At 37.2% G+C, this 54,921-nt stretch carries 52 protein-coding genes, 1 tRNA gene and 1 pseudogene (1 of these 54 cut by a window edge); 33 read left to right on the plus strand and 21 right to left on the minus strand.

What is annotated here, in order from left to right; all coding sequences use genetic code 11:
- The 3 genes from AACV00_RS17305 to budA all read right to left on the minus strand — a co-directional run.
- Positions 1-176 carry the 5' end (the start) of a DedA family protein gene (locus tag AACV00_RS17305; RefSeq protein WP_004242635.1) on the minus strand. It extends 337 nt beyond the left edge of the window, so the window shows 176 of its 513 coding nt (coding positions 1-176); its start codon is at positions 174-176; its stop codon lies beyond the left edge, outside the window.
- A 168-nt stretch (positions 177-344) separates the two neighbouring features.
- Entirely contained in the window at positions 345-2,024 is a 1,680-nt protein-coding gene (alsS, locus tag AACV00_RS17310; RefSeq protein WP_012367840.1) for an acetolactate synthase AlsS, read from the minus strand.
- A gap of 64 nt (positions 2,025-2,088) precedes the next feature.
- Positions 2,089-2,925 (minus strand): acetolactate decarboxylase, encoded by an 837-nt coding sequence (gene budA / locus AACV00_RS17315; RefSeq protein WP_036908053.1) that lies wholly within the window; start codon positions 2,923-2,925, stop codon positions 2,089-2,091.
- A 769-nt stretch (positions 2,926-3,694) separates the two neighbouring features.
- On the opposite strand from budA, the gene AACV00_RS17320 reads away from it, so the two are divergent.
- The 8 genes from AACV00_RS17320 (at position 3,695) to AACV00_RS17355 (ending at position 10,448) form a co-directional block, all read left to right on the plus strand.
- On the plus strand, positions 3,695-3,958 hold the full coding sequence (locus tag AACV00_RS17320) for a helix-turn-helix domain-containing protein (RefSeq protein ID WP_004247955.1): 264 nt from the start codon (positions 3,695-3,697) through the stop codon (positions 3,956-3,958).
- Positions 3,959-4,007: 49 nt separating this feature from the next.
- A complete protein-coding gene (locus AACV00_RS17325; RefSeq protein WP_004247956.1) occupies positions 4,008-4,526 on the plus strand; it encodes a fimbrial protein in 519 nt (172 codons plus the stop codon).
- Positions 4,527-4,735: 209 nt separating this feature from the next.
- Entirely contained in the window at positions 4,736-7,111 is a 2,376-nt protein-coding gene (pefC, locus tag AACV00_RS17330; RefSeq protein ID WP_012367842.1) for a PefC/AfrB family outer membrane usher protein, read from the plus strand.
- The gene (locus AACV00_RS17335; RefSeq protein WP_036918232.1) at positions 7,104-7,772 is read left to right on the plus strand and encodes a fimbrial chaperone; all 669 of its coding nucleotides are present in this window, start codon (positions 7,104-7,106) and stop codon (positions 7,770-7,772) included. Before pefC ends, AACV00_RS17335 begins: the two co-directional genes overlap by 8 nt.
- Before the next feature lie 10 nt (positions 7,773-7,782).
- Complete coding sequence (locus AACV00_RS17340; RefSeq protein WP_004251413.1) at positions 7,783-8,793, plus strand: fimbrial protein; 1,011 nt, start codon at positions 7,783-7,785, stop codon at positions 8,791-8,793.
- A gap of 12 nt (positions 8,794-8,805) precedes the next feature.
- Positions 8,806-9,339 carry a spore coat protein U domain-containing protein gene (locus tag AACV00_RS17345; protein ID WP_004251411.1) on the plus strand — a complete coding sequence of 178 codons (534 nt, stop codon included), beginning with the start codon at positions 8,806-8,808 and terminating at the stop codon, positions 9,337-9,339.
- Positions 9,340-9,349: 10 nt separating this feature from the next.
- Positions 9,350-9,898 (plus strand): hypothetical protein, encoded by a 549-nt coding sequence (locus AACV00_RS17350; protein WP_004242653.1) that lies wholly within the window; start codon positions 9,350-9,352, stop codon positions 9,896-9,898.
- Positions 9,899-9,911: 13 nt separating this feature from the next.
- Positions 9,912-10,448 carry a fimbrial protein gene (locus tag AACV00_RS17355; protein ID WP_004242654.1) on the plus strand — a complete coding sequence of 179 codons (537 nt, stop codon included), beginning with the start codon at positions 9,912-9,914 and terminating at the stop codon, positions 10,446-10,448.
- Positions 10,449-10,542: 94 nt separating this feature from the next.
- Here AACV00_RS17355 and AACV00_RS17360 read toward each other — a convergent pair whose 3' ends face one another.
- The 5 genes from AACV00_RS17360 to pth form a co-directional block, all read right to left on the minus strand.
- Positions 10,543-10,746, minus strand: a complete 204-nt coding sequence (locus tag AACV00_RS17360) for a hypothetical protein (protein WP_036908051.1) — start codon at positions 10,744-10,746, stop codon at positions 10,543-10,545.
- Positions 10,719-11,159, minus strand: a complete 441-nt coding sequence (locus AACV00_RS17365; protein ID WP_004242656.1) for a hypothetical protein — start codon at positions 11,157-11,159, stop codon at positions 10,719-10,721. Before AACV00_RS17365 ends, AACV00_RS17360 begins: the two co-directional genes overlap by 28 nt.
- Positions 11,092-11,796, minus strand: a complete 705-nt coding sequence (locus tag AACV00_RS17370) for an RHS repeat protein (protein WP_113976697.1) — start codon at positions 11,794-11,796, stop codon at positions 11,092-11,094. Before AACV00_RS17370 ends, AACV00_RS17365 begins: the two co-directional genes overlap by 68 nt.
- Positions 11,797-12,192: 396 nt before the next feature.
- Positions 12,193-13,284, minus strand: a complete 1,092-nt coding sequence (gene ychF, locus AACV00_RS17375; protein ID WP_004242658.1) for a redox-regulated ATPase YchF — start codon at positions 13,282-13,284, stop codon at positions 12,193-12,195.
- A 191-nt stretch (positions 13,285-13,475) separates the two neighbouring features.
- Entirely contained in the window at positions 13,476-14,060 is a 585-nt protein-coding gene (gene pth, locus AACV00_RS17380) for an aminoacyl-tRNA hydrolase (RefSeq protein ID WP_004242660.1), read from the minus strand.
- A gap of 344 nt (positions 14,061-14,404) precedes the next feature.
- Between pth and ychH the strand changes: the two genes are divergently transcribed.
- On the plus strand, positions 14,405-14,683 hold the full coding sequence (gene ychH, locus AACV00_RS17385) for a stress-induced protein YchH (RefSeq protein WP_004242663.1): 279 nt from the start codon (positions 14,405-14,407) through the stop codon (positions 14,681-14,683).
- Positions 14,684-14,921: 238 nt separating this feature from the next.
- Here the strand turns inward: ychH and prs are convergent, their stop codons facing one another.
- From prs to lolB, 3 genes are all read right to left on the minus strand, one after another.
- A complete protein-coding gene (gene prs, locus AACV00_RS17390) occupies positions 14,922-15,869 on the minus strand; it encodes a ribose-phosphate diphosphokinase (protein WP_004242665.1) in 948 nt (315 codons plus the stop codon).
- A gap of 88 nt (positions 15,870-15,957) precedes the next feature.
- Entirely contained in the window at positions 15,958-16,833 is an 876-nt protein-coding gene (gene ispE / locus AACV00_RS17395) for a 4-(cytidine 5'-diphospho)-2-C-methyl-D-erythritol kinase (RefSeq protein WP_004247961.1), read from the minus strand.
- Positions 16,830-17,468 (minus strand): lipoprotein insertase outer membrane protein LolB, encoded by a 639-nt coding sequence (lolB, locus tag AACV00_RS17400; RefSeq protein ID WP_004242669.1) that lies wholly within the window; start codon positions 17,466-17,468, stop codon positions 16,830-16,832. The genes ispE and lolB overlap by 4 nt, the downstream gene beginning before the upstream one ends.
- A gap of 239 nt (positions 17,469-17,707) precedes the next feature.
- Between lolB and hemA the strand changes: the two genes are divergently transcribed.
- From hemA to AACV00_RS17440, 8 genes are all read left to right on the plus strand, one after another.
- A complete protein-coding gene (hemA, locus tag AACV00_RS17405; protein WP_004242677.1) occupies positions 17,708-18,970 on the plus strand; it encodes a glutamyl-tRNA reductase in 1,263 nt (420 codons plus the stop codon).
- 28 nt (positions 18,971-18,998) lie between these two features.
- The gene (prfA, locus tag AACV00_RS17410; RefSeq protein ID WP_004242680.1) at positions 18,999-20,081 is read left to right on the plus strand and encodes a peptide chain release factor 1; all 1,083 of its coding nucleotides are present in this window, start codon (positions 18,999-19,001) and stop codon (positions 20,079-20,081) included.
- The gene (gene prmC / locus AACV00_RS17415; protein ID WP_004247962.1) at positions 20,081-20,929 is read left to right on the plus strand and encodes a peptide chain release factor N(5)-glutamine methyltransferase; all 849 of its coding nucleotides are present in this window, start codon (positions 20,081-20,083) and stop codon (positions 20,927-20,929) included. Before prfA ends, prmC begins: the two co-directional genes overlap by 1 nt.
- On the plus strand, positions 20,907-21,722 hold the full coding sequence (gene sirB1, locus AACV00_RS17420) for an invasion regulator SirB1 (RefSeq protein WP_004242688.1): 816 nt from the start codon (positions 20,907-20,909) through the stop codon (positions 21,720-21,722). The genes prmC and sirB1 overlap by 23 nt, the downstream gene beginning before the upstream one ends.
- 57 nt (positions 21,723-21,779) lie before the next feature.
- On the plus strand, positions 21,780-22,634 hold the full coding sequence (kdsA, locus tag AACV00_RS17425; RefSeq protein WP_004242689.1) for a 3-deoxy-8-phosphooctulonate synthase: 855 nt from the start codon (positions 21,780-21,782) through the stop codon (positions 22,632-22,634).
- 7 nt (positions 22,635-22,641) lie between these two features.
- Positions 22,642-23,571, plus strand: a complete 930-nt coding sequence (locus tag AACV00_RS17430) for a TIGR01212 family radical SAM protein (RefSeq protein ID WP_004242691.1) — start codon at positions 22,642-22,644, stop codon at positions 23,569-23,571.
- Positions 23,572-23,648: 77 nt separating this feature from the next.
- Positions 23,649-23,927 (plus strand): type II toxin-antitoxin system TacA family antitoxin, encoded by a 279-nt coding sequence (locus tag AACV00_RS17435; protein ID WP_004247964.1) that lies wholly within the window; start codon positions 23,649-23,651, stop codon positions 23,925-23,927.
- Positions 23,924-24,448 (plus strand): hypothetical protein, encoded by a 525-nt coding sequence (locus tag AACV00_RS17440; RefSeq protein WP_004247966.1) that lies wholly within the window; start codon positions 23,924-23,926, stop codon positions 24,446-24,448. Before AACV00_RS17435 ends, AACV00_RS17440 begins: the two co-directional genes overlap by 4 nt.
- Before the next feature lie 80 nt (positions 24,449-24,528).
- Here AACV00_RS17440 and dauA read toward each other — a convergent pair whose 3' ends face one another.
- Both dauA and AACV00_RS17450 read right to left on the minus strand, forming a co-directional pair.
- Positions 24,529-26,229, minus strand: a complete 1,701-nt coding sequence (dauA, locus tag AACV00_RS17445; RefSeq protein WP_161680065.1) for a C4-dicarboxylic acid transporter DauA — start codon at positions 26,227-26,229, stop codon at positions 24,529-24,531.
- Between the two features lie 571 nt (positions 26,230-26,800).
- Positions 26,801-26,888 (minus strand) — tRNA-Ser (locus AACV00_RS17450).
- A 303-nt stretch (positions 26,889-27,191) separates the two neighbouring features.
- Here AACV00_RS17450 and ghrA point away from each other — a divergent pair.
- The 4 genes from ghrA to AACV00_RS17470 all read left to right on the plus strand — a co-directional run bounded on the left by ghrA (position 27,192) and on the right by AACV00_RS17470 (position 32,825).
- Positions 27,192-28,133 carry a glyoxylate/hydroxypyruvate reductase GhrA gene (gene ghrA / locus AACV00_RS17455; protein WP_161680067.1) on the plus strand — a complete coding sequence of 314 codons (942 nt, stop codon included), beginning with the start codon at positions 27,192-27,194 and terminating at the stop codon, positions 28,131-28,133.
- Positions 28,134-28,323: 190 nt separating this feature from the next.
- Positions 28,324-31,191, plus strand: coding sequence for a hypothetical protein (locus AACV00_RS17460; RefSeq protein WP_161680069.1), 2,868 nt, complete (start codon positions 28,324-28,326; stop codon positions 31,189-31,191).
- Between the two features lie 244 nt (positions 31,192-31,435).
- The gene (locus tag AACV00_RS17465; RefSeq protein ID WP_036905742.1) at positions 31,436-32,044 is read left to right on the plus strand and encodes a 2OG-Fe(II) oxygenase; all 609 of its coding nucleotides are present in this window, start codon (positions 31,436-31,438) and stop codon (positions 32,042-32,044) included.
- 223 nt (positions 32,045-32,267) lie between these two features.
- A complete protein-coding gene (locus AACV00_RS17470) occupies positions 32,268-32,825 on the plus strand; it encodes a TorD/DmsD family molecular chaperone (RefSeq protein ID WP_004242698.1) in 558 nt (185 codons plus the stop codon).
- A gap of 237 nt (positions 32,826-33,062) precedes the next feature.
- Here the strand turns inward: AACV00_RS17470 and AACV00_RS17475 are convergent, their stop codons facing one another.
- Positions 33,063-33,617, minus strand: coding sequence for a lipoprotein (locus AACV00_RS17475; RefSeq protein ID WP_004247972.1), 555 nt, complete (start codon positions 33,615-33,617; stop codon positions 33,063-33,065).
- Positions 33,618-33,658: 41 nt separating this feature from the next.
- On the minus strand, positions 33,659-34,861 hold the full coding sequence (gene mdtH, locus AACV00_RS17480; RefSeq protein ID WP_020945578.1) for a multidrug efflux MFS transporter MdtH: 1,203 nt from the start codon (positions 34,859-34,861) through the stop codon (positions 33,659-33,661).
- 194 nt (positions 34,862-35,055) lie between these two features.
- On the opposite strand from mdtH, the gene rimJ reads away from it, so the two are divergent.
- From rimJ to AACV00_RS17495, 3 genes are all read left to right on the plus strand, one after another.
- Complete coding sequence (rimJ, locus tag AACV00_RS17485; protein ID WP_004247975.1) at positions 35,056-35,637, plus strand: ribosomal protein S5-alanine N-acetyltransferase; 582 nt, start codon at positions 35,056-35,058, stop codon at positions 35,635-35,637.
- Between the two features lie 170 nt (positions 35,638-35,807).
- A complete protein-coding gene (murJ, locus tag AACV00_RS17490) occupies positions 35,808-37,343 on the plus strand; it encodes a murein biosynthesis integral membrane protein MurJ (RefSeq protein ID WP_161680071.1) in 1,536 nt (511 codons plus the stop codon).
- 1,039 nt (positions 37,344-38,382) lie between these two features.
- Entirely contained in the window at positions 38,383-38,655 is a 273-nt protein-coding gene (locus AACV00_RS17495) for a hypothetical protein (protein WP_004247976.1), read from the plus strand.
- 137 nt (positions 38,656-38,792) lie between these two features.
- Here the strand turns inward: AACV00_RS17495 and argS are convergent, their stop codons facing one another.
- Positions 38,793-40,523, minus strand: a complete 1,731-nt coding sequence (argS, locus tag AACV00_RS17500) for an arginine--tRNA ligase (RefSeq protein ID WP_004242704.1) — start codon at positions 40,521-40,523, stop codon at positions 38,793-38,795.
- Between the two features lie 172 nt (positions 40,524-40,695).
- Here argS and AACV00_RS17505 point away from each other — a divergent pair, with 172 nt between their 5' ends.
- Both AACV00_RS17505 and cutC read left to right on the plus strand, forming a co-directional pair.
- The gene (locus tag AACV00_RS17505; protein ID WP_004242708.1) at positions 40,696-41,250 is read left to right on the plus strand and encodes a VOC family protein; all 555 of its coding nucleotides are present in this window, start codon (positions 40,696-40,698) and stop codon (positions 41,248-41,250) included.
- A 166-nt stretch (positions 41,251-41,416) separates the two neighbouring features.
- On the plus strand, positions 41,417-42,169 hold the full coding sequence (gene cutC, locus AACV00_RS17510) for a copper homeostasis protein CutC (RefSeq protein ID WP_004242710.1): 753 nt from the start codon (positions 41,417-41,419) through the stop codon (positions 42,167-42,169).
- Between the two features lie 55 nt (positions 42,170-42,224).
- On the opposite strand, the gene AACV00_RS17515 is transcribed toward cutC, so the two are convergent.
- The 5 genes from AACV00_RS17515 to AACV00_RS17535 all read right to left on the minus strand — a co-directional run bounded on the left by AACV00_RS17515 (position 42,225) and on the right by AACV00_RS17535 (position 48,377).
- Positions 42,225-43,814: a phosphodiester glycosidase family protein gene (locus AACV00_RS17515; protein ID WP_110229270.1), complete on the minus strand. Its 1,590-nt coding sequence runs from the start codon at positions 43,812-43,814 to the stop codon at positions 42,225-42,227.
- A 354-nt stretch (positions 43,815-44,168) separates the two neighbouring features.
- Positions 44,169-45,731 (minus strand): ATP-binding cassette domain-containing protein, encoded by a 1,563-nt coding sequence (locus AACV00_RS17520; RefSeq protein ID WP_161680073.1) that lies wholly within the window; start codon positions 45,729-45,731, stop codon positions 44,169-44,171.
- A gap of 336 nt (positions 45,732-46,067) precedes the next feature.
- Positions 46,068-47,042 carry a tRNA 5-methoxyuridine(34)/uridine 5-oxyacetic acid(34) synthase CmoB gene (gene cmoB, locus AACV00_RS17525; RefSeq protein WP_004242717.1) on the minus strand — a complete coding sequence of 325 codons (975 nt, stop codon included), beginning with the start codon at positions 47,040-47,042 and terminating at the stop codon, positions 46,068-46,070.
- Between the two features lie 2 nt (positions 47,043-47,044).
- On the minus strand, positions 47,045-47,794 hold the full coding sequence (cmoA, locus tag AACV00_RS17530; RefSeq protein WP_004242718.1) for a carboxy-S-adenosyl-L-methionine synthase CmoA: 750 nt from the start codon (positions 47,792-47,794) through the stop codon (positions 47,045-47,047).
- Between the two features lie 184 nt (positions 47,795-47,978).
- Entirely contained in the window at positions 47,979-48,377 is a 399-nt protein-coding gene (locus tag AACV00_RS17535; protein ID WP_004242719.1) for an MAPEG family protein, read from the minus strand.
- Between the two features lie 267 nt (positions 48,378-48,644).
- Between AACV00_RS17535 and aspS the strand changes: the two genes are divergently transcribed.
- From aspS to AACV00_RS17570, 7 genes and pseudogenes are all read left to right on the plus strand, one after another.
- Positions 48,645-50,429 carry an aspartate--tRNA ligase gene (gene aspS, locus AACV00_RS17540; protein ID WP_004247980.1) on the plus strand — a complete coding sequence of 595 codons (1,785 nt, stop codon included), beginning with the start codon at positions 48,645-48,647 and terminating at the stop codon, positions 50,427-50,429.
- A 3-nt stretch (positions 50,430-50,432) separates the two neighbouring features.
- Positions 50,433-50,867, plus strand: coding sequence for a dihydroneopterin triphosphate diphosphatase (gene nudB / locus AACV00_RS17545; protein ID WP_004247981.1), 435 nt, complete (start codon positions 50,433-50,435; stop codon positions 50,865-50,867).
- A gap of 28 nt (positions 50,868-50,895) precedes the next feature.
- On the plus strand, positions 50,896-51,651 hold the full coding sequence (locus AACV00_RS17550; protein WP_004242729.1) for a YebC/PmpR family DNA-binding transcriptional regulator: 756 nt from the start codon (positions 50,896-50,898) through the stop codon (positions 51,649-51,651).
- 124 nt (positions 51,652-51,775) lie between these two features.
- Positions 51,776-52,297 (plus strand): crossover junction endodeoxyribonuclease RuvC, encoded by a 522-nt coding sequence (ruvC, locus tag AACV00_RS17555; RefSeq protein WP_004242730.1) that lies wholly within the window; start codon positions 51,776-51,778, stop codon positions 52,295-52,297.
- Between the two features lie 102 nt (positions 52,298-52,399).
- Positions 52,400-53,023 (plus strand): Holliday junction branch migration protein RuvA, encoded by a 624-nt coding sequence (gene ruvA / locus AACV00_RS17560; RefSeq protein WP_004242731.1) that lies wholly within the window; start codon positions 52,400-52,402, stop codon positions 53,021-53,023.
- 12 nt (positions 53,024-53,035) lie between these two features.
- Positions 53,036-54,046, plus strand: coding sequence for a Holliday junction branch migration DNA helicase RuvB (gene ruvB / locus AACV00_RS17565; RefSeq protein WP_004242732.1), 1,011 nt, complete (start codon positions 53,036-53,038; stop codon positions 54,044-54,046).
- A gap of 814 nt (positions 54,047-54,860) precedes the next feature.
- Positions 54,861-54,921 (plus strand): annotated as a pseudogene (locus tag AACV00_RS17570) (type VI secretion system tube protein Hcp); the annotation flags it as partial.

Raw genomic sequence — 54,921 nt, forward strand, 5'->3', positions numbered from 1 at the left:
GGCGAATGGAAGGGCAAGCAAACCCCAAATATTAAGATCAGCATTAACGATGCGGGAGGTAAAAAGGATGAAATACCAATAGTAGATTTTCCCGCAGTGAGTAGGGTAATAGTAAAAAATAAAGCGATAGGAGAAACATGACTTAATGTGTCAAGCATTGAATGGAGTATCTCCATTTTATTCTCCTTTGATAATATTTTGCCCCTTTAGTATAGAGTGCATCTTTATACCAGACTGTCCGTTAGCCTAGCAAAATTTAATGGTCAGAAAAAGTAAGTCAAGAGCTTGTAAATAAAATGCCCCTCCATTTTAATGACTAATCCGTTAACTGGAGGGGCTTATTACTAAATAATTAAATTATAATTAATGTGCTTCATTAATTTATCGTTATCACGATAATCAACAGGAATGGCTAACACAGCAGGACCATCAACAGCTATCGCTTTACGTAAGGTTTCACGAAGTTGAGATGCGCACTCAACAGAAAATCCTTTAGCACCAAAAGATTCTGCATAGCGTTTAAAATCAATGGGACCAAATTTTACGCCAGAAGGACGGCCATATTTTACTTCTTCTTGCATCTCCACCATATTATAAGCATTATCAACCCAGATAATATGCAATATATTGGTATTAAGACGAACTGCGGTTTCTAGCTCCATTGAAGATTGCATAAATCCCCCATCACCAGAAACAGAGATAATTTTATCGCAAGGACGTACAAAAGAAGCGCCTATTCCCCAAGGTAATGCAACTCCCATGGTTTGTTGGCCATTAGAAATTAGCATTTGTCTCGCTCTAAAACTATAAAGGTAACGTGCAAGCCAAATATGAAAACTCCCCATATCAATACAAAGAGTGACATCGTTATCAATGATATCTTGCATTTCATGTATGATAGTTAAAGGATGAATAGGTGTGCCTTGTCTAAAATAACTATTTTGTTGCAAAATTTCCCTTTGCTGACGTATTTTCTCTAGTATTCCTTGGCTCTGATTAGACAATTGTAATTTTGAATTAGGCTGGTGAGTTAATTGTTGCGTTAACTTATCCAGTGTTAATTTAATATTGCCTGTTAATTCTAAGGCAGGGCAGTAAGCTAAATCGATTTCAGCTTGGATCTCATCAATATGGATAATATTGGCATTATGACTGTTCCATAAGGAAGGTTCATACTCAATCGGGCTATAACCTAAAGTGATAACTAAATCAGCGTGTGCCAGTAATTCATCCCCTGGCTGATTATTAAATAAGCCAATTCGTCCGGCAAAGAGTGGAAAATGGCGATGAGCAATAGCCCCGGCAGATTGATAAGTACCTACAATAGGAACAGGAAAAATATCAAGAAAATTCTGTAAGGCAAGAGCATTTTCCGGATCGCTGGCTTGAAGCCCTATTAATATCACAGGGTTTTTCGCTTGTAATAATAAGCTGATCGCTTCTTGAATTGCACTATCACTCGCGGCACCTAAATTAGGTTTGGATTTAGGTGTTAATAACGGGCTATCTACCTCATTATTGAGTATATCCATTGGAAAGGTTAAAAAAGCCGAGCCGGGACGACCTGACTCCGCATGACGAAAAGCATTGGCTAACGTCTCTGAAATTGATTGTGAAGAATCAACTTCAGCGCAAAACTTAGTGATTGGGTTAAACATTGTTACTGTGTCCATACTTTGATGAACCAGTTTAAGTCTATCCGTAGATTTAACTGAGCCTCCTAAGGCAACTAGAGGATCACCTTCTGATGTAGCTGTCGCAATGCCCGTTGCTAGATTAGAACAACCGGGACCAGAAGTGGCTATCGCCACACCCGCTTTACCGGTTAAACGTCCTACCGCACCCGCCATAAAAGCTGCATTGGCTTCGTGACGCACAACAATAGTTTTAATTGTTGAATCAACCAAAGAATCAAAAACACGGTCAATTTTGGCTCCGGGGATCCCAAAAACTTGTTTAACACCATGTTGTTCTAATTGCTTAACCACCAAGTCAGCACCGCAATTCCAATGATGAGAGTTCATAAAACCTTCTTTAAGTTTGCAAGTGAATGAATAAAAACAGAATGAGCTTTAGGAATGATTACTTTCAGTTTTCGGCTTGTTCTATTGCCTGATGAAGGTCATCGGGCATTAAATTAGCTTCTAAGAATGTTGATTGATGAGGTAAGTCAATAGTAAAACGAGAGATAACACCGATTTGTAGGGTGCCTTTTTTTAATTGATAATCAAGTACATGGCCACCACCTTCACGTTGGTGATTAATATAATGCTCATGAAATCCAGCAACATTAAGGCCTTGAATAAATTGCGGGGAACGAAAGCCGGCAATAATACCCATTTCATCGTGAAAGGTAAAAATAGGCTGATTTTCAATGGCTTCTAGCATGGGCACATAAGGAGGCTCTTGACGTGGCACTGTACGTGTTTTAACTAATTCAAATTCGCCTTCAATTTTGATGGCACAAAATAGATTATCGGAAGGAACATATTGGTTAATAATATTGTGAACCTGTTGTTGGGAGACAGGAGCCGAAAACTGATGTGTAATATCAGGTTTAAAGAATGTCATTACAGCAAAAGGCGAGCCTTGATCTGGACGGGCTTCTCGCGCACTGCCATCTGAACGTAATTGAAAAACGTTACTATCAAAGGCGACCAATTCGCCATCAAGATGATTAAAAGTACCTAAACCAAAATCACCATGCTTTAATAAATCAGCAATAGTAACATCACTATCATAAACACCAGCAATAAGACTACTCATTAAAGAATTTTGGTAGATAGTACATTCTGGATGTTTATTAATATAATGATTTAAAGAAGTTATTATTTCTTGGGTGCAGTTGCAGGAACTATGAGTATTTTTATGGTTATGGGTGATATCACTATTATCTCGCTCGATATGGTTAAAGCTAGTTTTCATAATGAAGCAGATCCTTATTTATTTAGATAGACATTCATCAACTATCAATTTCATTATTAGCCCTATAGGTAAGATTTTCAAATGTTTTAATTGATATCAAAAAAGATGTGATAATCATAGAGAGTGAGATTAAAGCTATTTTATTGTTTTTTATAAATTTAATTTTACGTGTAACTTTATTAAAAAAAAATTAAAAAAATATCAATGTTATTGATGAGGTTGCTTTGTTTGTTTCTATTGGAAACTATAAATTAATGTAATTATTTTGAGCGATTATGAGTAATCACAAGGAAATTAAAGAAGAATTTAAAGAAAATGGATATTAATAGTTTTTTATTTTCATTGTGATTTATTAGAAATATATTTTTAGTTATAAATAATAAAATTAATTTTCTTAAAATTTAAAAAAAGATTAATTTTAATAATTATTATTTAGGAGGAAGTTAGAGTTATCAAGAAGGATAAAAGTGTTACAAAATGTAACTTTTAATTCCAGGTAAACAGAAATGTATCTATATATGTAAGATTGCTGTTGTTATTATGTAAGTTGTTAATTTTCATTTGTCATTATATATCAACAGATTATGTTGATTTTTTTACATTTATGATCGGTATCTCCGATCGATGGTCTGATTATGATAGGTTTTATCTATCACATTTCACTTAATTGATCGATTAAAACGTTTTTACTAAGTCTAATTATGACAATATAGTAATAAAAATTTTAGTTAAGTAGAGGGTAAAGTAAGAAAAAGGAATGCTTTCACAAATGAAAAAAGATGATAATAATAGCGTTAGTATGTCGGATTTTTTTAATAAAAAAACAGGGTTGTTTATAAAGTATAAAAGGAAAGAGTTAGGTTTAACAGGACAGGATTTAGCGATCATATTGAATGTTAGTCAGCAACAAATTTCTCGATATGAAAATGGAACTACAAATATTACTGTTACCTTACTTAATAAAATACTGATGATATTGGACTCATCATGGAGTGAGTTTTTAACATTTAATGAATTAACTGATAGGTATTAATTCTGATTTAATTGTTGTTAATTAATATTTAATATATGGGGAAGTTTAAATGAAAAAATTATTATTACCTTTAGTCATGAGCAGTGCATTATTTAGTGGATATACATTAGCTAATACCGGTGAAGTTCAATTTATTGGTGCGGTTACGTCGGAAACGTGTGATATTGATACAGAAATTGGTGGTTTAGTTAAATCAACAATCGATTTGGGTAAAATGACCACTGCAGATACCAATGGTAAATATGTTGAATTTGAATTAGTCCCTCGTACGGATGAATGCCTGAAAAAAACCAGTGGCCAAGTTGGTTGGCAAAGTGCAGGTTTTACTAATTCAGGTCTTGCTAATATGAAAGGTACTGCCGGTGGTGTATCTATTCAATTAACAGCGATTAATTCAACCACACCTAATCAGGATGTAACTTATAATAACCAAAGTGTTGATTTTGGTAATGGTAATGATCCAATTGGTAATATGAAATTTAAAGCAAGAATGACAGCAACGGCAGGTCAAACTGTTACAGAGGGTACTGTAATTTCAAGCGCAACTTATGCAGTAGCTTATAAATAATGTTTCATTATTTAATTTTATAATGTCTATTATCAATGTAGTTACTTTTATTTAATTATTCTAATAATAGTTATTATTATGCTCTATTTAGGGTGCTTTTAATCTATTCTATTTTTGTGAATATAAATAAAGTTTAATATAAGCATTATGACTGGAATAAAGGGTCATTGATCCTTTATTTCATTTGAAAATATTAATGGATAATATCAATGCGTTTAAAATCAATTAATGCTTTTGTGTTATCCTTGTTAGTAAGTCCATTTTATGTTTGCGCAGATTTAAATATGGACTTCTTACATGGAGGAGTTCAACTGCAAGCTGCTGGTGTATTTGATGAAAATACCAATTATCCTGCTGGGCATTATATTGTTGAGGTTATTTTTAATCGAAAATTAATTAGTAAAAAAGAATTAATTATCTCACCAGAAGATAATGAAAATTTATGTTTAAAAAAAGATTGGATTAATGAGTTATCGCTTCCAATAAAATTAAATTTATTTGAATTATATTATCATCCTGAGCGCGATTGTTATGATATTAGCCGTTATCCTGGGGCTCAGGTTATTTTTGATAATTCGAAGCAAACTTTAACATTTAGTATTCCTCAAATTGCATTAGATGAATCTCTGCGCCGGCAGGAATGGGATTATGGGATAACAGGTATTAAATTAAACTATTCCGGCTATATTTCTAAAACCAGTTCTTCACAAGCACAAATTTATGGTGATTTTGATTTATATGCTAATTTAGGTCGTTGGGTCGCTTATGTTCGTAGTAGTTACCAAAGGAACTCGGGTACAGAAACATCGGAGGCAACAGTTTCCACAGCAATTAAATCAATACAAGGAAGTTTTACCGTAGGTAAAACAATAACCTCTTTATCAATATTACCTAACTTTGCTTTTTATGGAATGTCACTGCGCTCGGAAAGGGATATGCGCCCATGGGAAAAACGAGGTTATGCACCGGTTATTTCTGGTGTTGCAAACTCTAATGCTAAAATTACTATATCTCAAAATGGATATGTATTAAGTTCACAAGTTGTTCCCGCAGGGGCTTATCAATTAAAAAATATAGCACCAGTAAGTAATGGAAATATAACAGTGACAGTAGAAGAAAGTGATGGGACAAAAACAGTTCGCTATTATCCTGTTGCCACACTTTCTTCCTTATTACGCACAGATGAAATAAATTACAACATTGCTATCGGAGAAAAAGAAACAGTAGGTAAAAGAGAAAATAGTTTATTTTTTCTAGGTGCATTTGATTACGGATTAACTAATGTTACGGTTCATGCTGCGGGAATTTTGCATAATAATTATAAAAGTGCAGCATTAGGAATGAGTAAAGATTTTGGACGATTTGGTGCAATGTCATTTACTGCTAATACTGCTGTAAGTGTATTTCAAAAACAGACACCAACAGCACCCGAAGTTAGGCAGTCTGGTATCAGCTATTCGTTACAATATGCAAATTCATTGACTGATAATACTAATTTACAGCTACTCGCATATCGCTATACTGGTAAAGATTATGTTGATTTTAATGAATTTAATTCAAATGCTTTATATCATCGCAGTAATCGTAAAGAGCGTTATGAAACGATATTGTCCCAAAGTTTTGATGGTAGCTTTGTTAGCTTATCTGCTTGGATGCAAACATATAGAAATAGTATTAGTAATGAAGTTGGCGCAAATATTACTTACAATACAACAATTAAATCTGTCGATTTCTCATTATCAGCGGATTATCAAAAATTAAACGATTATGAGCATGATAATTATATTATTTCTGTTGGAATAAATATTCCCTTTAGCTTATATGATAAAAATCATTTTTGGGCAAATTCTGTTAGCTACGATAGGAAAAATAAAGCTAGTTTTAATTCTGGTGTTTCTGGAAGTATTAATGAAAAAATAAACTATAGTATCAATACAAGTAAAGATCGTGATAACTGGTCTAATTCTGCTTATTTTGGTATTGATCATAGTATTATTAATACGGGATATGCGATTTCTCAGAATGGCCATCAAACTACCAGTTCTATTAATGCTTCAGGAAGTTTATTAGCCACCCCAGATACAGGATTATTATTCAGTAATGTCAGAAGAGATACTGTCGCAATTGCAAAAATTAAAAATATAGAGGGTATAACATTCAATGATTCACCGCCAACTGACAAAGAAGGAAACACTATTGTTGGGGTATCACCATACATTGAAAATAATTTAAAAATAAATACAGAAGAAATTCCGAATAATGTTGAATTACTTGATTCTGTTCAAAATTTTACTCCAGCAGATAAAGCTATTATTTATCGCGAGTTTAAATATTCAACAATTCAAAGGTATATATTAAGAATAAAAAATAAAAATGGTGATTTTATTTCTGCTGGAAGTGCTGTTAGAAATAAAAACGATGAATATATAGGGTTTGTTTCAAATTCTGGGGTTCTTTTATTAAATTTATTAGATAAGCCTAATAAGCTATTCGTTATATCACCTAATGGTGAAAAATGTACTTTAAATTTGGAGAAAGTAGAATCTAATGATCATAAAATTATGGAAATTGAATGTAATGAATAGAATAGTATTTGTTTTTGCTTTAATCATATCGTCATTAACCTGTTTTAAAGCATATTCAGCGTTTACGCTTAATGGTACTCGCTTTATTTATGATGAAGGTCGCAAGAATATCGCGATAGAAGTTAAGAATAATAGTGATAAAACCTATGGTGGCCAAGTTTGGATTGATAATCTTAATGGGAATGAAGTGTTCTTTATTCCTGCACCTAATTTATTCAAAATAACTGGAGGAGAAAAACAATTAATCCGCTTGCTATATGTAAATGATATTTTACCTAAAGATAGGGAATCATTGTTTTGGCTCAATATTCAGGAAATCCCGCCAATTTCTTCTGCCGATGACAGTAATGTGCTTGCTGTTGCATTAAACACACAAGTTAAACTGATTTATCGCCCTAAGATTTTAGCTGAAAAACGCGAGGATGCAGAAAAACGTCTGACATATAGTGGTTCAGTTTTAAAGAATCCTACACCTTACTATTTTGCATTAACTCAAGTGTCAGTCAATAATAATCCTTTGGTCTTGTCAAAAGACATTGAGCAATCTATTAGTTTATTTCCACCTTTCAGTGAGGTAAATGTGCAGCGCCCATTGTTAGGTAAAGTAACCGTTGAAGCTATTGATGATTATGGTGCTAGACGTGTTATTGAGCTTAATTAAGGAAGTAAAAATGAAAAATAAATCATTTTATTTCACGCTATTATTATTTTTTATTGCTATGGATACTTCTGCTGCTCGATGTCGGAATGTGTCAATCAAATATAATTTTCCAGCCCAAATAGATATTACAAATAAAAAAGTGGGAGATAAGCTTTATTCTTTTGGTGCGCCAGACGCCCCTATAAACGTTGCTGGTCAATGTCTACGTGCTAATAGTGGGGCGGGAAATACAAATGGAAATTATATTTATATTGTTGATCAATATGGATCATCACCAACATTATGCCCGACTACTGGTACAGTTGATAAAAATTCACCAGATGGATACTTGCGTTTTCGTTCAACGGGAAGTTGTGCTAATTCTTCTTGGCTGCTAGTTCTTGATTATAAAATATCTGGGGTTGGCTGGACCAATTTAACAGGTCCCGGTGGTGGTACTGATTCAGGCGTTGTTTATTTACAAAAAAAGCCACCTGTAGGAAAAACGGTTATTAATCCTGTCTATATGTTGAAACGTAATTATTATTCTCGAATTGGTCAAATGGGCAATACGTTACAAAAGGAAAGCGTTGCTCTTAGTGCACCAACATCGATGACGTTGATAAATAATGCTTCTTGTGCAGTGTCTGTTAATGACGTCGCATTTGGTGAACAAACCGCTAGTGACGTAAAAATGAATACTATTGCAGGAAAAAATATAAATATTTCTTTTACGTGTAATGCTGTATTACCTGCATACACACTCAGTTTTTCTGGTAAAGATGGTGTGAATAATGCCACAACAGGGATCATTAAGGTTAAAGATAATAGTTCTGTGGGGTATCAACTTTCTTGGGCAGATAGCACGGTTAAACCCATTAATAGTGCTGTAGTTATTAATAATGTGGCAATAGCTCCGAATACAAAGCCAAAAACCAATAATTTTACTATTCCGATAAGGGTAAAACCTGTTGCGTTATCCACTCAGCCAATCCCTGGGCCGGCTAATACTGCATTAACGATTAATATAAAGTTAAATTAAATGGAGTTAACGATGGTAAAAAAATCTTGTTTTATGTTTAGCGTTATTTTATTTCCTATTTATGTTGGAGCAACAAGTTTCACCTCTAATGTTACTGGTGGAACAGTCACTTCAAATTTAAGTATGACAGTGAAAGCCTCTTGCAGTACAACGGTTGGTGATGTGACATTTGGTGACCAAAGCGCGGGTGATATTAAAAAAGGAGCTGTCGCAGAGAAGGTAATATCATTGGCTATTGTATGCGATACAAAAATGACTAATTACACATTAGCATTTACGGCGGCTGATGGTGTTAAAGATGTAGCAAATGGCATTATTAATACTAAATTAAATTCAACGGTGGGTTATCAACTTAAGTGGGGAGATTCGACCGTTAAACCTGTGGATACAGCAATTACTATTAATGGCAGTACAATTACCCCAACAAACAAGCCAACGCAAGAAAGTTTTACTATTCCAATCAAAGTTAAACCTGTTGCTCTTGGGGAGACTGTTTCTCCTGGTGCAGCAAATACGGCGTTAAACATTAAACTAACTTTCAATTAGTTGAGGGACTATGTGCAAATCTATATTGCTTACCAGCCTGTTAATCTTTATCACAAGAAGTTGTTATGGCTCTGAATTAAATGCAACCTCAATCATTGGCGGTGCTGTTCAATCGCAATTTAGTATGAATGTAAAAATAGCTACATGCTTACCCGCTACTGTTGACAATGTTACTTTTGGAGCAGTTGATACAGCGACTATTTTATCGGGTGAAGTTGAAGGGCACTCAACACTCTTTTTGGATTGTACGGGCACAATTAAGCCACAAAGAGTTACAATACTTTTTGAACCTGCTAATCCTCATTTAACCATGGGTAGTGTGGGTTATATTGGTTCAAAAAATACCACACTTGGCTATTTTGTGTCGTGGGAAGATGAACAAATAGGTGCTATTGGTGAAGGGGTACCAATGGGGAAGGCACTTTTTTTTAAAAAAACGGATGCTTCATTGATGAAAGTTAAACTTAAAATAAAACCAGTTGTACTTCCATTAGGAGGAAAGTCCGTTCATTTGGGTAATGGAAATACCCATATAACTATCAAAATAAAATATATCTGATATGAGTTTTTGTATGAATAAAAAAATATATATGTATTTTATTATTACTTGTTTAAGTAATTTTCCTCAACCAAGTTTATCAGATGAAATCTTACCTGATGCTCAATTAACAATTTCTTTGGATGTAGTTAGAATCACTTGTGATATTAATAATGGAAAAGGATTTAATAAAATAGTAGATTTTGATGTTATCAACGAAAGTAATTTATTAGCTGGTAATCAACCAGCCGTAAAAACACAGTTTATTGTTGATTGCCAAAAAAGTGGTTTTAAACCTGAGCATATTGATATCAAAGTTAAGCCTGGTAGCCAAGGTGCATTAAATAATGGTATTGGTGGTGAACTTAAAACCAATTTATCTGGTGTAGGAATTTATTTATCATGGGCAGACTCAAGCCCAATAAATCTATCTGGAGTGAATAAAAGTTTTAGTGCAGATCTTAATAATCAATTTGATATTAGTTTTTTTGCAAAACCATATGCTCAATCTCAAATTGTTGAAAAAGGTTCACTAAAAAGTAGCATAATTATTAATGCATTATATAAGTAATTTATTTTAATCTTATTCAAAAAGGGAACGCCATATTATGTTTCCTTTATATATTACAGAGCAATTGCTGTAATATTATCATTGGGGCTAAGATCTATAATTTTGTCCCCATGAATAGAAAACTGTCTTTAGTGCTAGGGGAGTGTTCATCATCAATTTCTGATTGCGGACGCTCAAGTAGATTATCTGCGCGATCGTAAAACAGCATGGTATCAAGGTTTTCACTACTGGCGACTTTTTTTAAACGTTGCTCTGAGTCATACAGGTATTCTACCCAACCTCGATAGGTGTCTTCCATGGCGCAAGATTATCTTGGGGATCATAAAACCACTTACACCATAAGGTAATGCCATTTAACGGGTGTTGTTTATCACGAGAGCTGAAAGTGCTAATGGTTCGCCCCAGTTTATCGTATTGCCGATATTGGGTGAGAGCTCCTTGAGTTCGACTGATTTCACGATGTAGGTCGTCACGTTCAAATTCAGTAATTAACTGTGAGCGACCGTCAATAAGGTGGTTGATGGCAGTGGCATGTCCGGAGCCGTAATAGAGCCAATTTAGGCTGTCACCTTGAGGTAACGTCAGACGGCTTAGGTTATTGAGTTCATCATAATTAAATTCGACGATATCGTCGCCCGTTTGTTCACGAGTAATGCGGCCAAGTGCATCGTAGGTAAAATGGACTTTGATTCGCTTGCAAACCCATTTCAAGACCACGTTGATTGGGCTGTTTGCTGGCGACCAATAGGCGGTTCATACTATCCCATTGATATTGGTAGCGATCAGTTAAGGTCTCACGTTTGACAAGGTTACCCGCCGCATCATAGTCGAGTAATATTGTGCGTGGTGCGGATGTGAAGACTCGGTCGCCTAAGTGAGCTTCTTCAACCAGTCGCCCCAAACTGTCATACGCTAAACGCGACTCTGTGTTATCCGGCCAAAAGACAGTGATAAGGCGTTCGCGTTCATTCTGATATTGCCAGTGCGTTTGGTTACCATTACCATCCGTTATGCTGAGTAGTCGGCCCAATGCGTCCCATTCACTAATATGTGTATGACCCAACGCATTGCGACAACCGCAAGGTAATCCAAACTCATCCCAAATTAGCGCCGTTTTAATGCCTGTACGGTCGGTATAATGAATAATTTGGTGATCATGATTAAGTTGCCAAAATGAGGTTGAACCATCGTGCCAATAAGCGGTTCGTGTGAGGTTGATATCATCATATTCAAGACGATAGCTTTCGCCTTCGCTCGTTTTGTTTTCAATCACTCGCCAAATATTATCTTCTGAAAGTGCCCAGCGGTATTCACTGCGTAAGCCATATTTATCGCTATGCCACGCCATAACACCGGCATCAGTCCACCCAAATTGGCGATAAGGGTGATTTGTCTGTTGCTCAACACGTATTAATTGGGCACTTTCGTTGTAAAAAATTGCAATGAAACTATTTAATGGGAAATTATAATGATTAAAATGTAATAAATTGTTTTTATTGAAATATACGCATTTTATTATTTTTTGATTATCAATATATAATCTATTTTATTTTTAAGTAAAAACCCATTAAATGAGTGGAATGCAAATTTAATGTATAAATTAGATATTAAATTATATTAAAGTTATTTATTATAAAATAAAACAGCATAAACCTTCGATAAGTCTCGTAGAGTTTATGCTGCTTTTGTTAGTATTTAAACGTGAAGAAAACCGAATAATACTAAATAATGATAAAGCTATTTATTACACATTAAACAAGAAGTTCATCACATCGCCATCTTGCACGATATAATCTTTACCTTCCGCACGCATTTTACCGGCTTCTTTCGCACCTTGTTCACCACCATAAGTGATAAAGTCATTATATGAGATGGTTTGGGCGCGGATAAAACCTTTTTCAAAGTCAGTATGGATCTTACCTGCAGCTTGTGGGGCAGTTGCACCTACAGGGATTGTCCAAGCACGGACTTCTTTTACACCAGCGGTAAAGTAAGTTTGTAAATCGAGTAACGCATAACCTGCACGGATAACACGGTTTAAGCCCGGCTCTTCGATGCCTAAATCTTGCATAAACTCTTCGCGCTCTTCATCGTCTAGCTCTGCAATATCTGCTTCGATAGCAGCACAAACAGGAACAACAACAGAGCCTTCGGCTTCAGCGATTTTACGTACCGTATCAAGATAAGGATTATTTTCGAAACCATCTTCATTGACGTTGGCAATATACATGGTTGGTTTCAGGGTTAAAAAGCTTAAATAACGGATAATCGCTTTTTCTTCATCACTTAAATCTAATGCACGCAACATACCGGCTTTTTCTAAGTGCGGTAAACATTTCTCTAAAACTTCCATCTCTGCTTTAGCAACTTTATCACCACCTTTGGCTTTTTTCTGATTACGATGCATTGCTCGTTCACAGGTATCTAAGTCAGAAAGCGCTAATTCGGTATTAATTGTTTCAATATCTTCAGCAGGATCGACTTTACCCGCCACATGCACAATATTGTCATTTTCAAAACAACGCACGACATGGCCGATAGCTTCAGTTTCGCGGATATTGGTAAGGAATTGGTTACCTAAGCCTTCACCTTTAGATGCGCCTTTAACCAAACCTGCAATATCAACAAACTCCATTGTTGTGGGTAACACTCGTTGTGGTTTTACAATTTCTGCTAACTTATCTAAGCGAGGATCAGGCATGGGTACAACACCTGTATTTGGCTCAATAGTACAGAATGGGAAGTTGGCTGCCTCAATACCTGCCTTAGTTAAGGCATTAAACAGTGTAGATTTCCCTACGTTAGGCAGACCGACGATACCACATTTAAATCCCATAAACGTTCACCTTGTCACATAAAAAACAACAGGAAAGGGGGAGCTCCTGTTGTGTGCTGTTAAAAAAATTGGCGCTATTATAGAACAAATCCCTGTTTGATTAAATCATCAGGGATTAATTGCGCAAAAGAAAAGGGCATGGCATTGCCCAGTTAACTTATTTGATACACTAATAGCTTTATTGATAGGGGTTAAGCTTTAAAGCTATGTAAACGATTAATGGCTTTTTCGTAACCATCACGCATCAGAATATCTGTACAAGCAAGGGCTTCATCAATTGCATCATCAATAAGTTTTTGCTCACTTGTTGGTGGTTTACCTAACACAAAACCGACCACTTTGTTTTTATCACCGGGATGACCAATCCCAATACGTAATCGATAAAAATTGGGGTTATTGCTAAATTTACTCTGAATATCTTTTAGTCCGTTATGGCCACCATTACCGCCACCCAATTTCATTTTTACCACACCCGGTGGTAAATCCAGTTCATCATGTGCAACCAATATTTCATCGGGTTGAATACGATAAAAATTTGCCATCGCTAATACCGCTTTACCACTTAAATTCATAAAAGTGGTAGGGACTAATAAACGAACATCATTACCATTTAAATTAATACGAGCAGTATAGCCGAAGAATTTGCTCTCTTCTTTTAGAGATTGTTGATGACGTTGAGCCAATAAATCAACATACCAAGCACCCGCATTATGGCGAGTCTGGGCATAATCAGCACCGGGGTTGGCTAACCCGACGATAAGTTTAATTTTACTCACAATTGCCTTTCACTGTTATCGTCTTAAAAGAAAGCATCTAGTTTACCTTTCTCTGTCAAGAAGCACAAAATAGATTGTCATGATTATTTTGTTGAAATCTTTCTAGGAGAGAATACTTATTATTTATAGGGCAAAAAGAGCGAAACAGGCGTATTAGCACCGATAAATGATTTATAAAAGCAATAAAACACATTTTTTGCAAAGAATTGTCAATAATTTTCAGAGCATGTGATCACTGCGACAATACCTTTTTAGTCTTTATGGCTATAATAACTGCAATGAATAAAAGGTTATTCGATGTATTTTGGTGTTGAATCGTCTGACGACGCGCTTGGAGGTGCAACATGAAATATAAACATGCTTTTGCCGTTGGCAATTTATTGATGGCTATCGGTATGGTGCTTATGCTCGGTAGTCTCGGTTATAATCTTCTTAGCCATATTTTTCCATTAGGACTACCTGATATTTTATCTGATGCTTCGCTAATGGGGATCTTTATTGGTGCACTTGTTTGGTTAGCAGGGGCTCGTATTGGTGGTAGAGAAACCGTTGCAGAAAGATATTGGTGGTTGCGTAATCATGACGAACGTTATCGTCGCCATGATAATCATCGTTATCCATAACAGTGTGGGCATCAATAAAATATAGATAAAATCATAATTCATAATAAAGTAAGAATAGATAATAAGTAACTCATTGTCGTTAATATGCAGATAATACATATCTAAAGACCCGCTGATAAAGTGATCGCGGGTTTTTTTATTGTCTAAATATTTTATCTTAAAAAGATAACAAAAAACCCGCTATAACATAGGCTATAGCGGGTTTAATTATCTCAAAGTACGATATTAAATCGACAAATTAATGTTCGAACATCGCAGAAATTGACTCTTCATTACTGATACGACGAATGGCTTCAGCCAACATACCAGACAAGGTCAATGAGCGGACTTTATTTAATGCTTTGATTTCTGCTGACAATGGAATTGTATCGCAGACAACCACTTCATCAATAACAGAGCTTCTGATGTTCTCAACAGCATTACCAGAGAAAATAGGGTGAGTCGCGTAAGCAAATACACGTTTAGCACCACGTTCTTTCAGCGCTTCTGCTGCTTTACATAATGTACCACCTGTATCGATCATATCGTCAACAAGGATACAGTCGCGATTAGCAACGTCACCGATAATATGCATAACTTGAGAAACGTTAGCACGAGGGCGACGTTTATCAATAATTGCCATATCAGTATCATTCAGAAGTTTAGCGATAGCACGAGCGCGAACAACACCGCCAATATCTGGAGAAACAACAATAGGGTTGTCCAATTCTTTTTGAAGCATATCTTCTAAAAGGATCGGGCTGCCGAAGACATTGTCAACCGGTACATCAAAGAACCCTTGGATTTGTTCTGCATGTAAGTCGCAGGTTAAAACACGGTCTACGCCTACACTAGATAAGAAATCCGCAACAACTTTAGCCGTGATAGGAACACGGGCTGAACGAACACGGCGATCCTGACGGGCATAGCCGAAGTAAGGAATAACAGCAGTGATACGACCAGCGGAAGCTCGACGTAATGCATCAACCATGACCACTAATTCCATTAAGTTATCATTAGTTGGTGCGCAGGTTGATTGAATGATAAAAACATCACCACCACGTACGTTTTCGTTGATTTGCACACTGACTTCACCGTCGCTAAAACGACCTACAGCAGCGTCTCCTAAGCTAGTATAGAGTCGATTGGCAACACGTTGAGCCAGTTCCGGGGTTGCGTTACCAGCAAAAAGCTTCATATCGGGCACGAGAAAAACCTCAGGCTTGCGTCCAGAGAGAGATATTGTTGACCTGTAAAGAACGTGTTTATCAACATAGGGTTTGTAAACATCATAGTTACGGGTGCAATAACACAGGTATCCTTGAGCGGAATAAATGCACAGGGGAAATGTTAACGCCTTGCGCCACAAATCCGTGCACCCACTCAGGGGCGTTAATTAACACTTCACTAGCGGCCTCTTGCGATTCAAACTCACCGAATACACAAGCACCTGTCCCAGTTAAGCGTGACGGTGCATATTCTAACAGCCACGAAAGCAGATATTCAACCTCACGAAAACGTTTTCTTGCGATCATTTCACAGTCATTTGCAAACGGAGCCTGTAATAATGCGCCCAGAGAGCGAATAGGCGAATTACGTTTTAATTCTGGATCTGTGAAGATTGTCGGGGTTGGGATAGAAATTCCGGGGTGAGCAACTAAATACCAACACTCTTTGGGTGATGCTGGGGTTAATATTTCACCAACACCTTCAGCAAAAGCGGCATGCCCTTTAACAAATACCGGCACATCTGCGCCTAACGTCACGCCGAGTGTGGCTAATGTTTCATCGCTTAGGCCTGCTTGCCAATGGTAATTAAGGGCTATCAGTGTTGTCGCAGCATTGGAAGAGCCTCCCCCTAAACCTCCTCCCATGGGCAGTTTTTTATCAATACTAATATCTGCCCCTTGATAGCGTAGGGGAATATGGTGCTGATGGCAGTATTGACGTAATAATTTGGCTGCTTTAATAATCAGATTATCTTCATCTGCAACCCCTTCAACGGGGGTTAAGATGGTTAACTGCGTATCATTACGGGGCGTAAAAGTCAGCGTATCGCCATAATCTAAAAATTGAAATAAGGTTTGTAGATTATGGTAACCATCGGGGCGTTTCCCGGTAATGTAGAGAAAAAGATTTAATTTGGCAGGAGAGGGCCAACTTAGTGTCATTGCTGTATATCCCAGTTATCCATTTTTAATTTTATCGTGCGTTCACCTTGTTTTAATTCAAGGCGCTGTGGCAAGTTCGGTGTTATTGCGGTGTCATAGGATTGGTAGGTTACCACCCAATCACCTTCTGGGGTTGGCCATGTAACCGATTTTAAAAGATGATTTGCATCGAGTTCAAAATCCGTGGCATCACCCGGTAAACCAATTAACCAAGCGCGTAAATTTTTTAAAGGGATCACCATACCGGTGAGCTGATAAATCATTTCAGTTGGATTGTCACTATAATACTTTTTACCACCATTATCAGTCACTTCAATCACACCAGGCATCACATTTAAGTCTAGCTCTGTCGTCCCCAATGGATTGGTTAAAAGTAAGCGATAGCGATCGGTATCTTTATCTTGCCAATAGAAACGTGCGTAAGTTTTATAGGTGCCTTCAATGTAAGCGAAGGCGCCACGTGTCTCATATTGTGAAATCTTATTTAATGCTTGTTGACGCGATTGCCATTGAACATCGTTATCTGACGCTGAACCTTGTGTTTGTATATTATTTAAATTACATGCACTTAGTAGCAGCGCAGCTAGCGGAAGGAGACGCAAAAGTGATTTGGTTGGAAAAATGCGTGAGCGCATAGCTGAGATATTCCTTACATTCGTTCTTTGTTGCAAAAAAGCGTATCATAAACGCGAAGATATAACGATATTTCGTTAAATAGTCGATTGAATTTGCCTATCATACAAGTAAGCACTTTTATTGAAAGAGTTCATCAAGTAGAATGGCGGCAATGAAGAGTCCATACTAAATGCGCTGTTTTAGGTTTATACTAAGTCAAGTCGCGAGTCGGTATTTATTCATAACTCAATTATAAGATATGACGTTATTAGCATTAGGTATTAATCACAAAACAGCCCCCGTAGCGTTACGTGAGAAAGTCTCTTTTTCTCCTGATACCATGGGTGACGCCTTAAATAACTTGTTACAGCAACCTGCTGTAAGAGGTGGTGTAGTGCTGTCTACTTGTAACCGTACTGAGCTTTATCTGAGTCTAGAAGATAAAGAAAATAGCCATGAACAACTGATCAGTTGGTTATGTCAGTATCACCAAATTGAGCCTCATGAGCTTAAAAATAGTGTTTATTGGCATCAAGATAATCAAGCAGTGAGCCACCTGATGCGCGTTGCTAGTGGTTTAGATTCTTTGGTGCTAGGTGAACCGCAAATTTTAGGGCAAGTCAAAAAAGCGTTTGCCGATTCTCAAAACTACCACTCGCTCTCTTCAGAGCTGGAACGTCTGTTTCAGAAATCCTTTTCAGTTGCGAAAAGAGTGAGAACAGAGACCCAAATTGGTGCTAATGCTGTTTCTGTCGCTTTTGCTGCCTGTACTTTAGCGCGCCAAATCTTTGAGTCATTATCATCATTGACTATCTTATTGGTCGGTGCGGGTGAAACGATTGAATTAGTGGCGCGTCACTTACGTGAACATCAAGTCAAAAAAATCATTATTGCTAATCGCACCAAAGAGCGAGCGCAACGTTTAGCGAATGAAGTTGACGCTGAGGTTATCACTTTATCTGATATTGATGAGTCACTTTCTCAAGCGGATATTGTGATCAGTTCAACAGCAAGTCCGTTGCCTATTATTGGCAAAGGCATGGTAGAAAGGGCGTTAAAGAAACGTCGTAATCAACCAATGCTACTCGTTGATATTGCTGTGCCTCGTGATATTGAACAAGATATTGAAAAACTGAGTAACGTTTATCTTTATAGTGTTGATGATTTAGAAGCTATCATTCAGCATAACCGTGAACAGCGCCAAGCCGCAGCCATTGAAGCTGAACATATCGTGCAACAAGAGAGTGGCCAATTTATGGATTGGTTACGTGCTCAAGGTGCTGTCGGGGCGATTAGAGAATATCGCGATAGTGCAGAAATGTTACGTGCAGAAATGGCAGAAAAAGCGATTGCATTGATACAAAATGGCGCTGATGCAGAAAAAGTGATCCAACAGCTTTCTCATCAGTTGATGAATCGCCTTATTCATACACCAACCAAATCTCTTCAACAGGCTGCCAGTGATGGTGATATTGAACGCCTGAATCTCTTACGTGAAAGTTTGGGTATTACCCATAATTAACTTTATCTAACAGGATCTTAATCTACGAATGAAGCCTTCTATTGTCGCTAAGTTGGAAGCTCTACAAGAGCGTTATGAAGAAATTCAAGCACTTCTAGCAGAAGCTGATGTTATTGCCTCTCAGGAGCGTTTTCGTGCGCTTTCAAAAGAGTATGCTCAATTAACGGATGTCACATCTTGTTATCGTCAATGGCGAAAAGTGCAAGATGATATGGAAGCGGCAGAAATGATGCTTGATGATCCTGAAATGAAAGAGATGGCTCAAGAAGAGCTAAAAGAAGCACAAAGCGTCAATGAGGAGCTAGAACAGCAACTTCAAGTACTGTTATTACCTAAAGATCCTGATGATGAGTTCAACTGTTTCCTTGAAATTCGTGCCGGAACGGGTGGTGATGAAGCCGCACTTTTCGCCGGTGACCTGTTCCGTATGTATAGCCGTTATGCCGAAGCACGTCGTTGGCGTATTGAAGTGATGAATGCAAACGAAGGCGAACATGGCGGTTATAAAGAGATCATTGCCAAAGTGATTGGTGATGGCGCTTATGGGGTACTGAAATTTGAATCAGGCGGGCATCGTGTACAACGCGTGCCTGAAACAGAATCTCAAGGACGCATTCACACTTCTGCTTGTACTGTTGCGGTATTGCCTGAAGTGCCAGAAGCTGAATTACCCGAAATTAGCCCAAGTGATTTACGTATTGATACTTTTCGCTCATCAGGGGCGGGTGGTCAGCACGTAAATACCACGGATTCGGCCATCCGTATTACGCATATCCCGACGGGCATTGTGGTAGAGTGTCAAGATGAGCGTTCTCAACATAAAAACAAAGCGAAAGCGATGTCAGTATTAGGTGCGCGTATTCGTGCTGCCGAAGTACAAAAACGTCAAGAAGCCGAAGCATCTGAACGCCGTAACTTATTAGGTTCAGGTGATCGTTCTGATCGTATTAGAACTTATAATTTCCCACAAGGTCGCGTGACGGATCATCGCATAAACCTTACGCTTTACCGGTTAGATGAGGTGATGGAAGGTAAACTAGATGCACTTATTCAACCTATTGTCACTGAATATCAAGCCGATCAGCTATCCGCTTTATCTGAGCAAGATTAATGAATTATAAACAATGGCTGCATCAAGCAGCCTTGCAATTAATTGATAGTGACAGCCCAAAGCGGGACGCAGAAATTCTATTAGGGCACGTAACAAAACGTGCTCGTACTTATTTGATTGCTTTTAGTGAAACTGTACTTTTAGAAGATGAACTAGTGCAATTGTCATCCCTCCTTGCTCGACGTATAAAGGGCGAGCCTATCGCTTATTTAGTAGGAGAGAGAGAATTTTGGTCACTACCTTTAAAAGTCTCTCCTGCAACACTTATCCCTCGGCCTGATACCGAATGTCTAGTTGAAAAAGCATTAGAGAAACTCTCTGCACAAGCAAGCCGAATTTTAGATTTAGGTACGGGGACGGGGGCTATTGCCTTAGCGATAGCTTCGGAACGTTCTGACTGTCGTGTCCTTGGTGTTGATTTTCAACCAGAAGCGGTAGCATTAGCGACAGAAAATGCACAACATTTGGCACTTAGCAACGTAGAATTTATGGAAAGTTGCTGGTTTAGTTCACTCTCTGGCTATCAATTTGATATGATAATCAGCAATCCTCCTTATATTGATGAAGAAGATGAACATCTTTCTCAAGGAGACGTTCGCTTTGAGCCATTAACCGCATTGGTCGCGGCAGATCATGGTTTTGCTGATATTGAGCTTATTATTACAAATGCCCGTCAGTTTTTAGCTAATAACGGTTGGGTATTAATAGAGCATGGTTGGCAACAAGGTGAAAGAGTACGTAATATTTTTATTGATAAGGGTTACTGCTGCGTGGAAACTTTCCGTGATTACGGCGGTAATGAGCGAGTGACAGTAGGTCGTTGGAATGATGATAGAAACCATAGCTGATTACGAATTTAACAAAGCCCCTTTGGTTAAGGGTATGATCCTTATCTCTCAGGCAATTCGCCCAGATTTTCCAGTCACTTCAGTTGGCTATCAATTGGCACAGCTGGTGGAGCAAGCAGAAGCGGAAATTCCCCACCAAGCCAGTATACAAGAGAGAATTGATGCACTGCTGAAGCTATTTTATAAACAATGGCATTTCAGTGGTGCAAGTGGCAAATATTGTCTTTCTGATACGTTATGGTTAGATAAAGTATTGGCCACTCATATTGGTTCACCTGTGTCATTAGGTTCCATTTTAATTTATATCGCACAGGCAATAAATTTACCGTTAGCGCCAGTTATTTTTCCTACACAGTTAATTATCAGAATAGATATTCCGGATGAAAAACCACTTTTCTTAAATCCCATTAATGGTGAATATCTTTCTCGTCATACTTTAGACGTTTGGCTAAAAGGTAATGTAGGCAGTACATCTGAGCTATCAGCATCCGATCTAGAAGAGTCAGAACACAGTTCTATTATTCGCAAGTTATTAGATACACTCAAAGTCTCTTTAATGGAAGAAAAGAAGATGGAGCAGGCACTTAAGACCAGTGAAACGGTATTATTGTTTGATCCAGAAGATCCCTATGAAATACGTGATCGTGGGCTGATTTATGCTCAATTAGAGTGTAATCATGTGGCATTGTCTGACCTTAACTACTTTGTTGAACAGTGTCCGGAAGATCCCATTTCAGAGATGATTAAAATTCAAATTCATTCAATAGAACAGCATCCTGTTGTTTTACATTAAAATTTAATCCCGTACTGGGTATATAACGGTACATGGCAAAATAAGATAGGAATAGATATGCAACATAAAGTGGTGAGTATTGGTGATATCAAGGTAGCAAATAATTTACCCTTTGTGCTCTTTGGTGGCATGAATGTATTGGAATCGCGCGATTTAGCCATGCGTATTTGTGAGCATTACGTCACGGTTACTCAAAAATTAGATATTCCTTATGTATTTAAGGCCTCTTTTGATAAAGCAAACCGCTCATCTATCCACTCTTATCGTGGACCGGGTCTTGATGAAGGAATGAAAATTTTCCAAGAGCTAAAAGAGACTTTTGGGGTAAAAATTATCACTGATGTTCATGAACCTTCACAAGCTCAGCCTGTATCTGAAGTCGTTGATGTTATTCAGCTACCGGCATTCTTAGCGCGTCAAACCGATTTGGTTGAGGCAATGGCTAAAACGGGTGCTGTAATTAACGTGAAAAAGCCACAGTTTGTTAGCCCTGGTCAAATGGGAAATATCGTCGAGAAATTTAAAGAAGGTGGTAACGACCAAGTGATTTTATGTGACCGTGGTAGTAATTTTGGTTACGATAATTTAGTGGTCGATATGCTAGGTTTTCATGTCATGATGCAAGCCTCAGAAGGGGCTCCAGTGATTTTTGATGTTACCCACTCACTACAATGCCGTGATCCATTCGGTGCGGCTTCTGGTGGTCGTCGTGGACAAGTCGCTGAGTTAGCTCGTGCAGGTATGGCAGTGGGTCTGGCAGGGTTATTTCTTGAAGCTCATCCCGATCCTGATCATGCCCGCTGTGATGGCCCATCAGCTTTACCATTAGCTAAATTAGAACCTTTCTTAGCTCAAATTAAAGCGATTGACTCTCTGGTAAAAAGCTTCCCTGAGTTAGATACCAGTAAATAACATTGTTATGCAACTACACACTGTAGTGAATATGTTCGGCGCTGATCTCCAGCGCCGTTATCATGAAAAAATCCACAAAATAACCCTTCATGGTGGTTTTAGTTGTCCTAATCGAGATGGCACATTAGGACGAGGAGGGTGTACATTTTGCAATGTCTCTTCTTTTGCTGATGAGCAAACGCAATATCACTCTATTGAAGAGCAAATCGCCTACCAAGCTAAGCATATTACCCGTGCTCGCCGTTATTTAGCTTATTTTCAAGCCTATACTAGTACCTATGCAGAAGTAGAACATCTACGAAAAATGTATGAAAGTGCATTATTACAAGCCAATATGGTTGGATTATGTGTGGGAACACGCCCTGATTGTGTGCCCGTCAGTGTGTTAGATCTACTGCAAGGCTATTGCGAACAAGGTTATGAAGTATGGTTAGAGTTAGGATTACAAACTGCACATAATAAGACATTAAAGCATATTAATCGTGGTCATGATTTTCAATGTTATCAAGCAACCACAAAAGAAGCGCGTCGCCGAGGTTTAAAGGTGTGTACGCATCTTATTATCGGTTTACCTCGTGAAGATCATCAGTTAAATATGCAAACCTTAGAGCAGGTAGTAGAAACCGGTGTTGATGGACTAAAATTACACCCTTTACACATAGTTGAGGGGAGTACGATAGCCAAAGCATGGAAAGCAGGGCGTATTAGTGCATTAACACAACAACAATATGTTTATACTGCTGGTGAAATAATCCGTCATACTCCTGCAGAAGTTATTTATCATCGTGTTTGTGCCAGTGCCAGAAAACCTACTTTATTAGCCCCTGAATGGTGTGAAAATCACTGGTTGGGTATGAATGCACTCTATCAATACTTATTAGAGAAAGGCGTACAAGGTAGTGGGATAAATAAGCCTTTTGTGGCTAATTGTAAATAATTATCCACTCAACATAAAATCACTTGTAACTTTTTTAATCATACTGTACGCTTTGAAGCTGTACAAAGGAGGTTGCTATGGCTCAAGCACTAGTAGAAAACAGTGAACGAGTGTCAATTCGTATCACTACAGAAGATAAATCACTGCTGGTTCGTGCTGCTAGTTTGGAAAATACAAACTTAACAGAGTTTGTACTTCGTAATATTGTACCTGTAGCTCGGCAAGTTATTGAAAATAATGAGCGTTTAAAATTATCAGAAAAAGACACATTACGTGTTATGGAACTTTTAGATAATCCACCAAAGCCTAATGCTAAACTACTTGCAGCGGCTTTTGCTCTACCGGACAATGCATGACAATACCAAATTGGCACGAAGAAGCGATCAGTAAAAAACATAATAGAAATGGATTTAATTGTGGCGATGCAGTACTAAACCAATTTCTGTATCGCCATGCAAGACAAAATCATGAGAATGGTAGTGCGAAAACATATTTAGCTATCAATAATAGTAATAATATTATATTAGGTTATTACAGCTTATGTCCTGCTTCTATTGAGTTCGAAAGAACGCCCGAATTGATCAAACATGGCTTAGCGCGTCATGATATCCCTGTTTTTAAACTTGCACGACTAGCTACGGATCTATCCGTTCAAGGAAAAGGTTTGGGTGGGCAATTATTGCTTGCAGCAGGAAGGCGTTGTCTTTCCGTTGCTAGTGAATTGGGAGGCGTTGCTTTACTTATAGATGCTAAAAATGAACGAGTCGCTAATTGGTATATTAGCTACGGGGCAATACCATTATTAGATACCCCTCTTTCTTTATTAATTTCCTTTAAAACCATTTATACTGCACTTTCAATGGCAAATAAAATATAAATAATAACTTAATAATTAAGCCCTTAATTAAATAGTGTAAATTAAGGGCTTAAAGATTTTTATAATTAATAATTAAAAAACTACTGAATTAATTCCATATCATCCAGCGCTTTTTGTAGCGAAGGATAAAAATTAAGTGTGCCATCAATTGGCGTTACTCGTGCTCTTGCTAATGTCTTTAATGGCTGGAAGGGAATATCACAAACAATAATATGAGTATCATGTTGCACATCCGCCACAAAGTGTTGAAAAGCATGTAATCCCCCAGCATCTAATACAGGTACAGCATCCCACTGCATAATAAGAGTTTTATATCCTTTACTACGTTCACGTAATTCATTAAAAATACGCTCGGCGGCAGCAAAGAATAGCGGACCATTAACACGCACAACTAATAATTGTTTATCATCATCAGTATAAGTTGATTCTGTTATTTTAGTCATATTAGCAATACGACGCATAAATAATAAAGAGGCTAATACAATGCCGATAGTGATCGCAATAACCATATCAAACAGCACGGTAAGCGATAAACATAATACTAAAACGATAATATCGTCTTTTGGTGCATGACGAATAAGATCGATAACTTTACGAGTTTCACTCATATTCCATGCAACAATTAATAACAATGCAGACATTGCTGCTAATGGTAAATAAGAGAGAAAAGGCGCTAAAACCAGTAAAGTTACTAAAACTAATAAAGAGTGCACAATCGCAGATACAGGGGACGTTGCACCGGCACGTACGTTTGCCGCTGAGCGGGCAATAGCCGCAGTTGCGGTGATCCCACCAAAGAAAGGCGCTACAATATTACCAATACCTTGACCGACTAACTCACCATTAGAGTGATGTTTTTTCCCCGTCATACCATCAAGCACCACAGCACAGAGGAGTGATTCAATCGCACCTAACATTGCCATTGAAAAAGCGGCGGGTAATAACGCACTGACCGTGCTCCAATTTAATGCAATAGACTCACCACTACTGGGTAAATTCCACGGTAGCACAAATTGTGGCAGGATCGGCGGAATACCTTGTCCTGTTGAACCATCAGGCAATAGATAGCTAAATTGTGAACCAATGGTGGCAACATCATGGCCAAATAAATTAACTATCCCCATAACAGCCGTACCGGCAATTAATGCTGGTAAATGGCCTGGAAGACGTAAATTCAATTTAGGCCAATAAATTAATACTAAGAGAGTGGTTGCACCTATTAATGTATCTCCAAGATGGATTGTCGGTAGAGCGGCACCTAGAGCAATCACTTTATCAATATAGGTTTCTGGGACATGCGACATTTCTAAGCCAAAGAAATCTTTGATCTGCATGGTGGCGATAGTGATGGCAATCCCCGAAGTAAATCCTAATGTGACAGAAACGGGAATATATTCAATGAGCTTACCAAAACGAGCTAACCCCATAACCACTAAAATAATCCCAGACATCAAAGTGGCAATTAATAGCCCACTTAAACCAAATTGTTGTGAAACAGGATAAAGTATCACCACAAAGGCGGCAGTAGGCCCTGAAACACTGTAGCGAGAGCCACCTGTTACAGCGATAATAATACCGGCAATAGCTGCGGTATAAAGACCGTATTGCGGGGGAACACCGCTACCAATAGCCAATGCCATTGCTAGTGGTATTGCGATAATGCCGACGGTGATCCCTGCAATAATATCTTTTAATAAACGGGCAAAAGAGTAAGGCTCTTTTACACATGCATCAATAAATGCACTAAAGGGGCGAACCCGGTTAACTTTATGCGTTTTCATTTAGGCTTAAACCAAAATAAGAAGTCAAATGCCGAATAAAGGCGATAAAAAAGAGCAGAAAGGATATCGCTTTTATTTGCTAATAATAATGTGATATATCAAATTATTAAACACTATCTTAATACTTAGCGAAAATTAAAGCAATTAATTGAAAAACTTAAGCAAAAGAGATAACGTTATGTAACGTATTGTATTTATTCTGTTACTTTCATGAAAAAGAAGTTTGACGTTATTCTATAAATTATATAAAGCGTTTTATTTTAGAATAATTGTCATTAAAAATAGTAATGCATAAAAATAGCTAAAAAGTATTTTATAAAATAAAGGAAAAAACAATTCTATAAATAAAGCTAATTAATGTATATGAAAAAGAGCATTTTTATTAAATAGATTAATTAAGTATCTAGAATCAGTTAATAGCAACGTATATAAAAACAATCACAATAAATTTATTATTACAATTTTAGTACTGGTAGCAAGCAGAACTTTGTCGCTGTATAGATGCTGTATAGATTAAGGACAGCAAGACAAAAAAACGCCTAGTTTTTTAACTAGGCGCTTTCTTAGAAGATGGCGGTGAGAGAGGGATTCGAACCCTCGATACGTTGCCGTATACACACTTTCCAGGCGTGCTCCTTCAGCCTCTCGGACATCTCACCATATTGTGGTTAAACATGGCATTCATGCTCAACGGGGCGCTACTATAGGGAAAAGAGTGATAAGCGTCAACAGCTAAATGCGTTTTTTCCTTAACTTTTGTGCCAACCAGTCAAATAAAAAACAATATGAACAAGGCTTAAGCAAATAATGTGATCTCTTTTGAGATGTAACATCCATTTTTTAGCTAAATTTCGTTAGCTGGTTAACATTATCAACATTTTTCTTAACAACTTTTTCAAACAGACTTGAAATAAAAGCATAACCCTCGCACCCTATGGTAAAAATGCTGGAGGAAGGCAAAAATGAATATTATTTTTTATCATCCTTTTTTTGATGCAAATACATGGATAAGTGGAATGAAAGCACGACTTCCTGACGCGCATATTCGTGTTTGGGAGCATGGTGATGATAAGCCTGCTGATTATGCAATGGTCTGGCTTCCTCCCTATGAAATGTTAGCAAGCCGTAACCAATTAAAAGGTATTTTTGCACTTGGTGCGGGTGTTGATGCCATTTTAAAGCAAGAGCAACAAAAACCAGGCACATTACCCGCTGGGGTTCCGGTAATGCGTTTAGAAGACACGGGTATGGGTTTGCAAATGCAAGAGTATACCATTGCTAAAGTGATGTATTATTTTCGCCGTATGGATGATTATAAACGTCAACAATCACAACGCTTATGGAAACAACTCCCCGCACATACTTATGATAATTTTGTTATTGGTGTTTTGGGTGCAGGTGCATTAGGCGCGAGTGTAGCGACTAAGCTTGCTGAACTTGGTTTTAACGTGCGTTGCTGGAGTCGTAGTAAAAAGCAAATTAATCAGGTAGAGAGTTTTTATGGTAACGATCAACTGAGCGATTTTGTTAAAGGGTGTCAGTTGTTAATCAATCTATTACCTTATACACCACAAACTCATGGTATTTTAAATTTCTCGCTTTTTGAACAGCTTAAACCTTCTTCTTATTTAATTAATTTGGCAAGGGGGGCACATCTTGTTGATCAAGATCTGCTAGAAGCTATTGATCAAGGTTATATTGCTGATGCCTCTTTAGATGTATTTAGCCAAGAGCCATTACCGGGTATGCATCCGTTTTGGACTCATCCTCGTATCTCTATTACACCGCATATTGCTGCTTTTACTATTCCAGATATTGCAATGGATACAATTGTTGAAAATATTCAACGTATTGAAAAGGGCGAAACTCCTTTTGGTGTTGTGGATATGAAAAGTGGCTATTAAATAATATAGATATAATATATATATAAATAGACAATAAATTTTATTTTATTGTCTATTTTTTTCCTAAACTTTCAAAAAAAGAACTTTTTCTAGAATTTAGATAATATAATAAAAAAATAGGCTATAAAAGATATCTCTTATAATATGTCTTATCGATGATACCTCATCTGCTTGAAATGTTGAGGTATTTATGATTGGTAAAATAATGACATATGTTAATAAGTTAACAGAAGTTGTTGTTTTTAATAATTATAAAGCAACAGATTATATTTCCGATGTGTCTAATACTCCTGTTTTATATAATAAAAATCAAAATATTAAACAGTTTAGCTTAAATAATGTAAATAATTATGTCTATCTTGGATCAACAAATAGTCCACTACTTAATAATATGGGAATTACCCTTGATGATGATGGAACCTTAATGTTAATAAAAGGGAAAACATATGATTTATTTACCGGATTAATTCAAAAGTACTTTAATGGAGGTTTTAAATATAATGTATTTCATATCAACTCTCAACATGGTGATGATATAAAATTTAAAGAACTATATGTCGATTATAATGGGTTTTTAATTGGGAGTAAGAGAGATAGTTCAGGAAATAACAATGAACTTTATAAAATAAAATTTAAAAAGATTGAAGGTGAATATAATTTAAACGATGACGCTACCGATAATACTAATATTAATTTTATTATTGAATATGAAAAATATGAAATAGAAGATAGTTTAAAACATGATTTATCTAATATTAATAATATTATAGAAAAAGAAGAAGGAAATGTATTAAAAATAAATAGAGAAGGGATGCCTATTACTATAACTTTACAAGATAATAAACTTTTTACATATGGCTTACCACCAACGCTAATATCTAAAGGGGATGACGTAGATGGTAAGAGTGAAAAAAATCAAATAAAATTGCCATTAAAATCAAAAGATAAAATATTAGCGATAAAACCGGTGTTAAATAAAATCCAACTTGTGGTTGATAAAGGTAATAAAATAAAAATATATTACTTTGATCCTCTACATATTTTTGCATTAAAAGATTATCATTATGAAATCACTCGTTTAACTCAAGAGCCACCGTTATCTTTTTATTCAATGGTTGGAGAAAATAACTATAAAAACTATCACTCAGGACAGCCATTTTCTACTCAAAAAATAGGTAATTTTAGTGCTAAAAATATTCCCTTTTTTTCGTCGGCTATTGATAATGCAAGGGTTCACTTTGATAGAGCAAAACAACAATATGCATTAAAAAAATATGGTGCAATGGTAAAAGATATCGCGAAAAGTCTTGATCCTGGTTTTAGAGGTATATTTTCTACTATAAAAGCTATAGTTAATTCTGCTACATTACCGAGAACAATTAAAACGGTTGCTCTAAATGATGTAAAAAAAGCGATTAAACATGATTATCATCTGCTTAATAAATATATTACTGGAATTAACAATGGTAAATCTCAAGGTGAGGTTGTTTATTCTTTAGTAGAACAATTAAATGATAAAGAAAGCATTACAATTAGCCAATATAATGATATCCGTGCATTCTTTGGCATTAGTGCATTTAATTTACCTAAAAGCATTGATGTAAATGCATTTCTTTTAGCTAATTATGCAAAAACACATGCTCTGACAATTTCAAAAAATAAGCAAGATGAAGTTGTATTCTCATTTGTAAATAAAATGGATGCGGGGATTGCTACGGGCTTATCTGCTGGGGTTTTTAGCTATGATCAAAAATGGAGAGAAGGGCCGATTGATTATGGTTTTGTTACACCGTTAATGGCCAGTGTGATACTCGATTATCATTATGAAAAAAAATCTAATTTTTCATTTAAAATTCAACCAAAAGATTTAGTCGAATTTATTAATCAAGGGGTATCTCTTACAGAGAGTGAACTTAAGGATAATGCAACGCTGGAATTTAATAGAACACAAAACGCGTCATTAGGTGTTGAACTTAGAAGTGAAGCTAGTTTTGATGTGGGAGTTTCTGCTAATGAAAATATAGAATTAAATTTACCGAGAAATGCGGTTGGTGCTAATCTCTCTTTAAAAATAATAAATGTCATTCACAATATAAATAAATTTATTGGTCATGGAGAGACCAAAGCAAAACAGTTGGAAAAAAATGTTGATGTTGAGTATTTTAGCGGAAGTTTTGAATTATACCGAGATTTAAAATTTACACCTTCAGCGACAAAAGCATCGCATAATATTCACTGGTACCCATTGACATCATTGAAAAATTTTGAAGTCATGTTAGAAAAAAGAGTTAATTCACTATTTAAACATAGGATTTATGATGGCAAAATAAAACAAGACAAAAAAGAATTTGAAGCACATAAAAATAATTTAAAAGGACTTTATAAAAGAGTACTTAAAATAAATAAGCTATTTGATAAATACCCCGTTCAATACGATGTTAAAAGAAGTATAAATAAACTTGATCATGTTTATTTACAGTTGGATGCAAATAAGAAATTAAAAAACAAACTAAATCCACAATTGATGGAGAATGATCTTTCTCTCAAGAGTGATGTAATAGATAACTCAATAGATCTAGTACACAATAATAACAGAGTACAACAATTCTTAGCTGATTTAACAGAAAAGAAAAAAATACTTTCTTCACAGCAAAAAAATAATATGAATGAAAAATTTACGCCATATTTTATTTCTAAATATCAGCTAAATAGTGAGGGGAAAGCGCGTTATACAGTGCTTGAAACTCAACTGGAAGAGCTTATCAATGAAGTGAAAACCGATGAAAATCTAACAGTTAATGATATAAAAGATAAATTAGATAATTTCTATAATAGCGCGAAACAAGAGTTAAATAATATTGAATACCAGCTTAATTCAATAGATGTGATGTCTATAAGTGAACTCGCCGATAAAGCAAAATCATTTCCTCTTGCTTTTTTACGATTAGAAAGCAAAAAGTCTATTATGCATCATCAAGTTAAAGGTGAAATTAATTTTTTATATGATAAATATGAAAAGCAATTGGATAAAATAACTACCAATTATTATTTTCAGTAAACCATTTATTTTTCTTATCTTTGTTTGGGGTGATGTATAACGCAATATATTATTATTCAATGTTTTTTAGTTTTTTATAGTAGCCCTCTATGGAATAATATCTTATATTTCAATGTGTTTTTCTTTTTTATAGAATTTAGTTCTAATAAATTCATGTAATCGAAAGGATAAGTTTATTAGATTGTCATTTGGCCTAATATGGTGCTATAAGATAGTTTCCCCTGTTAATCAGACAATATGACTAATGAATATAGCAAGTCTTCTTGAACAAATTGCAGATAAAGGTTGGTGTGTATGGGATGATTTCCTTACACCTGAGGCGGTTAAACAATTGCGTGCTTGTTTTGGTAATGATGCACAACAAGCACGTATAGGACGTCATGAAAACCTATTAGCAGAAACCACGATACGCAGTGATAAAATTCGTTGGCTAGAGCCGCAAATGGGAGAGCCAGTTCAACATTATCTTATGCAGATGGAAAGCATTCAACGAGCAGTTAATCGTGAGTTCTTTTTAGGGCTGTTTGAATATGAAGCGCATTTCGCTTGTTATGAAAAAGGTGCTTTCTATAAAAAACATCTTGATGCATTTAAAGAAAATGTCACAAGACGTTTAACGACAGTGTTATATCTTAATGATGAATGGGCACCACAAGACGGTGGAGAGCTAGTTATCTATGATCTGGATGATAATCAATTAGCGACAGTCGCTCCTCAAGGTGGCCGTTTAGTGGTTTTTCTTTCAGAACAATTTCCACATGAAGTATTACCTACTCATAAAGAGAGGATCAGTATTGCAGGGTGGTTTCGAGTTAATGGTGTCAGAGATAATTTTCTCGATATCGCCAGCTAAATGATGCAATAAAGTGTTATTGTCGTAATAGAAATAACATGGGATTAGGCGCGTTTCTTATATTAGGCTATATAGCTTAATGATAAGAGCGCGCTTTTTCTGTTATTAATGACTGAAAATAATGTGTAATTAATGGAATAGGGTGAAAAGAGAATAAAGAAAATTGTTGATTTTCTGGTGGTTAACAGGACAATAAAACCAAACTTTATGGGGTGAAAATAGAATGAATGAATTTTCGATTGTCTGCCGTCTACTAGGTACATTATTTCAACGAGCACCGAGTGATGCTATTTTAGCACCGATCATAACCATGATAGCGGAAGATAAACTAAGCCAATTATGGCCATTAGAGCAAGATGAACTATTCAAAACGTTAAAAAGTAGCGTAGCTGATTTAGCAGCAGTAGAAGCTGACTACCAATCGCTTTTTGCTGACCCAATACCCGCAGTATCTCTTTATGCACATGATTACGGTGATATAAAAGAGCAAGATATTCGTCAATTCTTAGTCACTCGAGGTATGCCTGTCACCGGATCAGCGACAGATAGCTTTGGTGCGTTGTTACTTGCGGCTTCTTGGCTTGAAGATAATGCCGCACAAGATGAAGTATTAGCACAAACACAGTTATTTGATAACTATCTATTACCTTGGGCGGGAACCTTTTTAGGTAAGGTTGAAGCGCATGCTAAAACAAATTTTTATCGTACTTTAGCAGCAATTACGCGTGGTGCACTTTCTGCATTACGAGAAGAATTATCAGATGAAGAAAACGAAAAATAAATAATTAAATCCTATAATAAAAACGTTGTTTTTTTGAACGGCACCCTAGAATAGCTATCTTATTTGGGTGCCGTTCTGCTTATTGCGCATGTTATGGCTAGAAAATAATTAATTTATATCAGCATTAATCCTATGACTCATCATCATGATTAATATTCAATATATATTATAATTATTTATATTTATAAAAACCAATGCCCTTATTACGATAAAAATATTTAATTAACCATTTTGTGATTAAAGTTGGATCACAAACTTACCCGGTTTAACTTCAATCCCTTTTGCTAATTTAAAGGCAGCCGCTTCTGCACTATTTTTTTCAGGGTTGAGCACATAAACAGGCTGATTATCAAAATAAGTCGCAATAGTCGTATCTAAGTAAGGTTTTAATGCCATTACAACTGGCTCCATTTTTTCAGGAGACACTTTATAGCTATCAATTTTCATTGACTTGATATATATCGCCCCAAGCTCTGCTTGATAAAAGGGCTGGCCTGATAAAGTTAAATTCACATTCGCGCCAGTTTTGCCAAACAAAGAATCAATTTTAAGAGAAGCACTACCAGAAAAGCTCACTTTTCCAGGCTCAGTACGACCAATTTGGATCGCTAAATCACTTAATGTGATATCGGCAGAAACAACACCGTCTTCCCCAATGTGTTTTTGTAATCCCGATTTTTGACTCAGATAGTCATTAATTACTTTTTCACTGACATCAAATTGTCTGATTTGATCACAGCCAGTCACTAAACTAGTTAATACAAATAAAGCAGTCAAAAAAATAGCTTTCATACACACTCCTTGATGGTAAACACGCTAAGTGTACCTGATCTCTATGGGGTAAGCATGGCTGTTTCAATTTTTTTACGATTAAATTGTCGATGTAGTGCGTAAAGGGTGATAAACCCTATTGTGCCTAATAAAAACCAAGGTAGTTCAGGCAGTTCAAGTTGTTTGCCAATATCATACATCCATCCCCCTCCGGTATAGCCAATCGCGCCACCAAAAGCTAACCCTAATCGACTAAAACCCATATAACTGCCTCGAGCACGAGGATCTGCTAAAGAGGCACTTAATGTTTCTCGAGCAGGCTCTGCGGTAATAGTGCCTAGGTAAAATAGGGTGATAATAAGAAATATGGCATGTAATGAGTGGGTGATCCCCACAGGAAACATACTGATACTCATCAGAAATAATCCTGCCATTAAGCGCTGTTCTAGGCGAAAATGTTTTTCACTCCAACGGGCAATAGGGTAAAGCAGTGTTAATGATAATAAAGCTTCAATCGCATACATCCATTTTACTGCGCTAGGGGTGCCGGCAATTTCATTAACAACAATCGGAAACATCAGCATAACTTGTACCGACAGTACAAAGTATCCCGTAAGAGTAAGAACATACTGAACAAAACGTTTATCAAGAATAACGCGTTTTAGCCCTTCTTTTATCGGTGTTCTCGTGGTTGATATACGATAGGCAGGTAGTAACCAAGCATTAAAAATAGCCGCAAGAACGAATACGCCAGCGCCAACCCAACAAACTAAATGGAAATCATAAAGGAGTAACCAACTGCCAATTAAAGCCCCAATAACGGCACCCGCACTATCTTGCATTAATAATAAAGAATAAAACCGACCCCGTTCATAAGGGCGAGTTAATTTTATCACGAGGGCAGTTCTTGGCGGATCAAATAAAGTGCCACCGAGTGCAGATAAAATACAAGATAACCAAAGGATCCAAGGTTCATCCGCTAAAGCCATTAATGCAAAGCCAAGAGCACGTAATAGCATACCGGTAATAATCATCGGCTTAGCACCAAATCGGTCTGCGATGGCACCGCCAAAAATGCCTAAGCCTTGCTGTACAAGTTGTCTTAACCCAAGGGCAAAGCCGACAATCACACCCGCCCAGCCTAATTGCTCAACAAACCGAATTGATATTAAAGGGAATACGACAAAAAATCCTAAAACAACCAGCATATTGTCAAGGAGGAGAAAGTATTTCCCCAAGGTGCGAGCTTGTGTTACCAGTGCCATTATTCACCATAAGTTAAACAAATGATTTAAAATAAATAAAAGGGAGGGCAAAGACAGAGCTTTGTTTATCTATTCTGTCTGTTAATTTTATTAATTGATAGCTTATTATAGATGATATTTTTTTATTGATGATAATGCTAGAAATAGTAGGATTACTTCAGAATAAGATTAATCAAAAATACAACAGGACTGATATGTTTGGTTATCGTAGTGGGATCCCTAAAGTTCGTTTTGAAACGAAAAGAATGATCGTTCGCTTAGCTTATGAAAGAGATGCAGAGAAGTTAGCTAATTACTATACACTAAACCGCCATTTCTTGATCCCTTGGGAGCCAGTAAGAGATAAATCGCACTATTTACCTTCAGGGTGGGAGCACCGCTTACTTTATATAAATGAATTGCATCGCCAAGAGAGTGCTTTTCATTTTCTATTATTGACGCCAAAAGAAGATGAAGTCATTGGGGTCGCTAATTACAGCAATGTCATGCGTGGTGCTTTTAATGCCTGCTTTTTAGGTTATTCAGTCGGTGAGAAGTGGCAAGGGCAAGGCTATATGTCAGAAGCATTGCATGAAACATTACGCTTTATGCAACGTCAACAAGGAATGCATCGTATTATGGCAAATTATATGCCTCATAATTTACGCAGTGGAAATTTATTGGCTAAACATGGCTTTGAACGAGAAGGTTACGCTAAAAATTATCTGCAGATAAATCAAGAGTGGCGTGATCATGTGCTGACCGCATTAACAACTCGTCCTTCTCCCAAAGGATAATGGCGAATATACATTAAAATAGTGAGTTTTTTGACTAAGGTGAACTATTTTTTGATCAAAAAAACAGTTAAGTGTATTCCTAGCAAGTTGATGATTGATTTTTCAGTGTGAGAGACGGAGTATAGTCTCTTTCTTTTTATTCCTTACCACAACAAACACTAGAATGAACTATGAATTTACTTAAATCACTGGCTGCAGTGAGTTCGATGACGATGTTTTCACGAGTACTGGGCTTTATTCGTGATGCGATTATTGCGCGTATTTTTGGCGCAGGTATGGCAACCGATGCTTTTTTTGTTGCTTTTAAACTACCTAATCTATTGCGACGCATTTTTGCCGAAGGCGCATTTTCACAGGCATTTGTTCCTATTTTAGCTGAGTATAAAAGTCAACAGGGAGAAGAGGCAACTCGTACCTTTATTGCTTATGTATCGGGAATGCTGACGTTGATCTTAGCGATTGTCACAGTAATAGGGATAGTTGCCGCACCGTGGGTTATTTATATTACGGCACCCGGTTTTGCGGATTCAGCGGATAAATTCCAACTCACAACGGATTTATTGAAAATCACCTTTCCCTATATTTTATTAATTTCATTAGCATCATTAACAGGGTCTATTTTAAATACTTGGAATCGCTTTTCTGTTCCAGCTTTTGCACCTACGTTGTTAAACGTGAGTATGATCTTTTTTGCTCTCGTTGTTGCTCCTTATTGTGATCCACCTATTATGGCGCTTGCTTGGGCTGTTTTAGCGGGAGGAATTTTACAGCTGGGGTATCAACTTCCGCATCTGAAAAAAATAGGGATGTTGGTATTACCGCGGATCTCGTTTAAAAATAGCGGGGTGTGGCGTGTTATTAAATTGATGGGACCCGCTATTTTAGGGGTTTCTGTTAGCCAAATTTCGCTGATCATCAATACTATTTTTGCCTCATTCTTAGTGTCTGGCTCAGTCTCTTGGATGTATTACGCCGATCGCCTAATGGAGCTTCCTACTGGTGTGTTAGGGGTGGCATTAGGAACAATTCTATTACCTTCATTATCTAAAAGTTTTGCCAGTGGCAACACACAAGAATATCAGAAATTAATGGATTGGGGATTAAGGCTTTGTTTTTTATTGGCTTTACCTTGTACCTTGGGTTTAGCTTTATTATCAGGTCCTTTAACCATTTCGTTATTTCAATATGGTAATTTTAATGGGCATGATGCGCTAATGACTCAACAAGCATTAGTGGCGTATTGCATTGGGTTAATGGGGTTAATTATTATAAAAATATTAGCACCGGGCTTTTATTCTCGCCAAGATATTAAAACCCCGGTTAAAATTGCCATTGCAACGCTTATTTTGACTCAATTAATGAACCTTGCTTTTGTTGGGAGTTTAAAACATGTGGGACTGGCTCTTTCGATTGGATTAGCCGCTTGTTTTAATGCAGGAATGCTATTTTGGCAAATCCGTAAACAAGATATTTATCAACCATTAGCGGGTTGGCCTATCTTTTTATTAAAACTTGCTGTTGCGTTAGCTGTGATGAGTGCTGTATTAGTCGGCATGCTATGGGTGATGCCTGATTGGCAACAAGGGAATATGCTAATGCGTATTTTACGTTTATTACTTGTTGTTGTGGCAGGTGCCGCAAGTTATTTTGTCACTTTATATGCTGTTGGATTTAGACCGAAACATTTTTCTCTACGAGCATTATAATTTTATTGTCAAACTGGCGCCTCACTGAGTGTAACAAAGTGGGGCGTTGTCTATTTATTACCACTATTTAACATCACCTATAGTTAGTGTTTCTCTCTTATTTTAGACAAAAAATATTGTTATCTAGATCACATTTATACCATGTAATTTACGCAATAAAATACATGATTAAATTTTCTAGCGAATAGTCGTGAAGGAAAACAAGAGATAAACATTTATTTTTTTATTAATTTTTTTTCTGTCAAATAAATAAATTTTCCATTTTTTGCCTATATTAGCCCATATTTAACCATTAATTAATAAGAAAAACTTAACATATTTTAAAGGTGATGGGTTTAGACAAATTGTGTACTTTAAGTAATATTTTACATAAAGTAAAAAAATAGACGCTATTTTCTAGCAACTTACGCTTTGACAAATTATCTTTTTTTAGATAAACTCTCTTGTGTTGTTTAGGTTTAAAAATTGACACATCTGTTAAATATTTCTTACTAAATGATGAGATATTACGAATATTTCAAAATGTTGAGCTATATTTTAAAACATTTGAATTCTTTGATTTGAGACATATTATTATTTTTTCATTCAGGTAGATTAACAGTGACTGTAAAGTTATTTGCTTGTTATCGTTCAGTACTACTGAAAGCAATCATATCTATTTTGTCTGCGCTTCGGATAGATAATGCGATTGCTAGGGATAAGCAGTGAACAGTAGATTGTGTTAATAATGAAATTTATTTTGGATCTGTGATTGGTAAGTAGTTATAACTACTCATTTTAGGTCTAAAACCTGATAGTGGTTTTTTCATTTCTCCCGTCTTTGTTTTCTGTTTTTCCCTCTCTTTTCTTATTCTTGAATACCTTTCTTTATTTTTTCTATTAATAGCTCTATAACGCAAATTATTTTCTATCTAATTTATTATAATTAACTAAGCTATCAAGCGTTATAACCGTTGAATATGTAGAATAAAAACTACTAAATAATCATTTAACGAGTATTTTATCACACTAAAAAATAAAGTGTGTTTTAGGAGCGATTATGAAAAAGGCCATTATCCTTTCGGTATCATTAGCCACATTATTTCTTGCTGGTTGTACTGCAGATGGAAAAATCAAAACCTCTCAACTGACACCTGTTAACTGTGTCGGCGTATTTAATAAAACTAATGAACAAGTCAGCTTTACGGCAAAAGATGTTGATCAGCGCTTATACAGCCCAGATAAGCCAATAGACAGTGTTGATGGCTGGATTGATGTTAAAGATGTTTCTGGTCTTCTCTGTGAGGATGTGATCACGGCTAATGAAGACTAGTGAAGGCATGGTTTATTGTTAGTTAAGATAGTAACGGTTAATCAACTCGCTATTAAGTTTCTATCTATTAAGTTTCTATAATGAAAAACCGATGGTGATTTCACCATCGGTTTTTTTAGATAAATATAATGGCTTAATTACATTCTATCGACAGTTTCAATACCTAAAGTCTCTAAGCCTTGCTTTAAGGTTCTTGCTGTTAAACGTGCTAGCTTAAGACGGCTTTGGCGTACATTGTCATCTTCGGCCGATAGAATAGGGCAGTTCTCGTAAAAACCTGAGAAGGACTGCGCTAAATCATATAAGTATGCACACATCACATGAGGTGTACCTTCACGTGCAACCTGCGTGATAGTCTCGTCAAACTGTACTAAACGTAGTGCCAGTTGTTTTTCATGAGGCTGTGTTAATGAGATAGGCTGGGTTAATGCGCTTTCATCTATTTCTGCACGTTTAAAGATAGAGGCAACACGAGTATAGGCATATTGCATATAAGGTGCAGTATTACCTTCAAAACTTAACATCAGATCCCAATCGAAAATATAATCGGTGGTTCTGTTCTTTGATAAATCTGCGTATTTAACAGCACCAATGCCCACTACACGAGCAATATTATTTAATTCCTCTTCATCCATATCAGGATTTTTTTCGCGAATTAATGTTAATGCTCTTTCATGAGCCTCATCGAGTAAGTCAGTTAAACGTACTGTGCCACCCGAGCGCGTTTTAAATGGACGCCCATCTTTACCTAACATCATGCCAAACATATGGTGTTCGAGTGACATACTATCAGGAATATAGCCTGCTTTACGGACAATAGTCCAAGCTTGCATTAAATGCTGATGTTGACGTGAGTCGATGTAATATAATACGCGGTTTGCATGTAATTGTTCATGGCGATATTTAGCACAGGCAATATCCGTTGTTGTATAAAGGTAACCACCATCTTTTTTCTGGATAATGACTCCCATTGGTTCGCCTTCCTTGTTTTTATATTCATCAAGGAAAACAACAGTAGCGCCTTCACTTTCAACAGCAAGACCTTTTGCTTTAAGATCAGCAACAATACCCGGCAACATTGGGTTATAAAGACTTTCACCCATAATATCATCTTCGGTTAAAGTGACATTAAGGCGTTGATAAGTTAGCTGATTTTGTTGCATTGTGATATCGACAAGCTTGCGCCACATAGTACGGCAGTATTCATCACCACCTTGTAGTCTAACGACATAATTACGGGCACGTTCAGCGAATACTTCATCTTCGTCATAACATTTCTTAGCTTCACGGTAGAACTCTTCGAGATCCGCTAATGCCATATCTGCGGCATTTTCATTTTGCTTTTTCTCTAAATAAGCAATCAGCATACCGAATTGCGTACCCCAATCACCAAGGTGATTAGCGCGAATAACATTATGACCTAAAAAAGAGAGAGTACGTGCGCTGGCATCACCAATAATGGTTGAACGCAAGTGACCCACATGCATTTGCTTTGCAACGTTAGGTGATGAGTAGTCAATCACAATCGTTTCAGGGGTTACCTTGGTAATATTAAGGTGCTCATCCGCTAATGCGAATTCGGCTTGTTGTGCAACCCAAACGGGTGATAAGAAGATATTGATAAAACCAGGGCCTGCTATTTCAACTTTATCTGCAATATCTGTGATATCAAGGTGTTCCAGAATTTTTTCTGCGAGTTGTCGGGGTGGGATACCCATTTTTTTTGCCGCTCCCATGACACCATTCGCCTGATAGTCACCAAATTGCACTTTAGCTGACTGACGGACAAGTGGTTCGCTATCAGCAGGGGCGCCAGCAGCGCTCATCGCCATACTGATTTTTTCTGAAAGAAAAGCCTGAATATTCACCGGGTTACCTTAAATTATTGAGAAAATAAAACCTGACGACATTAGCCAGACAGGTTTTTATAAAGAATATGAATTTAACCTTGAATTTATAACATATTCTAGCTAGAACATGCTACTATCTGCGCCTTATCTTTAAGGGTTTTTCTCTGTTTTTTCTCTTAGGTTACTTATCATGGTGCTTTTTTCCGCAATTCCTTTCTTAAATAACTTAACGCAAGAGCTTCCTCTATTTGCAAAAAATTTAACTCTACTGGCGAATAAACTATCCCTCGACCTTGATGCTTATCAAACCGATCATATATCGTTACGTTGTCACGATTTGGCGTTAGCAGAACAGTGGCGTAATGGCTTAAGTCAATGTGGCGAGTGTATTTCAGATAATATGATTAATGGGCGACCTATTTATCTCTTTAAGCTAGCCTCACCTTTAACACTGTTAGGCCAGCAAATATCTATTGTTGAGTTACCTTATCCAACAGATAAAAAATACCAATATCAAGGTTGGGAACATATTGAACAGGTAATAAATGTTGCTCCTGAAAAATTAGTTGAAAAGGTGATGACATTATTACCCCATCCTTTACCTGAAGGGATTAAAATTAAAATAAGTGAACCTAAAGCTGAAAAAGAACGTTTACCTAATCCAACCGTTGCCATAACCGATGGTATCGTTACCATAAAGTATCACCCATATTCCTTACTGAAAATTGTAGAAAGTGAGTGTTGAACAACATTTTTAGAAAATAAATTGCTTGTATCAGCACAAAATTCTGATATTGGAATTGAATGAGTAACGATATTCGACAACTATTATTAACAATTACTGATAGTAGTTGCTGAGAAATATCGTTATTTTCTAATTGCTTTCTGTATTAAGGATAGAGAGGGGTGGTATGGCAAAACTGGAGATTTGCTGCTTTGGTGCAGAATGCGCACTGATCGCAGAACGTTCGGGGGCTGATAGAATTGAGCTTTGTACAAGCCCGTCAGAAGGGGGTGTAACACCGAGTTATGGAATATTAAAACAAGTCATAGATCTCGTTCGTATCCCCGTTCATCCTATTATTCGTCCGCGTGGTGGTGATTTTTGTTATAGCCAAGCCGATTTTGCTGCGATGAAAAACGATATCAGTATGATCCGTGATATGGGTTTTTCCGGTGCTGTGGTTGGTATATTAAATGAAGAAGGTCACATTGATTTACCTAAGATGGCGATTTTGATGGAATTAGCAGGGCCTTTAGCCATTACGTTTCATCGCGCTTTTGATATGTGTATTAATCCATTGCTAGCGTTAGATCAGCTGACTCAATTAGGTGTTGCTCGTATTTTAACCTCAGGTCAGCAAGCTAATGCTGAATTAGGCTTACCTCTATTAAGAACACTGAATGAAAAAACCCAAGGGCCGATTATCATGGCGGGGGCGGGAGTTCGTTTAAGTAATATTCAGAAATTTTTAGACTCGGGATTACAAGAGATCCATAGCTCAGCGGGCAAACAAGCACCCTCGACAATGAATTATCGTAAAGCGGGGGTCACCATGAGTTCAGACAGCGAAGTGGATGAATTTACCCATTATTGTGTGGATGAAGATGTGGTGGGGGCAATGAAGGATATTATGAGTATTTATACAACATCTGTTAATTAATATAATCTTTTATAAATCGAAAGGGAGTGATAGTGTTTCACTCCCTTTATTAAACTTATTGACCAATAGCTAGATTATTAATAGCCAGACCAATCCAAGATGGAACGGGGCGATGTTTTCCGTCAGGTTGTGTTATCAAAGAGCACCACAAACCTGCTTCGTTACAAGATGAATCAGGCCTTGTATCACCTCTCACTGTGAATTCATCTGCCTTTAAAGCCAGCGCAGCTGAGCCACCGCCATCTAACTCCATAGATTGCGCAATGCTAAGGCCATAATATAAATGATGCAGATCATTGCGGCTTATTCCCTCTCTATAACTGCCACCTTGGAAAATATAAATAAGGCTATTGTTATCATCGGCACCCATTGCGAGTCGGGTTGTCTCTGAATCGCCAGAATCAGGGGTAGGGAGTGGTGTTAATCCGCGAACAGGTAAACCGGAGCCTGATATAGCAATAAAGTGATATCCTGATAAAGAGAGTTCATTAGCATACAGTTCAATCGCAGGATCAGATACTTTTTTGCTATAGTAGATATCTATCCTAGATGTTTGATCTAACACCCAAAACAGTGCATCTAATGCGATTTGTTCATTATTGTTATTGATAAAGTAATTAGGCCCTGCAAAAAACTGATTGGGCTCGTTATGAGTACCATGAGTGGGCCCTTGTGCGATATTATCGTAATATATCCCTAATGGCACTGAGCAAAGATTACTCTGCCAAGTGGTGTTATTGAGTTGAGGACGAACATCAAAATAGTTTGCATTTAAAGCCACTAACGGTTTACCCAGCTTTATCCATGCCTGTTCTGGGGTATAAAGCTCCGCTGTCTGTGAAGTACCATCCTGTGTTTTAGCATTTGTATTACCTTCGCAGCGGGCTGCCTCGCCTTGATGAGTATCACCTAATAGATGAGGAATAAGGTATTTTTCTTTTTCATGGATCCTAGGAATAATCAGTAGATTGCCGTTATTGGCTAATGTATAGGTTCCTGAGCCTGCATTCATTGGTATTTCATAATGACCACCAAAAACGATATGACTTGGTTTTCCTGTTGTTAATGTTTCTGATTTTGCGTTCTCAATGAGAGAAAGCATTGCATTATAGGTGATATGAGATTCGATATAAGCCTCGCCATTACGAGCATTATCCCCTGTTATCTGAAATGAACCTACTGCTTTACCATGCTCCCTAAAAATAAGCCATATCTGTTTTATATCTACGTTATAATCCCCCGAGCGCACTGCGCTAAACTGCAATCTCTGCACATGTTCATCTATGTTATTAATATTTTCTGTTGATCTTATTTCTTGTGTTTTCCCTGTTAATTTATGAGTGGCATTGGCGATAATATCAATAGTTATCCCATCGTATTTCGCCCCTTTAAAGGATATCTTGTGTAGATAAACATCGATAAATAATGGTCTTAGATCTTTTCTATCACAAATATCAGTACTTAACTTTAAACTGACCGATTTATTATTGATATTTCGATTAGACATATTCACTTCTTTTCTTCCCCAGCAATTCCATTTTGCTGCTGGCGCGGGACTATTATCTTGCTTTGATGGCACAGTGGCAGAGAAGGCAGGAAATATACTGCACCCTATAATAATGGCTAATAAATAATGTTTTAACATAAAGTTTTCTCCATTTGGCTAACAATAATTTGATAAAAATTAAAATAGATCCTCATTAATAATGAATAAGTTAAAGATTAAAGTTAGCAAATGTTTTACTGCTTTTTATATTATAAAATTCCTCACAGTGGAGAATAATATTGAAATAGTGTTTATTGAGTTAAGTTTTATAATTAACAGACTGTTAAAAATAAATATCCAAAAAATAAAATAAAACAATAGAAACTGCTAATAATATTTATCGTTAAGATTAAAAATAAAAAGATTATTAGTAGTAAAGACGCTAAAATTTTTTATTGCTTCTAGCGTCTATACTGTTTTAACGTGGGGGTTAATTAGTTTGGTATGTTGCTATTAGAGTAATAATGTATTTGTTATACCACATTGTTTAACAAAATCTTCATCGTGAGAGATTAATAATAATGTTCCTTGATATTGAGATAATAAATTTTCCAATAATTGTTTAGAGTCTAAATCTAAATAATTATCTGGTTCATCTAATAATAAAACGGCAGGGGGTTGAGGACTATAAATTAATGCTAATAGTGTTGCTTTTAATTGCTCACCGCCACTGAGTGTTTCTAAAGGAAATAAAGACTTGTTACCTCGAATACGTAACATACCCAGTTTTGTGCGCCACTGCTCAATGGTCATTAATGGCTGGTATTGATATAACGCTTCAGCAACGGGTAATGATTTATCTAATAAAGTTAAATGTTGATCAAGATAGCAATAATTTGGGTTGAGACGATATTCGCCGGATAACGGGGATAGCTTGCCCATTAAACATTTTAATAAGGTTGACTTACCGCTGCCATTTTTACCTTGTATATGCCAATGTTCACCACCATAAGCGGAAAAGGAGTAGGGAGTTTGCTTGCCAAAAGGTAAAACAAGCTCTGTGGCAAATACATTTAACCGATGGCCATCGCCTTGATAGTTTAATATTAATTTTTGCTGATGAATATGAGTTAACTCCTGTTCTAACTGTTGTTTTTGTGACTGCATATCATCCATAACGCGCTGATGTCGTTTAGCTATTGATGACTGTTTTTTCTCAGCTCGATTGGTTTGCATATCAAGAAGTAACAGTGATTGAGAGCCGCTGTTTCTTATCTTTTCACCTTGTTTACGTCGCTTTAATGCTTTTTGTAATGTTACATGTTGTTGGCGTTTTTCCTGTTTTATTTGACTATTGATACGCTCATTTGCAGCTTCGATTGAGGCTATTTGCGCATTTTTTTGTGTTTCATAAAGCGAATAATTACCGCCATATTCTTGTAAGCCTTTTTCACTCAGTTCAAATATATTTTCAGCATAAGATAATAAATGTCGATTATGGCTAATAAATAATACACCTGATTTATGATGCATTAATTGTTCAACGAGCCATTGCTGACCTTGATGATCTAGATGGTTATCTGGTTCATCTAATAATAGAAAATGATCGTCATGTAAAAAAGCCTGACATAATGCTAAACGCGTTTGCTCACCACCACTTAAGTGGGGAATAGGTGTATCAAGTGAAATCGGCAGTTGTGCTGAATGAAGTAAATTTTGCCAAGTCATGGGCAAATGCCACTTATCTTCAAGTAACTCAAAATCTTCTAATGAAGCACTGCCGTTATCAACCCGTTTAAATGCTTGAAAAAAAGTCTCTATACCTAAAGCATCAGCAATGGTGTTACCTGTTAGGCGAGTAAGCTGATCGACATGAATAAAAGGCATACGCCACATGATATGGCCTGATGAAGGCAATAGTTTTTGTGCTAATAATTTTAACAGCACCGATTTCCCTTTACCGTTCTGACCAATTAAAGCATTTCTTTGGCAAGTCAGTGAATGAGTCAGCGGTGGGAAAAGCGCTTCTTGATTGAATTCAATATTAAGCTGAGAAAATTGACAGGCGATCGTCATAATTAAGCCTCCTAAAAAATAGGTGGCAGACAGCAATGATCTTAATTGAGTTTATAGAGCAATAAACGAGTGTCTGCCAGTAACAGAAAATGGATACCAAAACGGTATTGAGAGAATTTTCTGGCAGAATTTAGTTCATTGTAGGGAAGTACCTCTTGGAGAGAAAAAAGATAAAATCATGAAGAATTATAATGACAAAAAAACCTTAATCAATACTCATATAAAATTTATTGTTTATAGACACGGGGATTTTATATAAACAGAAAATAAAACCAATACGTTATAAAAAGGGTATTATTGATAAATACCCTTTTTATAGAAATAACTCGTCGTTAATTAAGGTTTAGTCGCAATTAAAATTGCCCGTTTAGGAGCTGGATAGCCTTCAACGGTTTTGGTGTGATCGAGAGGATCTAAGAATGCTTCTAATGAATCAGTCACCATCCAATCCGTTTTACGTTGCTCTTCGAGTGATGTGACATTTTCATCAACAATGCGTACATCTTTAAAACCGCATTTTTCTAACCATACTTTGAGCATTTTGGCTGACGGTATAAAGTACACATTACGCATCTGTGCATAACGCTCACCAGGAATTAAACATTGGAACTCATCACCATCAATCACAAGACTCTCTAATACTAATTCACCACCAGAAACGAGCTGATTTTTCAATTGCCAAAGATGATCAAGTGGTGAACGACGGTGGTAAAGAACCCCCATTGAAAATACCGTATCAAAAGCATTTAGTTCTGGCATTTGTTCAATACCGACAGGAATTAAATGGGCACGCTGATCGTTACCTAATAATTTTCTGACTGCTTCAAATTGGCATAAAAAGAGCTGAGTGGGATCGATACCGACAACAAAATCAGCCCCTTCACCAAGCATCCGCCACATATGATAACCACTGCCACAACCAACATCTAAAACTAATCGGCCTTTAAGAGGCGAAAGATGGGGCAATACGCGATCCCATTTCCAATCTGAACGCCATTCAGTATCAATATTGACACCATAAAGAGAAAAAGGGCCTTTGCGCCATGGCATTAACGCTTTTAGAATATTCGTTAAACCAAGTTGTTCACCGGTACTTAATGCTGGGGTTTTATTGGCGATAACACCTTGCTTTAAATTAAGTTCAGTGGGAGTAATCTCAGGTAAGTTTTCCAGCATTCTTTCCCATGAAGCAAAATGGCCATGTAAAGCATGGGCGCGCCATTCTGATAATTGTGCCGGCAGCGTATCAAGCCAATGAAATAACCGTTCATCTTGCGCAATATGTTGATAAAATGAGCTAAAATTTATCATGATTATTCGCCTTTAATGGCTAACAGAGAGCCAAAATTAAAACATTGGAACCAAACTTCAGCATGAGGAAAACCTGCTTGATGTAAGCGTGATTTATGTGTTTCAACAGGATCAGTGAGCATCACATTTTCTAACATACTACGTTTTTGACTAATCTCTAATTCACTGTAGCCATTAGCACGTTTAAAGTCGTGGTGCATATTAAACAGTAATTCACCAATTTGTTTATCTTGAAAACTGAATTTTTCTGATAACACTAAAACCCCACCAGGATTTAACCCTTGGTAAATTCGATTTAATAATCTTTGGCGATTATCAGGGGCTAAAAATTGTAAGGTGAAATTAAGGACAACCATTGAGGCATTATTAATGTCAATATCAAGGATATCGCCTTCAATAATTTCAACGGGTGTTGCTGCTTTATAAGCATCAATATGACGTTGACAACGCTCAACCATCGCAGGTGAATTATCAACACCAATAATTTTACATCCCGCTACATCGATATTACGACGCATAGAAAGGGTAGCAGCACCTAACGAACATCCTAAGTCATAAACTTGGCTGTGAGGGGTGACAAAACGACCCGCTAACATGCCTATCATAGAAATAATATTGGAGTAACCGGGCACTGAGCGTTTGATCATATCAGGAAACACTTCAGCGACTTTTTCATCAAAGCGCCAGTCACCAAGATTAGCAATAGGTGTCGCAAATAAGTTGTCTTGTGGTGCTGATTTTGAATTAGACATAACTAAAATAGACTTAAAGAATAAAAGAAGCGGGTATTCTACCAGAAGCGACGTTGCTCACAAAGTTGCATTATTTAGAAATAAATTAGAAAAACAGGTAAACCTTTTCGATACCTTGCCGTTATTAGACTCAACAGCAAGGATGTCTATTGTGATCATGGATGATCATATTTTCCTTGTGGTATTAATAGTAGAAGGAAAAAATTTGTATCCAAGGCAGGAAGTAAATATTAGCAAGGATCATTAAGACCATTGATAAATAGGTTGCGGCCATACCAGAGCGACGCCAGCGTATCTCGCGGTGTTTCAACCCGTAAGAGTGAAGAAGACGACCGGCTATTAAAATGGAGCCACAAATATGTACCATCCAAACAAAGGCGCCATTCATTTCCATGATAAGTAATAAAATCATAGAAATAGGGATGTATTCCACTGCATTACCATGGACGCGAATAGCGGTTTGTAACTCATAAAAACCACCATCACCGTATGCAACTCGATATTGTGTTCTAAGTTTTACAACATTTAGGGACAATTTAATCAATAATAGTGCGCCCAATACGATATAAAGCGAGCTAACCATCTTTTCTCCATTGCCAAAACTAAAAAAACGGCGAATTTAATGATAAACCTCAAAGCGATTTATGTCGCTATAAATAATTATTATTAATTAATTATTTGGGGATTAGCAAATCCTTGAAAAGATGTATCATATAATCTAGGTCTATACTCTTATCGTCGGGAAGAATTTTCGTTATAATGTCTGCCTTTTTTTTGACACTACTCGAAAAAGACTATTGCCAAAATTTCCGCAGCAGAAAGCACAACAAGCTGAGTAAAAGGATATTGTATGCGTACTAATTATTGTGGGCAGTTGAATAGCGCCCATGTGGGCCAAAAAGTGACTCTTTGTGGTTGGGTTAACCGCCGCCGTGACTTAGGTGGACTTATCTTTATTGATATGCGAGATCGTGAAGGTATCGTTCAGGTCTTTTTTGACCCAGAGCAGAAAGAGGCATTTTCACAGGCTTCAGAACTGCGTAATGAATTTTGTATTCAAGTCACAGGAACAGTACGTGCTCGCCCTGATAGCCAAGTTAATAAAAATATGGCAACAGGTGAAATTGAACTAGCGGCAGAATCGCTGTCTATTTTTAACCGTTCTGAAGCGCTACCTTTAGATAGCAACCAAACGAATACAGAAGAGCGTCGTTTAACTTATCGTTATTTAGATTTACGTCGCCCTGAAATGTCACAACGCCTAAAAACTCGTGCGAAAATCACAAGTTTTGTTCGTCGCTTTATGGATGGTGAAGGGTTCCTTGATGTAGAAACGCCAATGCTAACTAAAGCAACGCCAGAAGGTGCGCGTGACTATTTAGTACCAAGTCGTGTTCATAAAGGTAAATTCTACGCATTACCTCAATCACCACAGCTTTTCAAACAGCTGTTAATGATGTCTGGTTTTGATCGCTATTATCAAATCGTAAAATGTTTCCGTGATGAAGATTTACGTGCTGATCGCCAACCTGAATTTACCCAAATCGATGTTGAAACCTCTTTCATGACCGCAGAACAAGTGCGTGAAGTGATGGAGCGCATGATCCACGCATTGTGGTTAGATATCCTGAATGTTGATTTAGGGGCATTCCCTGTCATGACCTTTGCTGAGGCTATGCGTCGTTACGGCTCTGATAAACCAGACCTACGTAACCCAATGGAACTCATCGATATTGCTGATTTAGTGAAAAATGTTGAGTTTAGCGTCTTTGCACAAGCTGCTAATGATGAAAAATGTCGTGTTATCGCGTTACGTGTACCGGGTGGTGCATCGTTAACTCGTAAAAATATCGACGAATATACTCAATTTGTCAGTATTTATGGTGCCAAAGGCCTAGCGTGGATGAAAGTCAACGAAAAGGCAAAAGGTATCGAAGGGGTACAAAGCCCCATTGCTAAATTCCTGACTAATGATGTGGTTAACAGCATCTTAGCGGCAACAAATGCAACAGATGGCGACTTAATTTTCTTTGGTGCGGGTCGTCAAGGTACCATGAGTGATGCTATGGGAGCGTTGCGCCTGAAAGTCGGTCGTGATCTGGAATTAACTGATCTTAACGCATGGAAACCACTGTGGGTTATTGATTTCCCAATGTTTGAAGAAGATGAAGATACCGGCAGCCTAAGTGCAATGCACCATCCATTTACTTCACCAAAAGATCTCACACCGGCAGAGCTAACCGCACATCCTGTAGGCGCTGTAGCTAATGCCTATGATATGGTTATTAACGGTTATGAAGTTGGTGGTGGCTCAGTGCGTATCCATCGTAATGAAATGCAACAAGCGGTATTTAGCATTTTAGGTATTACTCCGGATGAGCAACGTGAGAAATTCGGTTTCTTATTAGATGCTCTGAAATTTGGTACACCACCGCATGCAGGGTTAGCATTTGGTTTAGACCGCTTAGTGATGTTATTAACAGGAACAGATAATATCCGTGATGTTATTGCGTTCCCGAAAACCACGGCAGCGGCTTGCTTAATGACTAATGCACCAAGTTTTGCAAATGAAGACGCGTTAAAAGAGCTGGCTATTCAAGTGACAGAAAAAGAAGTTAGCACAGATAACGAGTAAATGATGAAATATAAGCACCCAGTATGTGTTTTAGTTGTTATCTATGCCAAACAGACTAAGCGGGTGCTTATGCTGAAGCGTCGAGATGATCCTGATTTCTGGCAATCTGTGACAGGGAGCCTTGAAGAGGGCGAAACACCTTATCAGGCCGCATTACGAGAAGTGCAGGAAGAAGTAGGAATTGATATCATAAAAGAAAATCTTGAGCTGGTGGATTGCCATCGTTCAATTATTTTTGAGATATTCGCACACTTTCGCCATCGTTATGCGCCTAATGTGACACATTGTCAGGAACATTGGTTTATGTTAGCACTTCCCTCTGAACGGGAAATTGAACTGACTGAGCATACGCAATACCAATGGTTAGATGCGCCACTGGCGGCAAAATTAACTAAGTCAGCCAGCAATCAGCAAGCGATTGAAGAATTTGTTATTTAATTATTAGACCACGTTTGGAGATATTTTCATGGCAGGTCATAGTAAATGGGCCAATACTAAACACCGTAAAGCAGCGCAAGATGCGAAACGCGGTAAGATTTTCACTAAAATTATTCGTGAATTAGTTACAGCAGCACGTTTAGGTGGTGGTGATCCTGCAACTAACCCACGTCTACGTGCGGCAGTTGATAAAGCATTATCTAACAACATGACTCGTGACACACTAAACCGCGCGATTGCTCGCGGTGCGGGAAATGATGAAAACGATAATATGGAAACCATCATTTATGAAGGCTACGGCCCTGGTGGTACTGCTGTTATGGTTGAATGTTTAAGTGATAATCGTAACCGTACTGTTTCCGATGTTCGCCATGCCTTCACCAAAACAGGTGGTAACTTAGGAACGGACGGTTCGGTATCTTATCTCTTTACCAAAAAAGGTGTTATCTCTTATGCACCGGGTGTTGATGAAGATGCCGTCATGGAAGCCGCACTAGAAGCGGGTGCAGAAGACGTTGAAACTTATGATGATGGTGCTATTGACGTTTACACAACCCCTGAAGCTTTCGGTGAAGTAAAAGATGCCATGGATGCTGCGGGTTTTGTCGCTGAATCAGCGGAAGTTTCCATGATCCCATCAACAAAAGCAGAGCTTGATATTGATACCGCACCAAAATTAATGCGCCTTATCGATATGCTAGAAGATAGCGACGATGTGCAAGAAGTGTATCACAACGGTGATATCTCTGATGAAGTTGCAAAACAACTGGAAGATATTCTGTAATTGGTATCACGATAACGGCCAATAGTGGTGTTTTACACTGCGTTGAATAGTGCGAAGAGAAGAGCAGAGCAAGCGTATTTGCTCTTTTCTCTCGCCATCGACCTTATCCGCCATAGGAATTGTTATGGCTATTATTTTAGGTATTGACCCTGGCTCTCGTGTCACGGGATATGGCGTAATTCGCCAACAAGGGCGACAACTTATCTATTTAGGAAGCGGATGTATTCGTACACAGGTTCCTGATCTACCAAGCCGACTGAAACGCATTTATGCGGGAGTCAGTGAAATCATCACTCAATTTTCACCCGATGTATTTTCTGTTGAACAAGTCTTTATGGCAAAAAATGCAGACTCGGCATTAAAATTAGGCCAAGCAAGAGGTGTGGCGATTTTAGCGGCAGTCAATAATGATCTTCCCGTATTTGAATATGCGGCACGTCAAGTAAAACAGAGTGTGGTAGGAACAGGGGGAGCCGATAAAAGCCAAGTACAACATATGGTACGCTCAATCTTAAAACTATCTGCAGCGCCACAGGCAGATGCTGCCGATGCGCTAGCGATTGCGATTACACACTGCCACTTTAATCAAAACTTATTGCGTGTAGGTGATCCGCGTCTTGTTTTAACTCGAGGAAGGTTAAGATAGGCTATCTGTTGGTAAAACAGATGAGTTTTTCGCAGGCTGGATATACGTCCAGCTTTTTTTATGTTATAAATTTGGCGTCAATATTTTTGCGGAGGCGTTAGGGTGATAGGACGTATTAGAGGCGTTATTCTTGAAAAACAGCCACCAGTGGTGCTGATCGAAGCGGGTAATGGGGTGGGTTATGAAATAAATATGCCTATGACCTGTTTTTATGAGTTACCTGATATTGGTCAAGAGGCGATTATCTACACACAATTTATTGTTCGTGAAGATGCGCAATTACTATATGGTTTTAATCAAAAACAAGAACGGGCATTGTTTCGTGAATTGATAAAAGTCAATGGTGTAGGGCCTAAGCTAGCACTGGCTATTTTATCAGGAATGTCTGCACGCCAATTTGTCACCGCAATTGAAAATGAATCCATCTCCTCATTAGTTAAATTACCGGGAGTCGGTAAAAAAACCGCAGAACGATTAGTGGTTGAAATGAAAGATCGCTTCAAAGGGCTTAATGGCGATCTATTTGAACAAAACGGCGATATTGAGCTACCAGCCAGTGCATCATCGAAAGCGCCATCTGCTGCAGATATTGAAGCAGAAGCTTCCGCTGCCTTAATTGCCTTAGGTTATAAACCACAAGAAGCTGCCAAGATGATTAGTCGGGTAGCAACGGCGGGTGCTGATAGTGAAACACTTATCAAAGAAGCATTACGCGCAGCGATTTAGGAGTAATTGATTGTGATTGAAGCAGATCGCCTGATTTCAGCAGATATACAACAACCTGAAGAAGAAATTATCGATAGGGCTATTCGTCCTAAGCTGCTTGCTGAATATGTGGGACAACCACAAGTTCGTGAACAGATGGAAATCTTTATTCAGGCGGCTAAACTACGTCATGATGCCTTAGATCACTTACTTATCTTTGGCCCGCCGGGGCTTGGTAAAACCACGCTGGCTAATATTATTGCCAATGAGATGGGCGTTAATTTACGTACAACCTCAGGGCCTGTATTAGAGAAAGCTGGCGATCTTGCTGCTATGCTAACCAATCTTGAGCCTCATGATGTACTGTTTATTGATGAAATTCATCGACTCTCGCCCGTTGTTGAAGAAATACTCTATCCGGCAATGGAAGATTATCAACTTGATATTATGATTGGTGAAGGGCCGGCAGCACGCTCTATTAAAATCGACTTACCGCCATTTACTTTAGTTGGGGCGACGACCCGAGCTGGCTCGTTAACCTCTCCATTACGTGACCGTTTCGGTATTGTACAACGCCTTGAATTCTATAATGTCGATGACTTACAGCATATTGTTGCACGTAGTGCCAGCTTTATGGGGTTAGAAATAACCGCAGAAGGGGCGCGACAAATTGCTATGCGTTCACGAGGTACACCGCGTATTACTAACCGCTTATTACGCCGAGTAAGAGACTTTGCTCAAGTCAAAGGTAATGGTGAAATTGATGAAGATATCGCGTCTAAAGCACTCGATATGCTTAATGTTGATGCTGCCGGTTTTGACTATCTTGACCGAAAACTGCTCTTTGCCATTATTGATAAATTTATGGGTGGCCCCGTAGGGCTTGATAATCTTGCGGCAGCTATTGGTGAAGAGCGTGAAACTATCGAAGATGTATTAGAGCCTTATTTAATTCAGCAAGGTTTTATTCAACGCACCCCCCGTGGTCGTGTAGCCACAAATCATGCTTATCGTCACTTTAATCGCATTATGGAAGCACCGTGATCTGATAAAGTGCTTTAGATATCATTGGGCGATGGTGTTTAATTTCGCCCAATCATTCAATTATTTTGCCTTCCTCTATTCTCATTCTCAATATATCTCATCTCTATATTTACACCTTATTATATAAAAATAATTTTTTAATTTATAACTATCGTTAACATAATAACAATAGAAACTCAGCCGATTAAATTAAAATTTCGCTATCTATCAATCGTTATTTTTCCTACTCGTTCATTGAATTTATTTATTATTAACGCCCATAAAATGAGTATTGGTACGTAAAAATAAGACTGAAATATACGCATATCGAGTGTGTTAAATAAAAATAGTGGCTTAATTAGCATGATATTTTAATTAAATTGAGCTTAACAGCTAAATATATTGACCAATTTGGACTGCTCATGGAAAAAGGACAGTATAATTCAATGCAATTGATTTTTAATACTTTAAAATCAATGGATTATATGCGCTATTTTTGATTTAACATTTCTGTTACAAAATATATTTTTATGTACATAGTGTTTCTTGGGCTGCGAGCAATTTGTCTATTTATTCATCATATTTTATGCTGATAAACACTTTTTATGACTGTTTTTACAGCATGATATAGTGATATTTCAACCAGTTTACGCTAAGTGACTTATCCTAGAGAGATACAAAAAAAACGGGCTGTTTACAGCATATTGATAAGATTTTATTATCCTTTACCGAAGTCTTACCGTGCGCACTGGCTAAGATGACAGACATGACTAACGGATTGTTTTTAAGACAATCATTTAATTTAATTTGTCGTTTTTGATAAAAGGATATTGTTATGCCAACTCCTTGCTATATTTCCATTGAAGGAAAAACTCAGGGCAACATCACTGCAGGCG

It is taken from the genome of Proteus sp. G3927, from assembly GCF_963894685.1.
GTDB lineage: Bacteria > Pseudomonadota > Gammaproteobacteria > Enterobacterales > Enterobacteriaceae > Proteus > Proteus mirabilis.

Excerpts from the sequence above, each read along its gene's own strand:
- AACV00_RS17370 (WP_113976697.1), bottom strand. The coding sequence starts at position 11,796 with ATGGCGTGGCATAGCGATAAATATGGCTTACGCAGTGAATACCGCTGG.
- prfA (WP_004242680.1), top strand. The coding sequence starts at position 18,999 with ATGAAGCCTTCTATTGTCGCTAAGTTGGAAGCTCTACAAGAGCGTTAT.
- aspS (WP_004247980.1), top strand. The coding sequence starts at position 48,645 with ATGCGTACTAATTATTGTGGGCAGTTGAATAGCGCCCATGTGGGCCAA.
- nudB (WP_004247981.1), top strand. The coding sequence starts at position 50,433 with ATGAAATATAAGCACCCAGTATGTGTTTTAGTTGTTATCTATGCCAAA.
- AACV00_RS17505 (WP_004242708.1), top strand. The coding sequence starts at position 40,696 with ATGGTGCTTTTTTCCGCAATTCCTTTCTTAAATAACTTAACGCAAGAG.
- cmoB (WP_004242717.1), bottom strand. The coding sequence starts at position 47,042 with ATGATAAATTTTAGCTCATTTTATCAACATATTGCGCAAGATGAACGG.
- AACV00_RS17460 (WP_161680069.1), top strand. The coding sequence starts at position 28,324 with ATGATTGGTAAAATAATGACATATGTTAATAAGTTAACAGAAGTTGTT.
- prmC (WP_004247962.1), top strand. The coding sequence starts at position 20,081 with ATGAATTATAAACAATGGCTGCATCAAGCAGCCTTGCAATTAATTGAT.
- AACV00_RS17470 (WP_004242698.1), top strand. The coding sequence starts at position 32,268 with ATGAATGAATTTTCGATTGTCTGCCGTCTACTAGGTACATTATTTCAA.
- cmoA (WP_004242718.1), bottom strand. The coding sequence starts at position 47,794 with ATGTCTAATTCAAAATCAGCACCACAAGACAACTTATTTGCGACACCT.
- kdsA (WP_004242689.1), top strand. The coding sequence starts at position 21,780 with ATGCAACATAAAGTGGTGAGTATTGGTGATATCAAGGTAGCAAATAAT.
- AACV00_RS17465 (WP_036905742.1), top strand. The coding sequence starts at position 31,436 with ATGAATATAGCAAGTCTTCTTGAACAAATTGCAGATAAAGGTTGGTGT.
- mdtH (WP_020945578.1), bottom strand. The coding sequence starts at position 34,861 with ATGGCACTGGTAACACAAGCTCGCACCTTGGGGAAATACTTTCTCCTC.
- alsS (WP_012367840.1), bottom strand. The coding sequence starts at position 2,024 with ATGAACTCTCATCATTGGAATTGCGGTGCTGACTTGGTGGTTAAGCAA.
- AACV00_RS17440 (WP_004247966.1), top strand. The coding sequence starts at position 23,924 with ATGACAATACCAAATTGGCACGAAGAAGCGATCAGTAAAAAACATAAT.
- AACV00_RS17430 (WP_004242691.1), top strand. The coding sequence starts at position 22,642 with ATGCAACTACACACTGTAGTGAATATGTTCGGCGCTGATCTCCAGCGC.
- AACV00_RS17360 (WP_036908051.1), bottom strand. The coding sequence starts at position 10,746 with ATGGAAGACACCTATCGAGGTTGGGTAGAATACCTGTATGACTCAGAG.
- rimJ (WP_004247975.1), top strand. The coding sequence starts at position 35,056 with ATGTTTGGTTATCGTAGTGGGATCCCTAAAGTTCGTTTTGAAACGAAA.
- ruvC (WP_004242730.1), top strand. The coding sequence starts at position 51,776 with ATGGCTATTATTTTAGGTATTGACCCTGGCTCTCGTGTCACGGGATAT.
- AACV00_RS17340 (WP_004251413.1), top strand. The coding sequence starts at position 7,783 with ATGAAAAATAAATCATTTTATTTCACGCTATTATTATTTTTTATTGCT.
- dauA (WP_161680065.1), bottom strand. The coding sequence starts at position 26,229 with ATGAAAACGCATAAAGTTAACCGGGTTCGCCCCTTTAGTGCATTTATT.
- AACV00_RS17550 (WP_004242729.1), top strand. The coding sequence starts at position 50,896 with ATGGCAGGTCATAGTAAATGGGCCAATACTAAACACCGTAAAGCAGCG.
- cutC (WP_004242710.1), top strand. The coding sequence starts at position 41,417 with ATGGCAAAACTGGAGATTTGCTGCTTTGGTGCAGAATGCGCACTGATC.
- AACV00_RS17535 (WP_004242719.1), bottom strand. The coding sequence starts at position 48,377 with ATGGTTAGCTCGCTTTATATCGTATTGGGCGCACTATTATTGATTAAA.
- murJ (WP_161680071.1), top strand. The coding sequence starts at position 35,808 with ATGAATTTACTTAAATCACTGGCTGCAGTGAGTTCGATGACGATGTTT.
- sirB1 (WP_004242688.1), top strand. The coding sequence starts at position 20,907 with ATGATGATAGAAACCATAGCTGATTACGAATTTAACAAAGCCCCTTTG.
- AACV00_RS17345 (WP_004251411.1), top strand. The coding sequence starts at position 8,806 with ATGGTAAAAAAATCTTGTTTTATGTTTAGCGTTATTTTATTTCCTATT.
- hemA (WP_004242677.1), top strand. The coding sequence starts at position 17,708 with ATGACGTTATTAGCATTAGGTATTAATCACAAAACAGCCCCCGTAGCG.
- AACV00_RS17335 (WP_036918232.1), top strand. The coding sequence starts at position 7,104 with ATGAATAGAATAGTATTTGTTTTTGCTTTAATCATATCGTCATTAACC.
- AACV00_RS17515 (WP_110229270.1), bottom strand. The coding sequence starts at position 43,814 with ATGTTAAAACATTATTTATTAGCCATTATTATAGGGTGCAGTATATTT.
- ychH (WP_004242663.1), top strand. The coding sequence starts at position 14,405 with ATGAAATATAAACATGCTTTTGCCGTTGGCAATTTATTGATGGCTATC.
- AACV00_RS17350 (WP_004242653.1), top strand. The coding sequence starts at position 9,350 with ATGTGCAAATCTATATTGCTTACCAGCCTGTTAATCTTTATCACAAGA.
- AACV00_RS17475 (WP_004247972.1), bottom strand. The coding sequence starts at position 33,617 with ATGAAAGCTATTTTTTTGACTGCTTTATTTGTATTAACTAGTTTAGTG.
- AACV00_RS17325 (WP_004247956.1), top strand. The coding sequence starts at position 4,008 with ATGAAAAAATTATTATTACCTTTAGTCATGAGCAGTGCATTATTTAGT.
- ispE (WP_004247961.1), bottom strand. The coding sequence starts at position 16,833 with ATGACACTAAGTTGGCCCTCTCCTGCCAAATTAAATCTTTTTCTCTAC.
- ghrA (WP_161680067.1), top strand. The coding sequence starts at position 27,192 with ATGAATATTATTTTTTATCATCCTTTTTTTGATGCAAATACATGGATA.
- budA (WP_036908053.1), bottom strand. The coding sequence starts at position 2,925 with ATGAAAACTAGCTTTAACCATATCGAGCGAGATAATAGTGATATCACC.
- AACV00_RS17435 (WP_004247964.1), top strand. The coding sequence starts at position 23,649 with ATGGCTCAAGCACTAGTAGAAAACAGTGAACGAGTGTCAATTCGTATC.
- ychF (WP_004242658.1), bottom strand. The coding sequence starts at position 13,284 with ATGGGATTTAAATGTGGTATCGTCGGTCTGCCTAACGTAGGGAAATCT.
- AACV00_RS17520 (WP_161680073.1), bottom strand. The coding sequence starts at position 45,731 with ATGACGATCGCCTGTCAATTTTCTCAGCTTAATATTGAATTCAATCAA.
- AACV00_RS17355 (WP_004242654.1), top strand. The coding sequence starts at position 9,912 with ATGAATAAAAAAATATATATGTATTTTATTATTACTTGTTTAAGTAAT.
- lolB (WP_004242669.1), bottom strand. The coding sequence starts at position 17,468 with ATGCGCTCACGCATTTTTCCAACCAAATCACTTTTGCGTCTCCTTCCG.
- pefC (WP_012367842.1), top strand. The coding sequence starts at position 4,736 with ATGCGTTTAAAATCAATTAATGCTTTTGTGTTATCCTTGTTAGTAAGT.
- AACV00_RS17320 (WP_004247955.1), top strand. The coding sequence starts at position 3,695 with ATGAAAAAAGATGATAATAATAGCGTTAGTATGTCGGATTTTTTTAAT.
- AACV00_RS17495 (WP_004247976.1), top strand. The coding sequence starts at position 38,383 with ATGAAAAAGGCCATTATCCTTTCGGTATCATTAGCCACATTATTTCTT.